The following is a 57,333-nucleotide window of genomic DNA, read 5'->3' as shown; positions in this document are numbered from 1 at the left end:
GCCGTCATAGCGGTCCCACAGGACGTTCCAGGTGACCACCCGCGGGTGCGGCCTGCCCGGGGCGCCGTGGAGTTCGGGATCCGCCTCGGCCGCACGCCAGGCACCGGCCGCGCCGTCCCACCGGTGGACCGGGCGCGCGGTGAAGAACGGCGCACCCAGGCGGCGCGGTTCGCGGACCCGCCCGGCCGTGCCGCGGTCCAGCACGTCGAGGCCGGTGGCACGGTCCCACACCAACTCACCGTCGGCCTCCACGAACAGCACCCGGTGCCAGGGGATGTCGCCGCCCGGCACGAAGGCCGGCAGCGCGATCCGCTTGGGCTCGGCCTGCCGCCGGCTCACCCCGAGCACGAAGCGCGCCGGGTCGAACCGCGGGTCCCAGCGGACCTGGTGGTAGATCTGCTCGCTGGTGCGCATCAGTGCTCCTCGGTGACCTGGGCGTCGTCGCGGTCCGCCACCGCGCCGCCCGGCCCGACGTACCAGGTGCGGTGGGCCTCGCCGGGGTAGGGCGGGGTGAACCGTCGCAGTTGGGCGGTGAGGACGCCGTCGGGCACCGGGTGCTCGCGGACGGCGTTGCGGCGGCGCAGCTCGGTCTCGTCAGCGAGCAGCACCGCGTGGGTGGTCAGGGCGTCGCGGCGCTGCGCCACCGCGTGCACCTGGGCGCGCTGGTGGCGGTTGAGTGAGGTGGCGTCCCAGACGACCGTGCCGCCGGCCGCCAGTGCGGCGTCCAGCCGGGCCAGTCCGTCGCGCAGCACCTCGCCGTTGGCGCGCTGGTCGCCGCGGTCACCCCGGTCGGCGCGCAACTCGTCCAGTGCGATGGAGCGTTCGACTCCCTGGAGACCGCGGGCGAAGCTGCTCTTGCCGCTGCCGGCCGGGCCGACCAGCTGGATCAGCTTCGGGAAGGCACCGTCCCGCCAGCGCCAGGTCGCGGCCACCGCCTCGGCCGCCGTGCTGAGCCGCCCGGCCGCGAAGGCCTCCCGGGCCTGCGCCCAGCAGCGGTCCAGCACTTCGGGGGGCCGACCGGCCAGCGCCGCGCGCAGCTCGGTGCGCAGTGGCGCCAGCGGCGCGGGGCCGAGCAGCCCGGCGTCCTCGGCGTGCAGCGCGGACCAATCGACGTGCTCGCGCTCCTCATCGGTGGCCGCAGCGGCCGCCGCGACCGCGTGCAGCACCCCGAGGTCGGCCGCGATCGCCAAGCGCCGCAGGCCGGTTGGGCGGTCCTGGTCCGGGTACGGGCGCAGCAGCCGGTCGTGCAGCCCGACCAGGTCGGCAACGCGCCGGGCCAACGGCACGCCGATCACGCCGGCCAGCCGGCCGGCCAGGCGGCCCCGCGGGGTGCCCTGGAGCAGGGCGGCGAGCACGCCGGCCAGCCGGGCGTCGCCGGTGCGGCCCAGCATGTCGAGCCGCTCGGCGGCCACGGCCACCCGGCGCTCCGGCGAGCCGAGGTCGAGGCCCGCGGTCGCTTCGAGCGCTGCCAGCAGGGGGGCCGGCTCGGGCGCCGCTCCCGAGCGGACCGCCCAGAACGCGGCGGCCGGGCCCAGCTCATTGGGCACCACCGCCGCGTGCATCCAGTGCGTGCTGGTCCGCACATGGCCGGCCCGGACCCACTTGGCGACCCGTTGCCCGAACTCGGCCCGGGAGAACCCCGCGACGCTGCGCACCACATAGCCCTCCTGGCGGTCCAGGTCGAGCTTCAGGGCCCGCAGTGCCCGTTCGTCCAGCAGGCCGCGCCAGAGCACCCGCGGCACGGGTACGCCCCGGGCGCGCAGCCACCGCACGGTCGCGTCCCAGTCCAGGCAGCGGTCCTGGTCGTCCCAGACGGAGAACCCGTAGAAGAAGCCGTCCAGCTCGCGGTACGGGATCGAGTGCCGGGCGTAGAGGTTCTCGCCGCAGATCCGCCAACCGGCCGGGATGCCGGGCCCGATCCGCGCCTGCAGCGCCTTGACCCAGGTACGGGACGGATGGTGTGCGGAGTCCAGCGACCGGGCGTGCAGACCGTCCTGGTAGAGGGTGGTGTTCTCGCCGTCGAGCTTCTCGGTGACCACCACCTCCAGGCCGCGCAGCCCGGACAGGTCACCGGTGCGGACGTCGTCCCCGGAGGCGCCCGGCGACCAGGGCAGGTGGGGCGTCCGGGGATAGTGCGTGCGCATGATCGGCTCCATGAGTGGACGTGGTGCCACTGTAGGAGCGGCCGGGAGGCCGGGCCATCGAATAACGGGTCGGGGCGGGACGGACCCGACAGCCCGGCCCGCCCGCCGGTCAGTCGGCGAGCGGCTCGCCGAACCAGCGGGTCAGCGCCTCGTGCAGCTCCTGCGGCGCTCCGTCGTGGTCGGCGGCCCACGCCAGGTACCCGTCGGGTCGGATGAGCAGCGCCGCGGTCGACTCGCCCGGACAGTCGGTCCGTTGCACCGCCACCCGGTCCCGCCAGCCGTGCGCCAGCGGGGCGAATCGGCCGTCGGCGCTCAGGTCGAGCAGCAACGGCTGCGCACCGTGCAGCAGTTCGGCAACCCGCAGACCGGCGACCCGCAGGCCGGTGAGCTCCGGGACGAACCGCCCGGCCCACGGGTGCGAGCAGCCCACCGGGTACCGCAGATCGGAGCCGGCGAGCAGTTCGGCGATCCGGCGGGTGTTGGCCGGGTCGGCCAGCAGTTCGCCGAAGAGCGTCCGCAGCGCCGTGACGGTCGGCCCGGGGGCCATCAGTGCGAGCTGCGCCTGGGAATGCATGAACACCCGCTCGCCGACCGGGCGCCGCTCGCTCTGGTAGCTGTCCAGCAGGCCGGGCGGCGCCCAGCCGTGCACCTCGGCGGCCAGCTTCCAGCCGAGGTTGGCGACGTCTTGCAGGCCGAGGTTGAGGCCGGGGCCGCCGACCGCCGAATGCACGTGGGCGGCGTCGCCGGCCAGCAGCACCCGTCCGCTGCGGTAGCGCTCGGCCAGGCGGGTGTTTGCGCCGCGGTGGCGGCGCAGCAGGTGCGGGCCAGGGCCGGTCGGTGCGGTGAGCGGCAGTCGAGCGCCCAGCACACGGTTGGCCGCCTCGCTCAACTCCTCGAAGGTCAAGGGTGGTTCGGCTGCCTTCGGGGCCGCCTCCCACTCCAGCACGGCGACCAGCGGCTTGCCCGGTACGACGGCGGCGAAGACGAAGACGCCGCGCTCGGTGCGGTGGTAGCCGAACGGTCGGATCCGGCCGTGGCCCGGGACGTCCAACTCGCCGGTCCGCTCGTCCACCCAGCCGTCGGGCAGCGTGACGTGGGCGGCGCGGTGGACCACTTCGGGCCCGGTCACGCCGGGAAAGGCGATGCCCGCCAGCTTGCGCACGGTGCTGTGCCCGCCGTCGCAGCCCACCAGGTAGCGGGCCCGCAGCCGGTACGGGCCGTCGGGGCCGGCCAGTTGGAGGTCGACTCCGTCCGCGTCCGGTGCGAGGGAGTCGAGCCGATGGCCGCGCCGCACCTCGACGCCCAGTTCCCGGGCCCGTTCGGCGAGCAGCGACTCCAGATCGCGCTGCCGCACCGGCAGGACGTGGAGCGGGTTGGGGTCGAGGCCGGTGAGGTCGAGTGGGAAGGCGCCGAACATGTAGCCGGGCCTGGGTGCCGGCGGGTCCGTGTGCCCGGTGATCCGCTGGTGGAGGCCGCGTTGGTCGAGGAGCCGGACCACCTGGCCGACCAGCCCGTTGGCCTTGGGCTCATGGCTGGGTTCGGTGAGTTGCTCCAGCACCACGGGCCGCACCCCGGCCAGGGCGAGTTCGCAGGCGAGCATCAGCCCGTTCGGTCCGCCGCCCGCGATGGCCACGTCGATAGTCATTGTCTGCCCCCAGGAGTAGCTGACGAGTCATCAGCTCGGATCGGAGGACGAGGGATCCGGCAGGCCGGCCGCGAGCAGCGCCAGCGCCTCGCGCAGCAGCGCCGTGATCCGCACCGGTGGGTCGCAGCGCAACCACTGGTCACCGGCCGCCTGTTGGGCGGTGAGCACGGCCGACGCCGTCAGGCCCGGGTAGAGGTCCCGGTCGGCGTCGGTGCCGGTGCGCTCGGCGATCGCCCGGGCGAGCTCGATCCGCGCGGTGATCGCGACCCGGGCGAACTCGCCCTGCAGGGCGGGTTCGGCCAGCAGGCGGAGCACACCGGCGGTCCACTCGCGGCCCGGCGCCTGCTCCCGCGTGCCGTACGGCTTCAGTACGGCCTCGGTGATCGCCGACCAGAGGGGTTCGCCGGCCGGGCGTTCGCGCAGGGCTGCGGCGGCCTGCCGGGTGCGGTCCAGATGGCGGTGCAGGATCGCCTCGTGCTTGCTGGAGAAGTAGTTGTTGAAGGTCCGCGGTGACACCCCGGCCGCCGTGGCGATCTCCTCGACCCGCACGTTCTCCAGGCCGCGCTCGACCGCGAGCCGCAGGGCGGCCCAGCTCAGCGCGTCGCGGGTCGCCTGCTTCTTCTGCTCGCGCAGCCCGCTCGGGGTGCCGGCGGCGGGATCCGTCGTCATGGCGGCACTCTAGCAGTTCTTGCGTGGCACGCAAGTTTGCGTGCCACGCAAAGCTTGCCTGTCTGACGGCCGGTCAGCACAGTGAAGGGCATGGATCAGATCAGCCACTTCCGCCGCGAGAGCGCGGCCTTCGAGCTAGCGATCCGCCGGGCGGCCGAGGCCGGTACCGCACCACTCGTGCCGTCCTGCCCCGACTGGTCGGCCGCCGACCTGGTGCTCCATCTCGGTTCGGTGCACCGGTTGGTGCGCAAGGTGCTCACCGCCGGCACGACCGAGCCCCCGGACCGCGAGGACCTCTCGTTCCTCGAACTGCCCGCCGACACCGCCGGTTGGCCGGAGCCGGGCCGGCCGGCCGAGAAGCCGTTCCTGGGACCGGTGGCAGCGAGCCTGGTCGACTGGTTCGCCGAGGGCGCGGCCCGGTTGGCGCAGGTCTTCGCCGACACCCCGGCCGGCGCCCCGGTGTGGAGCTACACCCCGAGCCGGACCGCGGGCTTCTGGCTGCGGGTGCAGTGCATCGAGCTCTCGATCCACCGGTGGGACGCGGAGCGGGCGTTGGGCGAACCGGGCAGCCCGGTCGAGGCGGAGCTGGCGGCGGACGCGGTCGCGCAGAACTTCGAGGAGATGGCGAAGGTGCGACGGGCCTGGCGCCAGGCGCAGCCGGGCGCCGGGGAGAGCTACGGGTTCCGGCGCACCGACGGCCCGCAGAGCTGGTCCGTGCGGTTCGACGGCGACGAGGTGCGGCTGTCGCAGCCCGCCGGCGAGGCGGCGGTGGAGCTCGCGGGCACCGCCAGCGATCTGCTGCTCTACCTCTGGGGCCGCCGGCCGGCCGCGGAGTTGGCGGTGAGCGGGGACCGGGCCCTGCTGGACCGGTACTTCACCCTGGTGCCCAAGCTCTGAGAGCAACGGCGCGCCGCCGCCCCCCCGGCCGCAGAGCAGGGGGGACGGCGGCGCCGAGTGGGTCACCCGCAGGTGGGTCGTCAGTTGACGAAGATCGACGGGCTGCCGGCCTTGCTGGCGTCCACGAACGGCCCGTAGGTGCCGCTGAAGTAGGCCGTCGAGAAGCAGGCGCTCGGGCCGGTCAGCTTGTTGAACTGCTGGTTGCTGAAGGTGAGCGTGGAGTTGGTGTTGTTGCCGTTCGAGGAGAGGCTGCCGGCCGCCTGGTAGGTGCAGGTCACGGAGCCCAGCAGGGTGTTGAGCACCACGGTGGCGCCGATCGGGCCGGACGAGCCGGCCGACAGGGTGTTGGGGAGCCCGGCGGCGTCGCTCATGCTGTCGCTGTACGGCAGGTTGGTGAGGGTCAGGCTCTTCACGCCGGTCACACCCGGGGTGTTGACCACGGTGCAGCTGCCGAGGGTGAAGCCGGTGAGCGAGCCGGAGGCGGTGCCGGGCGCGGTCGGGTTGCTGCTGACCGTGCCGGTGAAGGAGGAGCTGGCGCACTTCAGGCCGGTGCCGCCCGCGGTGGTGGAGTAGAGCGTGGCGTTGGTGCCGGAGAGCAGCGAGGCGGTCATGGTGTCGCCGACGGCGACGGCGCTGCCGCCCAGGCTGCCGTAGGTGAGTACCGGGCCGGCGGCCGAGGCGGGCACCGCGGTCAGGGCGGTGAGGGCGGCGGCCGCCAGGGCCACGCCGCCGACAACGAGGTGGTTTCGCACGAGAGTTCCCTCGATTTCTGGGTGGGGGTGGTGTTCCCAGGGTGTTCCTGGCTGTGGGGGAGTGGCCTCAGTGGGCCGTGGTTGACGCGTTGAGCGCCGAGGTCAAGTCGGAGACGCTGGTGTCCAGCGCCAGCGAGGTGTTGGTCTGGTCGAAGGTCACCGACCCCTTGCCGGCGCCGGCGGGCAGGCCCATGGCCAGGTCGATGATCCAGTCCAGGCTGCCGCCCAGGCCGCAGCCGCTGGCTCCCGGCACGCTGAAGGTGTTGTCGACCAGCTTGGCGTCGGTGAACGAGGCCTCGAAGGCGCTGTAGCCGTTGGGGTCGCTGTTCAGCCCGAGGGTGCCGGGATTGCCGGTCATCGGCGTGGCCGGGGCCGGCGGTGCGGTGGTGCCGGTGGTCGGGGAGAGCACGATCGGCGAGCTGTCGGAGCCGATGTAGCAGTCGTCGCCGAAGAGCAGGTTGGACAGGTGCAGCTTGATCGGCATCTTGAACACCGGGTACGACTCACCGGTCGCCAGTGGCGTGAAGTTCGTTATCGGGCCCGCCGGTTCGACCTGGGCGAAGATGCTGGTGATGCCGGGCAGGAAGTTGATGATCCCGGGAATGGCGATCTGCGCGGGCTGGGCGGTCATCAGCGGGGCACCGGTCGGGGCCACGGTGGTGTACTGGTTGGCGGTGCTGCCGTCAGGAAAGGTGACCTGGGGAGCGGACTTGTCCCAGTAGGCTCCGAACTGCAGCGTGATCGGCGAGTTGAGCGGCACCAGGGTGTTGCCGATGGTGAAGTTGCCGGCATTGGTCACCGCGACCACGCAGCCGACCTGCAGGTCGCTCGGGTCCTGCATGGCCGGCGCGGTGAGCGGGCAGTGGCCCAGGCCGGCGTAGATGCCGCCGGGGGTCGCGGCCTCGGCCGGGGTGACGGCGGCGGCCAGCAGGGCGGCCGTGAGTCCTGCCACCGCGGCGGCGAGCCGGCGGCGCGTCGGATATGGTTCGCGGGGCTGGTGCGCGGAGTGCGGCAGTTCGGTGCGGGGCATGGCAGCGCTCCTCAGGCACGGCGGGTGGGCCGGCGCGGCAGTCGGACCGTCCCGGCGCCACGGGGGTCCGACCACTCAGCCGGGGGAGAGGTTTCGGCCATCGGGTTCGGCGGCTGCCACCGCTTTTCGGCACTTCCTGCGCCATACTGTGTCATTGGCCCTGGGCCGCCAACTCACTGGCGGATCTTGCTAGTTGAAGTCCTGCCTCGATTGGAAACCTGGGAAGGTTCTAAACCTGACCCACGCCAGCGTCAAGGGATGGGGCGGAAGTTGCGGAAGAATCTTGAACAACTGGTCATTTCAAGCGACTTGATCCTTCCAGGAGTCCGCAGCGGCCGGGACCCGGCCCGTTCGATCCGGCGCGGACCGAGCCGGGTGCCGCCCGAGGTGGTCGCCGCCACCCAGCGGGAGCGGCTGCTCGACGGGGTGGTGCACACGGTCGCCGCCTGCGGCTACGCCGGGGCCCGGGTGAGCGACATCTGCCAGGCGGCCGGGGTCACCAGGCCGGTCTTCTACGAGCAGTTCAGCGGCAAGGAGGAGGCGTTCCTGGCGGCTCACCGGCATGGCTGCGCGGTGGTGATCCGGCGCATGGAGGAGGCGTTCGCCTCCCAGTGTGACTGGTGTGCCGGTGTGCACGCCGCGCTGCGGGTGATGCTGGCGATCCTCGCCGAGGTGCCCGCGTTCGCCACCATGGCCGTGGTGGAGATCGAAGCCGTGGGGCCGGCGGGCCGGCTGGCACGGGAGCAACTGCGGGTGCGGCTAAGGAGGTTGTTCTCCGACTGCCCGGCGGTGCCGCTCGGGATCTCGGGAGAGCTACTGGTGGACAGCGTGGTCGGTGGCGCCTACTCGGCCGTCTACCGCTACATCGCGACCGGTCGGCAATCCGAACTCCCGGATCTGCTACCGACGTTGTCGTTCGCTGCGCTGGCTCCGTTCCTCGGTCCGGAAGCGGCGGCCGAGCAGGTGGCCAAGGCGCAGGCGGCCGGCGTCGGCTGGCGCCGACCGGTGCTGCCCTGCACGGACTCTTGACCCTCTGCTTACCCCGAGGTAACTTCACGGCAGCTGTCACGCCGCCTGATCGATCATCAATTCCTCTGCCAGGGAGGGTGGTTGATCACCCGGTGGGAGCGCTGTCCGCGCCAGGGCAACGCGCACTGTCCATCACAGGTCCTTCACCAACTCCCTGGAGCAGCCATGGCCGAGTCCGTCGAGCCAACCGCCGAGTCCGCAGAGCCAGCCGGCCCGGCACCGGCCGGTCGGGGCCGAGTCCGTCTGAAGCGAGCCGCCCTGATGGGAATCCCCGCCTGCCTCGCGGGCGGGGTGCTGATGGCGCTGACCGCGCAGGGCGTGATCGGCGCCCAGTTCGCCATTTCCGGCATGGCCTTCACGGTCACCGCCGACCAACTGCAGGGCAACGGGTTCGAGCAGTTCGGCGGACTGGACAACATGATCCCCAACAGCCCGAACGCCGGTGACACCGGCGGTCAGGTGATCGTCGCGGTCTCCGTGATCAAGTCAGCCTCCCTGACTAACCTGTGCCAGAGCGTCAACCTCGGCGGCACCAACCTGAGGATCACCGCGGGTGACAACGGCACTCCGGTGACCGCCGCCGGCCTCACCACTGACTCCGACGTCCTCTCCGGCGACGCCTCGTTCAACAACATCGAGGTCGGCGGTGACGCCAGCACCTTCGACAAGGCCGGCGTCCAGGGGCCGGAAGGCGTCTTCGGTCAGCAGGCGGACACGGTGACCATCAACCACCTGCGGCAGGACAACTACGCCACCACCGCGGCCACCTTCAAGCTGCCCAACCTGCACCTCAGCTTCAGCGACACGGGCTGCTGACGGATGGCCGAGCAGACACCGACATCCGAGCCGAAACCGGCCGCCGAAGGGGCTGCTGAGCCGCTCCCGGGCGCCGGAGAAGCCCGGAGCCCCGAGGAGACCGCCACGATCACGGCGCCGCCGACCGCCGCGACGGGCGGAACCGGTGCGGACCCGCAGGCCGCCGCGGCATCGGAGGCCACCGTCCCGCACCCCGCCCCGGCGGGCGGGGCGGCGGTTGCCGCGAGCACGGCCGACGGGCCCGCACCGGTCGGCGCCCCCGCCGCCCCCGCCCCCGCGGGCGGGCGCGGCCGGGCCGACGCGCCGACGGGCAAGCAGCGGCGGACCTTCAAGGAGTGGCGCGGCGCCCGCCCGTTCTGGGGCGGACTGCTGGTCTTCCTCGGTGGGGGCGAGATCCTCTTCACCGAGAAGATGCCACTGCCGGTGATCCTCCACATCGGCATGCAGGGCCTGGCCGGCTTCCTGGTGCCGTCGGTGATGGCCCTGTGCGGACTGCTGCTGATCTTCAGTCCTGGTCAGCGGCTGTTCTACTCGGTCCTGTCGGTGCTGCTCACCCTCGCCAGTTGGGTCACGTCCAACCTGGGCGGGTTCTTCATCGGCCTGCTGCTCGGCCTGATCGGCAGCATCCTGGCGTTCGGCTGGCTGCCCAACCAGCCGGCCCGGCGCCGACTGCTGCGCCGCGGCACCCGGCCCAGCACCCCCTGAGTCGACCGGCCCGCCCCCGCGGAGCCCACCGCGCGGGGGCGGCAGCAGGTCTTCGCACGGGCGATGGCGGACTGGCCGGACGCCGACCGGACCGCCTCCGCCCGTCTGATCACCGCCTTCGTGGCCGACTTCACCGCACAGCTGCCACGCGGGCGCTGACTGCCGCGCCGGAGGTGGAGTCCTCGGGCGGACCGGTCCGGCGGCTCCATGCTGCACACCGTCACGGCACGCGCTCAGCCTTCGGCGCCCGGGGGGTCGGCGGTGCTGCGGCGTCGGCGGGGAGCAGGCCCAGGGCCGTCGCCAGGCGGTTGCGGGCGGCGAGTTGGCGGGCGATGCGCTGGTCGAGGACGGCCAGGCGGTCCAGGGCGATCCGACGGCCGCGGTCGCTGGGGGTGGCGGCGGCCAAGTCACCGTCCAGACAAGCGGCGAAGGCACTCACGTCCTCCAACGTGAGTCCGGCGTCGAGGAGGTGGCGGATGTTGCGCACCCGGATCGCGGTCTGCTCGTCGTAGTCGCGGTAGCCGTTGCCGGCTCGCTCGGAGCGGATCAGCCCGGCCTGCTCGTAGTGGCGCAGGGCGCGCGCCGTGGTGCCGGTCGCCTTCGCCAGCTCGCCGATCCGCACCCCGCACCGCCTCCATCGCTCACCCGCATCGACGGGCATTGCCTATCACGCCACCACCGCACCACCGTCGACCGGGAGCACCACGCCCGTGACGAAGGAGGCCAGCGGATCAGCCAACCTGGTGATCGCCCATGCGACCTCCTCAGGCCGCCCGATCCGTCGCAGCGGCGTGTGCGCCACTTGCCACGCCCGCACCGCCATCTGCTGGTCCGCGGTCAGCCCCTGGTGGTCGCCGATCGGGGTGTCGATGGCACCCGGGGCGACCGCGGCCACCCGGATCCCGCGCGGCGCCAGCTCCACCGCCCAGCTGCGGGTCAGCAGTTCCAGTGCGGACTTGGTCGCCGCGTAGACCGAGCTGTGGGCCGGCCAGGCCCGCAGGCCGACCGAGGTGCTGACGTTGATGACCGCTCCACCTCCCAACTCCAATGCGGAAAGGGCGGCTTGGGTGAGCAGGATCGGCGCGGTCAGGTTGGTCGCCACCTGGTCCCGGATCACTTGAGCAGTGAGCGAGCCGAGCGCCGCGCCGCGCACGATCCCGGCGTTGTTGACCACCACGTCCAGCCCGCCCGCCAACTCCACTGCGGCCCGCACGATGTGCTCCGGTGCACCGGCTGCCGTGACGTCGGCGGCCAGGGGCGTGATCCGCGGATGTCCGGCGGCGGTCTCGGCGAGCGGCTCGGGCCGTCGGCCGACCGCCAGCACATGGGCCCCCTCGGCGGCGAAGGCACGGGCGGTGGCGCGGCCGATGCCGGTGCCGGCGCCGGTGACGAGGACGGTGCGGCGAGGGATGGTGTCCGTGTTCATGGGACGGATGCTCCAAGCCTGCCGCCAACGTCAAGGTCAAGCGGACGGGGGTGTCGGGTGCGGGAAGCGGCTGCACCGCATCCGGCGCGGCGGGCCCCGGCAAGTGTCAGGCCGTCGCGTCGCGCCTCACCGCATGACGCCGCAGCACGGCCGGGGCGCCGGTGAGGACGGCGACCACGAGCAGCGCGGCGGGCGCACCCAGGGCGGTGAGCGGGCCGGCGCGGTCGACCAGCAGGCCGCCGAGCGAGGTGCCGGCGGCGGCGCCCAGGTTGAAGGCGGTGTTGACCCAGGCGCCCGCCTCGGTCCGGGAACCGCTGCTGACCAGCACCTCGACCAGCTGGTACGCGGTGATCAGCAGGACGTCCGTGGCGGCCCCGGCGAGCAGCAGCCCGAGTGCGGCAGCAGGAGCGGAGTGCAGCAGAGCGGGGAGCGCGTAGCAGGGCGAGGTGGCGGCGACCAGCAGCAGCGGGCGACGGGTCAGCTCACCGGGCAGCCCGAGGCGTCCGTACAGCAGCCCGCCGACCACGCCGCCGACCGAGAAGAGCGCGGTGAGCACCCCGGTGGTGACCGTGCCCCACGCGGCCAGCATCGCCACATCCACCAGGGCGACGGCCGCCGCCGCGGCCAGCACCAGGCCCAGCAGCGGCGCGAATCCCGCTACCCGCAGCGGAGTTCGCCGCCCACTCGGCTTCACCTCGACACCGCCGGGCACCGCCCGCAACGCGCCCGGCAGCAGCCCGAACCCCACCAGGGCCAGCACCGCGCACACCACCAGCACGGTCCGCGCGGACGACACCGTGACCAACGCCCCTGCCAGCACCGGCCCGAGGGCGAAGACCGTCGACTCGGTGGCGGTGTCGAGGCTGAGCGCCGACTGCCGCTGCGCCTCGTCGGCGGCGAGTCGGCCCCAGGCAGTGCGCAGCAGTGGTCCGACCGGCGGCGGGCAGGCGCCGGCCAGCACCGCGACGACCACCACCAGCGCGGCCGGCCGGTGTCCGGTGCAGACGGCGGCCAGCAGGAGCAGCAGCAGCGCGTAGACGCCGGCGAGCGGCCGCAGCGCACCCGGGCGGCGTTCGACCAGCCGGGCCCGGAGCGGCCCGAGCAGCGCGGTGGCCAGCCCGGCCAGGCCCACCGCGGTGCCGGCCGCCGCGTAGGAGCCGGTGCCGGCCCGCACCGCGAGCAGCATCGGAATGCTCAGCAGTCCGTAGCAGAGCCGGGCCGGCAGGCCGGTGAGGAAGAGGGCGCGCGCACGGGGCAGCGCGAGGACAGCACGATAGGACGCACTGGACACAGGAGTTCTCCGAAAACACAGCACGATCCGCGGCGCGGACCGTGCGCGGGCACGACAGGTCACCGTGTGCCGCTCGGCGGCGCGAGCGACATGACGGCCCGTCAGTGCGGTTCGGAGGCGAACATGGATGTCAGAGTAGCCGACTAGGGTGCGAAGCGGGAGACCCCCCAAGACGGTGGAGACCCTCCAGGACGGTCGGGACGGCCGAGGAGTTCGGCAGATCCCTCAAGGAGGCTGGCTGATGATGGCGACCTATGTGCTGATCCCCGGTGCCGGCGCCGGGCCCTGGTGCTGGCACCTGCTGGCGGACGAGCTGCGCCGGCGCGGGCGGGAGGTGGTGGCCGTCGACCTGCCGTGTGATGACGACGAGGCGGGCCTGCCAGAGTACGCCGACACCGTGCTGCGCGCCGTCGGTGATCGGCGTGAACTGGTGCTGGTGGCGCACTCGTTCGGTGGTTTCACCGCGCCGCTGGTCTGCGACCGGCTGCCGGTGCGCCTGCTGGTGATGCTGCAGGCGCAGGTGCCGCTGCCGGGCGAGACGCCGGGGGAGTGGTGGGCCAACACCGGCTACGCGGCGGCCCGGCTGGCCCAGGACGAGCGCGACGGCCGGGATCCGGACGACACCACGGCGCTGTTCCTGCACGACACGCCGCCGGAGCTGGCCGCCGAGCTGCTGAGCCGCGGGCGGGAGCAGTCGCTGACGCCGTTCCAGGCGCCCTGGCCGCTGGCGGCCTGGCCCGAGGTGCCGACCAGGTTCCTGCTGGCGCGCGACGACCGCTTCTTGCCCGCCGACTTCATGCGCCGGGTGGTGCGGGAGCGCCTGGGCATCACACCCGATGAGATGCCGGGCGACCACTGCCCGATGCTCGGGCATCCGGTGGAGCTCGCCGATCGTCTGGAGGCCTATGCCTTGGAGCTCTGAGGCTGCGGCTGACTCCGAGCTCGGCGTCAGCCGCAGCTCGAACCCCAGTTCTACGTACAGGGGGACCCCGTAGTCGTCGTAGTCGTCGATCAGCTGGACGGCCGGCGCCCGGCGGGACGGATGTGCGGCTCGGTCATGCCCGTCGCCTCCGGCATCGGACCCGCGGATAGGCTGAACGGCGGGATCCTGCCCGATATCGGGCAGGATTCTTGGTTTTCTCGGAGTGGCCACCTAAGCTCACCCTCCGTGTCCAGCTCTCCTCCTCCAGCGCCGCACGCGGACCTGCTCGCCCACCTCGCCCGGACCAGTGCGCTCGGGCCCCGGGAAGCCGCCCGGGTGGTGGCCGAGGTGCTCGCGTACTTCTCCGAGACGACCACGGACTACGTGCGGCGGCGGCACACCGAGCTTCAGGCCCGCGGGCTGACCAACGAGCAGATCTTCAGTCGGATCGCCGAGGAGCTGCCCGGTCGCCGGGTGGTCGCCCCGGAGCTGTCGGCGCGCCAGCTGCGGCGCATCGTCTACGGCTGAGCACGCCCCGGCGGCGCCGGCCGAGCACGCCCCGGCAACGCCGGCCGAGCACGCCCCGGCAACGCCGGCCGAGCACGCCCCGGCAACGCCGGCCGAGTAAGCGCCGGCAGCGCCGGGTGAGCACAGCGCACCACAGTCAGGCCGTCCACTACCCCACCCACGTCAGAACCCACGTCAGGAGTCAGCCCTCACCATGTGCGGAATCGTCGCCTACATCGGTCCCAAGGACGCCACCCCCTTCCTGCTCGAAGGCCTGCAACGGCTGGAGTACCGCGGTTACGACTCCGCCGGTGTCGCGGTCAGCGGCAAGGGCACCGGCCTGAAGATGCGCAAGACCAAGGGGCGGGTGGCCGATCTGGCGGCCGCCATCCCCGCCCGCTTCAAGGGCGGCACCGGCATCGGCCACACCCGCTGGGCCACCCACGGCGAGCCCAGCGACGCCAACGCGCACCCGCACCTGGACGCCGCCGGCCGGTTCGCCGTGGTGCACAACGGCATCATCGAGAACGCCGACCAGCTGCGCGCCAAGCTGATCGCCGACGGCGTGGTCTTCGCCTCGGAGACCGACACCGAGGTGCTGGTCCACCTGGTCGCCGCGCACAGCGCCGAGGGCACCGACCTGGAGGAGGCGGTCCGCGCCACGCTGGCCCTGGTCGTCGGCACCTACGGCATCGCGGTGCTGGACGCCGAGCAGCCCGACCGCGTGGTGGTGGCCCGCAACGGCAGCCCGATCGTGCTGGGCGTCGGCGAGAAGGAGATGTTCGTCGCCTCCGACGTGGCCGCCCTGGTCCGCTACACCCGCCAGGTGGTGCACCTGGAGGACGGCGAGCTGGCCGTGGTGCGCGCCGACGGCTTCCGCACCTTCACCGAGGACGCCCGCCCGACCACCCGTCAACCGTCCACCGTGGACTGGGAGATCGACTCCTTCGACACCGCCGGGCACGCGCACTTCCTGATCAAGGAGATCCACGAGCAGCCCGCCTCCGTCGAGCGCACCCTGAGCGGCCGGCTGGACGAGCGGTTCGCCACCGCGCACCTGGGCGGGCTCAACATGGACGCGCGCGAGCTGCGCGACATCCGCCGGGTCAAGATCATCGGCTGCGGCTCGGCCTACTACGCGGGTCAGATGGGCGCCCAGCTGATCGAGGAGCTGGCCCGGATCCCCGCCGACTCGGAGCCCGCCTCGGAGTTCCGCTACCGCAACCCGGTGATCGAGCGGGACACCCTCTACATCGCGGTCAGCCAGTCCGGCGAGACCTACGACACGCTGGCCGCCGTGCAGGAGGTCAAGCGCAAGGGCGGCCGGGTGCTCGGCGTGGTCAACACGGTGGGCAGCGCGATCGCCCGGGCCGTGGACGGCGGCGTCTACCTGCACGCGGGCCCGGAGATCTCGGTCGCCTCGACCAAGGCGTTCACCTCCACCGTGATCGCCTTCGCGCTGCTCGCCCTGCACTTCGGCCGGATCAACGACCTGTCACCCGCCGACGGCCGCCGGATCGTGGACGGCCTCAAGGCGCTGCCGGAGCAGATCCGCCAGGTGCTGGAGCAGGAGAAGGAGATCGCCGAGCTGGCCGCCGAGTACGCGGACTGCGACGGCATGATGTTCATCGGCCGGGTGCGGGGCTACCCGGTGGCCCGGGAGGGCGCGCAGAAGCTGAAGGAGATCAGCTACGTGCACGCCGAGGCCTACCCGGCCTCCGAGCTGAAGCACGGCCCGCTCGCCCTGATCAGCCCCGAACTGCCCACCGTGGCGCTGGTGCCGGACGACGAGCTGCTGGACAAGAACCTGACCACGCTGGGCGAGATCCGGGCCCGGGCCGGCCGGGTGCTGGCCATCGCGCACACCGCGCCCGACGCCAAGTTCGCCAACCACACCCTGCTGGTGCCCAAGAACGAGCCCGAGCTGGACCCGCTGCTGCTGAACATCCCGCTCCAGCTGTTCGCCTACTACGCCGCGGTGGCGCTGGCCCGGGACGTCGACAAGCCGCGCAACCTGGCCAAGTCGGTCACCGTCGAGTAGCCGAGCGGGTGGTGCGAAGATCGGCCGGCGGCCCTGATAGCTTCAGGGACGTCGGCTGCCCCATCCCCCCACCGCGCCGCGGCCGGTTGCGACGCCATCGGCGTCGATAGGATGATCTTTGTGCCTCTTGTCTAATCCTGTGTCGGAAGGGGTCCCAGATGCGGCGACCATCGTGGGTGCCCGAGGGCATGGACCTGGACCGTCCGGCAGCGGCCCGCGTGTACGACTACTACCTGGGTGGTTCGCACAACTTCGCCGCCGACCGTGAGATGGCACGTGAGGCGATCGAGATGTGGCCCGATCTGCCGTTGATCATGCGGGCCAACCGGGCCTTCCTCCGCCGCGCGGTCACCTACCTGGCCGAACGGGGCTTCACCCGGTTCCTGGACATCGGCTCCGGCATCCCGACCTTCGGCGCGGTGCACGAGGTGGCCCGGGCGTTCCGGCCGGACAGCCGCGTGGTCTACGTGGACAACGACCCGGTGGCGGTCGCGCACAGTCGCCTGCTCCTGGAGGACGACGAGCTCTCCACCGTGGTGGACGCCGACCTGACCGATCCCGCCGACCTGCTGGCCCGGCCCGAGGTGGCCGACCTGCTGGCGCCCGGTGAGCCGGTCGCGCTGCTGCTGATCGCCGTGCTGCACTTCGTCACCGACGAGCAGGACCCGGAGGGCATCGTGCGCACCCTGCGCGACGCCCTGCCCGCCGGCAGCGCGCTGGCGCTCTGCCACGCCTCGCTGGAGGGCCGCCCGGACCAGACCGAGACGCACCAGGCCCTGTACAGCCGTACCCCGACCCCGATGACGATGCGCTCGGTGGAGCGGATCAGCGGCTTCTTCGACGGTTTCCGGCTGGTCGAGCCCGGGCTGGTCTACCTGCCGCAGTGGCGTCCGGACGAGCCCGCCGAGGTCAGCGAGAACCCGGAGCGGATGGTCGGCGTGGTCGGCGTTGGGCTGCTGCCGTGACCACGCCTCCCCCGTCGGACCTGCCCGACACGACCGCACCCTCCCCGCCCGAACCCCCGGTCCGGGCGGCCGCCGGCGTGCCCGACGCCGAGGAGTGGGCCCGCCTGCTGCGCAGCAGCCAGGGCGCGGCCATGCACCCCGACGCACTGCACCGCCTGGTCAGCCGCACCACCGCGCTGCTGCACGAGGCGCAGGCCACCCCGCTGCTCGACCCGGGGCCCGCCGCCGAGGCCGGTGCCGCGCTGGTCGAGGCCCAGTTCACCGACCCCGACCTGCTGGCCCGGGCGATCGGCCTGCTGCACGCGGGCGAGCCAGGTCAGCCGGTGCTCGCCGAACTGGCCGGGGCGTTCGCCGCCGGCTGGGCCGGCGCGTTGCGCGAGCGCACCCTCCAGGAGCAGGAGGCGATCCGGTTCGCCGCCGACACCGCCCGCCGGGAGGCGGAGCGGGCCCTGCGCGAGTCGGAGGCCCGGTTCCGGGCGCTCTTCGAGTCGGCGGCGATCGGCATCGGCATCGCCGACGTCGCGGGCAACATCCTGGCGGTCAACAAGGCGATGCAGGACATCTTCCAGGTGAGCGCGGAGGAGCTGCAGGGGCGCCGGGTGACCGACCTGGTGCACCCCGAGGACAGCCCCGGCGTCTGGGAGGCCTACGAGGAGATGGTCAGCGGCAAGCGCGAGCACATCTCGTTCGACAAGCCGTACTACCGCCAGGGTGGCGAGGTGGTCTGGACCCACCTGACCAACTCCCTGATCCGCGACGACAACGGCACGCCGGTCTACCAGGTCGCGATGATGGAGGACGTCACCGACCGGTACCGCCTCCAGGAGCGGCTGCGCCACCAGGCCAACCACGACCCGCTGACCGGGCTGCCCAACCGCTCGGCGTTCTTCGAGCGGCTGGAGGCGGTCTTCGACTCGCCCGAGCCCGGGGCCCGGTTCGGGCTGTGCTACGTCGACCTCGACGGCTTCAAGGTGGTCAACGACAGCCTGGGCCACGAGATGGGCGACCAGCTGCTGGCCGCGGTGGCGCTGCGGCTGGAGTCCGCGCTGCGGCCCCTGGGACACATGGTGGCGCGGCTGGGCGGCGACGAGTTCGTGGTGCTGCTGGAGAACTGCCGGGGCGAGCAGGAGGCGGTGGCCGCCGCGAAGACGGTGCTGGCCGCGCTCTCCAAGCCGGTGCCGATCGACGGGCACCGGCTGGCGGTCGGCGCCAGCGTCGGCGTGCTGGAGCGGCCGGTGGCGGCGACCACTCCGCTGGCCGCGGTGCGGGCCGCCGATCTGACCCTCTACCGCGCCAAGGAGGAGGGGCGCGGCCGCTGGACGCTCTTCGATCCGCAGCGCAACGCCCGTTCGGTCAGCCGCTACGCCGTCTCGGTGCGGATGCCGGTGGCGCTGGACCGCGGCGAGTTCTTCATCGACTACCAGCCGCTCTGCCGGCTGGACGACGGCTCGCTCTCCTCGGTGGAGGCGCTGGTCCGTTGGCGGCACCCGCAGTTGGGCGTGCTGGGGCCCGACGAGTTCATCGGCACCGCCGAGGAGACCGGTCTGATCATGCCGCTCGGCCGGTGGGTGCTGGAGCAGGCCTGCGGCCAAGCGGCCGACTGGGTGCAGCGGTTCGGTGCCCGGGCGCCGCACCTCAATGTCAACCTGGCGGTCCGTCAGCTGCGCAACGCCGGGCTGGTCGCGGACATCGACCGGATCCTGCGGACCACCGGGCTGGATCCCAAGCGGCTGCAGCTGGAGATCACCGAGAGCGCCGTGATGGGCCCCGAGGACGACTCGCTGCGTGCCCTCAACTCGCTGGTGGACATGGGCGTTTCGCTGGCCATCGACGACTTCGGGACGGGCTGGTCGAACCTCGCCTACCTGCGGGACCTGCCGGTCGGCAGCCTGAAGATCGCCGGCTCGTTCGTCAGCGACCTCAAGGACAGCGGGCGCGAGCAGGTGCTGGGGTGGCGGATCGTCAGCGGCCTGGTGTCGCTCGCCCACACCCTTGGGCTGACCGTCACCGCGGAGGGCGTGGAGAACGCCGACCACGCGGAGCGGCTGCGCTCGATGGGCTGCGACCGGGCCCAGGGCTGGTACTTCGGCAGGCCGTCCCGCCCCGAGGAGATCGTCAAGCGGATCCTGGAGTCGACCTCCGAGCGGAACTGACCCTCCCCTGGGTCGCGTTGACGCGGAAGGCCGCCACCGGTGCACCCCGACCCGCGCGGTACGCGCGCTACCAGCGCGTTCCCAGCGGGCTCGCAGGAACACTTGACAGCTCGTCATGCGCAGGACAAATTTGCGGGACCCCCACACCTCAGAGGAGCCCGCACATGAAGCTGCCCCTCAGCGGCGCGCTGGCCGTGACCCTGCTCGCCGGCGCCGGCACGCTGGCCGTCTCCGCCCCCGCGCAGGCCGTGCCCGCCGCCGCACCGACCGCTCACGCCAACGCCGCCCCTCGCGCACCGCACGCCGCGACCGTCACCTTCGCCGGCACCGTGGCGCTCGACGACTGCTCCGGTTCCATCATCAGGATGCCCAATTCCCAAGGATCGGACCCGGCGCTGGTGATGACCAACGGGCACTGCCTGGAAACCGGCATGCCCAGCCCGGGTCAGGTGATCACCAACCAGCCGTCCAGTCGCGACTTCACCGTGCTCGACGACTCCGGCGACTCGATCGGCGACCTCCAGGCCAGTAGCGTCGTCTACTCGACCATGACCAACACGGACGTGACGCTCTATCGACTCCCCGAGAGCTACGACGACATCCAACAGCAGTACGGCATCAGCCCGTTGACGATCTCCGCGAGCCACCCCACGGCCGGCACCCCGATCGAGGTGGTCTCCGGCTACTGGCAGGCCACCTACAGCTGCAACATCAGCGGCTTCGTCTACGAGTTGAAGGAGGCGAGCTGGACCTGGAAGGACTCGGTCCGCTACACCTCCGGCTGCAACACCATCGGCGGGACCTCCGGCTCCCCGGTGATCGACACCAACACCGGTCTGGTGGTGGCCGTCAACAACACCGGCAACGAGGACGGCGGCCGCTGCACCCTCGACAACCCCTGCGAGGTCGCCGCCAACGGCAAGGTCACGGTGCACCAGGGCACCAACTACGCCGAGGAGACCTACGAGATCCCGGCGTGCTTCGCGCCCGGCAACAAGCTGGACCTGACGCTGCCGGGATGCACCCTGCCGAAGTGACCCGCCAGGCCCCGCCGGGGCGCCCCGTGCGGCCGGACCGGCCCCAGCCGGCAGGTGCGAGTCGCCCGGGACGATCCCCGGCGGGGCGCCCGGCTGGTGCGCGCCCTGAGACGGGCCCGCCCGCTGCCCCGAAGAGGACGGGGCGGGCACCCCGCACGGCTCGGCTGCGGATGAGCGGCACCCGGCCGTGCGGGGCCGCCGAGCCACCGCAGCCCGGCCCGTCGCCGCGGGCAACGGGCGGGTACTCCGTCAGTTGGAGCTGGTGGTGCCGTCCGGGCCGCTGCGACACTGGCTGACACCCCGTCGGCGCGGCAGACAGGCGGCCCCCATGGAGACCGGCACCTACCGGATGATCGTCACCAGCGGCTACGACTACGTCGCTTCGGGGGCCCGGGCCGACGAACTGCTGCGCCGCCGGCTCGGCGAACAGCGCGGCCACCCCACCGCGGCGATCGGCCAGGGGCGCACCGCGCCGGCCCCCGGAGTGCTGCTGGACGCCGACTCGGCGGTCGGCCGCGACGGCGCCCACACCCGCTGGCGGCTGCGCGAGCCGGCCGGCACGGGGCCGGGCCTGCGGCAGACCACGCTGGTGATCAGGACCCGGGCGGACGGGGCGCAGCCCTGGATCTGCCTGGAGGTCGAGCACCTGCCGGGCCGGACGGCCGGGGGTGACGACGATCCGCCGGAGCTCGCCGCCGCGCTGCTCACCGGGCTGGCCGCACGGGACGGGGCGTCCGCCGTGCGCGCGGAGCCCGCGGTGGTGGCGACGGCCGACGTGGGCAGGGTGGTCGCCGAGCTGTGCGACGGGGCGCGCCGGCTGCCCGTGGTGGTGGACGCCGCCGCGGCCGGTGCGTCCGAACGGGCACTGTGGCGGCCACTGGTGGGCCTGGCCGTGCTCTACCGGCTGACGTCCGAGGCCGTCCCCGCCTTCAACCGGGCGCTGCCGCACCACCGGATCGCCGCCGGTGGCGTGCGGACCTTCCTGCCCGGCCTCGATCCGGCCTCCCCGGTGGACGGCTACCGCCACCCGGCCGTGCACCCGCACGGTCGGCACCCCGACCCGGCGCACACCGCCGCGGCCGTGGCCCGGCTGCCCCGGCGGCTGGCGGCGCGCGCCCCGCTGCCCGCCGAGCTGGCGGCGCTGCCGCCGCTGCGCACCCGCCCCCGGCCTTCGGGCGCCGGGACCTTTGCGCCGGCCTCGCCCGACGGGCCGGGACTGGCCCAACTGCGCGCCGACCAGGAGGTGTTGACCGCACTGCTGGAGGAGGCCGACCACGAGGAGGCCGCCCGGCGCGCGGAGATCGGCCAACTGCGCCTGGAGCTGAGGGAACAGCAGGAGTACGCGCTCGGGCTGGCCGTCGAGCTGGCCGAGCGGGCCGATGAACTGCGGCGCACCGAGGGCTGGTTGCGGCACCTCCAGCAGCACCTCGCAGGGTTGGGCGAGGCGGCCGAAGCCTATCGGGCACCGGAGGCGGAGCCCCCCGGGCCCACCGGTTTCGCGGCCCTGCTGGAGCGGCTCGGCGAGCTGCCGGCGCTGCGGTTCACCGGGAACCGGCGGATCACCGTGGGGCTGGACGCCCAGGCGCTCGGCGAGGACTGGGCGGCGACCGCCTGGGACGCGCTGCTGGCGCTGCAGGACTACGCGGCGGCCCGGCGCTCCGGCGCCGCCTGGCGCGACTTCCTGCACTGGTGCCGGCAACCCCCGCCGGGCGGCCACCGGTTCCCGCCCGGCAAGGTGGTGCGGGACGAGTCGGCGCAGACCGCCGGCCGGCCGGTCTGGCGGCGGCAGCGGACCTTCCCGGTGCCGACCGAGGTCGACCCGGCCGGCGAGGTCTTCATGGGCGCCCACCTGCGGATCGGTGCCGGCAACGGAAAGGCGCCCAGGCTGCACTTCCACGACGACACGGCCCGGAGCGGACTGGTCTATCTGGGCTACCTCGGCCCGCACCTGGACAACACGCTGAAGGCCGGCATCTGAGCCGCCGATCCGTCGCCGGCCCGCCGGCGATCCGGCTCGGGCACACCGCCGAGCCGTCGCCGGCGCGGCGCCCGCCGGGGCACCGCCGATCGGGGTCAGGCCGCGCCGAGCATCCGCAGCACCAGCTCGCCGTAGCGGACGCCGAGCTGCTCCGGGGTCTCGGTGCTGCGCTCGGTGTACCACCGGGCCACGTCGATGCCGAGGCCGGTGATGGCGCGGGCGGCGGTGCGGGAGTCGGTGTCGGCGAAGGCACCGGCCGCGATGCCGTCCTCGATCACCTGCTTGACGGTGTCCTCGATCCGGCGGCGCAACTCGGCGACGACCGCGAAGTCCTCCTCCGGCAGCGCGCGCAGCTCGTAGTTGACGATCCGCCCGACCGTGTGGCCGCGGGCGTGCCAGGCGGTGAAGTCCTCGACCAGCAGGCGCATCCGCTCGCGCGGCTGCTCGCTCCTCGCCACCGCGGCCTCGACCAGTGCCAGCGTGGCGCTGTGGCCCTCGCGGCTGATCTCGGCCAGCAGGGCGGCCTTGGACGGGTAGTGGATGTAGAGCGCGGCCGGGCTCATGCCGGCGCCGGTGGCGATGTCCCGCGTGGTGGTGGCGTGGAAGCCGCGGGACGCGAAGGACTCGACGGCGGCCCTCAGCAGCCGCCGCGCGGCCTCGGGGCGTTCTCCGGGCCAGTGATCGGCGAACTGCGCGGTGGTCATGGCCGACATCCTCGCATGATCGGGCCGATGTGCGGTGTTGACAGTGTGACCTGTGGACAACATGCTAAGCAAGCGCTTAGTCACCGTTCGAAACGAGGTCGACCCATGACGCTGACGTTCAAGGGACAGGTGGCCCTGGTCACCGGAGCGAGCCGGGGCATCGGCCTCGGCATCGCCCAGGAGCTGGTCGACCGGGGGGCCAAGGTCTGCATCACCGCCCGCAATCCCGAGCCGCTCGCCGACGCGGTGCGCGGGCTGGGTGGCGAGGAGAACGCCATCGCGGTGGCCGGCAAGGGCGACGACCCCGAGCACCAGCGGGCCGCGGTGGACCGGACCATCGCGGCGTTCGGCCGGCTCGACATGCTGGTCAACAACACCGGCATCAACCCGGTCTACGGCCCCGTGCTGGACACCGACCCGGCCGCCGCCGCCAAGATCCTCGCCGTCAACGTGCTCGGCCCACTGGCCTGGACCAAGCTGGCCCACCAGGCCTGGATGGGCGAGCACGGCGGCTCGGTGGTCAACGTCTCCTCCGTCGCCGGTCTGCGCACCTCACCCGGCATCGGCATCTACGGCGTGAGCAAGGCCGCCCTCTCCCGCCTCACCATGGAGCTGGCCGGTGAGCTGGGCCCGGCCATCCGGGTCAACGCGGTGGCCCCGGCCGTGGTGAAGACCAAGTTCGCCGAGGCGCTCTACGTCGGCCGCGAGGAGGAGGCCGCCGCGCAGTACCCGCTGAAGCGGCTCGGCCTGCCGGAGGACATCGCCGGCGCGGTCGCCTTCCTGCTCTCCGACCAGGCGTCCTGGATCACCGGGCAGACCCTGGTGATCGACGGCGGCGTGACCCTGGGCGGCGGCCTGTGAGCACCGCGCTGGCCGGTCAGCGCTGCGTGGTGACCGGCGCCGGCCGCGGGATCGGTGCCGCGCTCGCCGAGGCCTTCACGGCCGAGGGCGCGGCGGTGGTGGTCAACGACCTGGACCCGGCCGCCGCCGCGGCGACCGCGGCCCGGATCGGCGCGGTCGCGGTGCCCGGGGACGCGGCCGGCCGGGACGGCGTGGCCGCGCTGATCGACGCCGCCCGGTCCGCACTGGGCGGGATCGACGTCTACTGCGCCAACGCGGGCATCGCGCCCGGCGGGGGACCGGAGGCGCCCGAGGCGCTCTGGACCGCCGCCTGGGAGGTCAATGTGATGGCCCACGTCCGGGCCGCCGAACTCCTGCTGCCCGAGTGGCTGGAGCGCGGCGGCGGGCGGTTCGTGGCCACCGTCTCGGCGGCCGGCCTGCTCACCATGCTCGGCTCCGCCCCGTACTCGGTGAGCAAGCACGCCGCGCTCTCCTTCGCCGAGTGGCTCTCCGCCACCTACCGGCACCGCGGCATCAAGGTGCACGCGCTCTGCCCGCAGGGCGTGCGCACCCGGATCCTGGAATCGGCGGGCGAGTTGGGCCAGGCACTGATGGGTGCCACCGCCCTGGGCGCGGAACAGGTGGCGGCCGACACCCTGCGGGCGATCCGCGAGGAGCGGTTCCTGATCCTGCCGCACCCCGAGGTCGCCGACTACTACGCGGCCCGGGCGACGGACACCGACCACTGGTTGGACGCGATGAACCGGTTGCAGCGCAAGTTCGTGGTGGAGGAGGAGCGGTGAAGGCCTGGCAGGTGACGGCGGCGGGGCTGCCGCAGGACGTGATGCGGCTGGCCGAGGACGTGCCGGAGCCGGTGCCGGCCGACGGCCAGGTGCTGGTCCGGGTGCGGGCGGCGGCGGTGAACTTCCCGGACGGGCTGATGTGCCTGGGCCGGTACCAGGTGAAGCCGCCGCTGCCGTTCGTCCCCGGTGTCGAGCTGTGCGGTGAACTCCCGAGCGGGGAGCGGGTGATCGGCAACCCGGTGGCGCCCAGCGGGGCGTTCGCCGAGTACGCGCTGATGGACCGGCGGGCGCTCTTCCCCGCACCCGGGGCACTCGACGACGCCGAGGCCGCCGCGCTGCACATCGGCTACCAGACGGCCTGGTTCGCCCTGCACCGCCGCGCCGCGCTGCGCCCCGGCGAGACCCTGCTGGTGCACGCGGCAGCCGGCGGAGTCGGCAGCGCCGCCGTGCAGCTGGGCCGGGCGGCCGGCGCACGGGTCATCGCCGTCGTCGGCGGGGCGCAGAAGGTCGCGGTGGCCGAGGAGTTGGGCGCCGACGTGGTGATCGACCGGCAGGCCGAGGACTTCGTCGCGGCGGTCCGGGAACTCACTGGCGGCCAGGGCGCCGACGTGGTCTTCGACCCGGTCGGTGGCGACGCCTACACCGGCTCCACCAAGTGCATCGCCTTCGAGGGCCGGATCGTGGTGGTCGGTTTCGCCAGCGGGACCATCCCCACTCCGCCCCTCGGGCACGCGCTGGTGAAGAACTACACACTGCTCGGCCTGCATTGGGGCCTCTACAACACCAAGGACCCGGCTGCGGTGCGGGCCTGCCACGAGGAGCTGTCCGCGCTGGCCGCCGCCGGCGCGGTCCGCCCCCTGGTGAGCGAACGGCTCCCGCTGGCCGGGGCCGCGGACGCGGTGCAGCGGGTGCTGACCGGCCGGACCACGGGCCGGCTCGTGATCGTGCCGTGAGCTGCGGCCCGGCGCCGGGCCGGCTCGTGAACGTGCGGTGAGCAGGTGGTGGGGGCCGGCCCGGCCCCCACCACCTGCTCACGCCTGGTACTTGCGCAACTCGCGGCGGGCCAGCGAGCGGCGGTGCACCTCGTCCGGGCCGTCCGCCAGCCGCAAGGTCCGCAGGCCGGCCCAGAGCCCGGCGAGCGGCGTGTCCTGGCTGACACCGGCGGCGCCGTGCGCCTGGACCGCCTTGTCCAGGATCCACTCGACGGTCTGCGGCACCACGATCTTGATCGCCTGGATCTCGGTGTGCGCGCCGCGGTTGCCCACGGTGTCCATCAGCCAAGCCGCCTTGAGCACCAGCAGCCGGGCCTGCTCGATCCGCACCCGGGACTCGGCGATCCAGTCCTGGATCACGCCCTGGGCGGCCAGCGGCTTGCCGAAGGCCACCCGCTCGCTGACCCGGCGGCACATCAACTCGAGTGCCCGCTCGGCCACGCCGATCGCCCGCATGCAGTGGTGGATCCGCCCCGGCCCCAACCGGGCCTGGGCGATGGCGAAGCCGGACCCGGGCTCGCCGATCAGATTGCCCGCCGGCACCCGGACGTTGTCGAAGACCACCTCGGCGTGGCCGCCGTGGTCGCGGTCCTCGTAGCCGAACACCGTCATCGCGCGCCGCACGGTGACCCCGGGAGTGTCGCGCGGCACCAGGACCATCGACTGGCGGCGGTGCACCTGCGCCTCCGGGTCGGTCAGGCCCATCACGATGAAGATCCGGCACTCCGGGTTCATCGCGCCCGTGATGTACCACTTGCGGCCGTTGATGACGTAGTCGTCGCCGTCCCGGGTGATCAGGGTGCGGATGTTGGTGGCGTCCGAGGAGGCCACCTCCGGTTCGGTCATGGCGAAGGCCGAGCGGATCTCCCCGTTCAGCAGCGGCTCCAACCACTGCTTGCGCTGCGCCTCGTCGCCGAACTCGTTGAGCAACTCCATGTTGCCGGTGTCCGGGGCCGCGCAGTTGACCGCGGCCGGCGCCAACTGAATGCTGCGGCCGGTGAGTTCGGCGAGCGGTGCGTACTGCAGATTGGTCAGGCCGGCACCGCGCTCGCCAGGAAGGCCGGTCCTGTCCACGAAGAACAGGTTCCACAGCCCCTGCGCGCGGGCCTCCCGCTGGAGTTCGCGGATCACCGCGGGGGTTGACCAGTCCGGCTCGACGGTCAGCCGGGACTCGGCCGGGTAGACGTGCTCGGTGAGGAAGGCGGTGAGCTGCTCGCGCAGTGCCTCGGTGCGGGAGTCGAAGGCGAAGTCCATGAATCTCAGTGCTCCTTGAGGGAGTGCAGGCCGTGCTGGACGAAGGCGGGCACCAGCTCGCCGATCCGGTCGAAGTCGGCGCCGACGGTGCCGCCCTGCCGGAAGCGGAAGTGGATGCCCTCCAGCACCACGGCGAGCTTGAAGGAGGCGAAGGCCACGTACCAGGTCACCGACGACACGTCGCGCCGGGCGCCGGCCGCGTAGCGGTCGACCAACTCCGCACTGCCCGGGAAGCCTGGGGCCAGCGCCACGCCGGGGATGACGCCGTCGAACTGCTCGGCCAGCTCGGTGTACATCACCAGCAGTCCGAGATCGGTGAGCGGGTCGCCGAGGGTGGACATCTCCCAGTCGAGCACGGCGTTGATCCGGTCGTCCGGACCCACCAGCACGTTGTCCAGGCGGTAGTCGCCGTGCACCAGGGTCGGCGCGGGGGAGTCGGGCAGGGTCTCGGCCAGTCGGGCGCGCAGCTCCTCGATGCCGGGCACCTCGCGGCTGCGGGAGGCGTCCAACTGCTTGCCCCAGCGCCGCACCTGGCGGGCCAGGAAGCCCTCGGGGCGCCCGAAGTCGGCCAGGCCGACTGCTGCCGGGTCGATGGCGTGCAGGTCGACCAGGGTGTCGACCAGCCGGTCGGCCAGCGCGCGGACCCGCTGCGGGCCGAGGGCGGCCAGGGCCGCGCTGTCCCGGTGGGCGGTGCCGTCGACGAACTCCATCAGGTAGAAGGGGGCGCCGATGACCTCGGGGTCGTCGGTCAGCCGCACCGGGCGCGGGACCGGCACCGGCGAGCCGTGCAGTGCGCCGAGCACCCGGAACTCGCGGCCCATGTCGTGGGCGGTGGCCAGCACGTGCCCCAGCGGCGGGCGGCGCAGCACCCAGCGCTCGGTGCCGTCGGTCACCCGGTAGGTCAGGTTGGAGCGGCCGCCCTGGATCAGCTCGGCCTGCAGCGGCCCGGTGCCCAGGTGCGCCCGGAGCTTCGCGAGGTCGAGCCCGGGGGGGTTCTCGGTCATGGCATCCTCGGGGGGTGAGACTGACTAAGCGCTTGCTTAGCCTGGCCCTCCAGTCTGGCGATGTCAACGAGTACCCGCGCAAAAGCGGGAGCCGCGCAGGCCCGAAGGCGAGCGCGGCTCCCGGCTCCTGGCCACTGGCTCCCGGCTCCTGGCTCCAGCGAGCGGACCCCTACCTGCCGTCGGAGCGCTTGCGGTGCAGCACGAAGTTCTCCAGCGGGCTGATCGTCCCGTCCGGCTGGGCCACCGCGTAGTACGTCACGTGCATGCTGGTGGTCGAACCGGGGTGGTTGCCCGGATCCACCGTGAAGGCCGCGAAGCCGTACGAATGGTCCAGATCGCGCACGCCGATCCACGGCGCGTCCTCGAACACGTACACCGGCGGGCGCTTGCCGTTGCCGCCGACCGGGCCCACCCCCGTGATCACCTTGGCCTTGCCGGGCTCGAAGAACTTCCCGTTGCTCGGCGAGGAAGTGCCGCCCCCGCCCAGCACCATGTGCACCGTGCCCCGGGACGTGTCGATCACGTCCGTCGCCGTCGCCACCGGATTCGGGGTCAGCGTCTCCGAGCCCGGCACCACGCCCCGCACCGGCAGCGAACGCTCGTAGTCGTGCTCATGGCCGCAGACCACCAAGTCCACCTGGTAGCGGTCGAAGAGCGGTCCCCACTGCTCGCGGACGCCCCGGTCGGCGCCGTTGGCGTCGGAGGAGCTGATCACCACCTGGTGCATGCAGACGACCACCCAGTCGATCGAGTCGTCCCTCCGGGCCGCCGCCAAGTCCTTCTCCAGCCAGGCTCGTTGGGCACCGCCGCTGTAGCCGTGCAGATAGGCGTCGCCGCCGTCCTGGTAGGCCACGTCGTCGTTCTGCAGCACCACCACGTGCACCGAGCCGACCGTGAACGAGTACCACAGCCCCGCGAACTCGGCGTCACCGCCGTTGCCCGGCAGGTCGAACCGGGTCTGGAAGGCGGAGAAGCCGATCGGCCCGTTCGCCTTCTCGTTCTCGTGGTTGCCCGCCGCCGGCATCCACGGACGGAACCGGGCGGAGCGGGTGTTGTTGGCGAAGAAGCCCTGCCAGGTGCGCAGCCGGTCCGGGGAGATGTTGGCGTAGCACAGGTCGCCGTTGAGCAGGTGGAAGAGCGGGTCGACCTGCTCGATGCCGGCCACGATGTCCGCCGAGGCCGGCGAGGCGATCCCGCTGGGCACCGAGGTGTAGCCGCCCTTGCCGTCCGGCTGCCAGGTGGTGATCGGCACCGCCTGGTCGCCGAACGAGGTGAAGGTGAACGCCTGCCGCCCGCGCTGCGCGGTGCGGAAGGTGCCGGCGTCCGGCCGGCCGCCGTCGTGCAGGGCGGCGTAGGTGTAGTAGCCGCCGGGCCGCAGGTTCTCCATCCGCGCGTGGTGGGTGTAGACCGTGCGCCCGCTCGCCCCGTCCACGTAGGTGCGGGTCTCGGCATCCACCGTGCGGCCGAACCCGCCCTCCAGGCTGCCCAGTTGGACCCGGGGCCGACGCACCGGGCCGTCCGTGGTCCAGGAGGCGGTCAGCTGCGTGGTCGGGTCCGCGCCGAAGGTCAGGTGCAGGCCTTCCACGGCGGGCGCCCCCAGTGACTCGGGACGGGTCAGCAGCAGCGGCGAGCCCTGGTCCTCTCCCTGGCCCTGCCCATGGGCTGAGGCATCGTCAGCAGCCGCCGCGGTGGCGGTGAGCAGCGGGGCGGCGGCCAGTGCGGCGCCGCCCATGCCGGCGGTCAACCGCAGGGCGCTGCGCCGGGTCACCGTGCCGCCCGGCTGCTGCTCGGTCGGGGCGTCGCTGGGCTGGTGCATGGATGTCCTCGCTTCCGGGTCGCCGATGACCGCTCACGGTAGGGGGTCCGGCCCTCCCGCCGAGTGAACGGCACGCAGCGCTCCCCTGAACCGCGCGGGACGCGTTACAGTGGGGCCCATGCGCACGCGCCTGCTCTGCCTCAGCTGGTGGCCGTCCTAGGACGGCCGCGCATCCACCATGCCCAGGGCCGTCCGGACGGACGGCCCTTCGTTGTGATCCTCGCCGGGCCGCCGCCGGTCGGCCGCCCACCCGATGACGAGGAGAAACCGATGCCGCACCCCCACCCCCGCGTGCTCACCGGCGACCGGCCCACCGGTCCGTTCCACCTTGGTCACTACTTCGGCACGCTGCAGAACCGGGTCCGCCTGCAGTCCGAGGGCGCCGAGGTGTTCATCGTGGTCGCCGACTACCAGGTGCTCACCGACCGCGACACGGCCGACCGACTCGCCGAGTACGTCGAGGGGTTGGTGCTCGACTACCTGGCCATCGGGATCGACCCGGACCGGGCGGTGATCTTCACCCACAGTGCGGTGCCGGCGCTCAACCAGCTGCTGCTGCCCTTCCTCAGTCTGATCAGCGCCTCGGAGTTGCAGCGCAACCCCACCGTCAAGGACGAGATCGCGCACTCCCGGCAGGCGGCGGTCAGCGGACTGATGCTCACCTACCCCGTGCACCAGGCGGCCGACATCCTGTTCTGCAAGCCCGGCCTGGTCCCGGTCGGCCAGGACCAGCTGCCCCACCTGGAGGCCACCCGCACCATCGCCCGCCGCTTCAACGCCCGCTACGCCCAACCCGGTTCACCGCTCTTCCCGGAGCCGCAGGCGCTGCTGTCGGCGGCGCCCCGGCTGCTCGGCACCGACGGCGGCAAGATGAGCAAGAGCCGCGGCAACGCCGTCTCGCTCGGCGCCACCGAGGACGAGACCGCCACCCTGCTCAGGGGCGCCAAGACCGACGCCGACCGCCGGATCGGCTACGATCCGGTCGGCCGACCCGAGGTGGCCAGCCTGCTGCTGCTCGGCGCGCTCTGCCAGGGCCGCGATCCGGGCAGCTTCGCCGAGGACATCGGCGACGGCGGCGCCAGCCGGCTCAAGAGCGCGGTCATCGACGCGGTCAACGACTACTTCCGCCCGATCCGCAAGCGCCGCGCCGAACTCGCCACCGACCGCGCCTACTTGCGCGAAGTCCTGGCGCGCGGCAACGCCCGTGCCAACGAGGTCGCCGACCGCACCCTGGCAGAGGTGCTGACGGTGATGGGGATGCGCTACTGACCTCGCCAGTGTGGGTTGCGGTAGGGACGGTTCAACAACTCGGCCAGCAGATCGGGAAGTTCGGCGACGTGGCCGATGGCGAGCCGCCTGGTGGCTCCGGGCCAGGGCGACCTGGACGTTCGGTCGGCCCGCTGGCGGCCCCGGAGTCGGGCCGCCGCGGTGACCAGCACGGCCGGCGCCTCCGAGCGGATCCGCAAGCGGTACGATGCCTGCAAGACTGTCGTGTGAGCCTCCGTGGGACATGGCTCAAGAGTCGTCGTCACCGGGCGGGAGAGCCGACGCGTTGTCGTACGCACCGATCGACTGGGCCTTGCTGGCTGCCACCGGGTTCCCGTTCCCCGCTGACGTCCCCGCGGCGGAGCTCCTCGACGAGCTGGCGGCCATGCTGAGCTCGCCCGACCCGGTGGTGCGCGACGATCACGCCTACACCGCCAGCGCGCAGTGGGTCCGCGAAGGCCGGCTCGACGACCAGCTGGTCGCACTCGGCGAGGCCGCCGTGGCGCGGTTGGACCACCCCGAGGTGCAGGCGCGCACCTTCGCGCCGCTGGTACTGCGCTGCGTGCTGACGCGCAGTCGGCAACTGCCCGGCGCCATCGACCAGGGCACCGTCCAGCGCTGGTACGCCGCCTTCGCCCGCTGGTACCCGGCCGAGCCCGACACCCGTGGCTGGGACGACCGCCTCGGCTGGCTGCACGCCGTCGCGCACGGCGCGGACGCGGCCGCCGCCTTCGCCCGCGCGCTCCCGGAGCAGCGCGCCGACCTCCTCGACCTCTGCGCCCGCCGGATCGCGGCGGCCGACGCCGATCACCGGTACCTCCAGATGGAGGACGCCCGCCTGGCCCGGGCGATCACCGGCATCCTGCTGGAGCCCGGCCTCACCGAGGCGGAGGCGACCGGCTGGCTCGACGTGCCGGCCAAGGCCCTGGAGGGCGGCGGCCCCGGACCGGTACCCGCCTGGGCGTTCAACATCTTCGCCACCCTCCAGGCGCTCCAGGTGCACCTGACGCGGGGACTGGCGGACGGCGGTGTGCCGCCGCACGCGGAGGCGGTGGCCGGCCGGGCGCTTGAGCTGCTGCGGCTGCCCTGCCCTTGGCTCGCCTGAGCCCCGCGCGCACGGCCCGGGAGTGCACCGTCCGGAAACTCTGGCGCCCGGTCCGGCCGCTGGGCAGCGCCGGCACCTGGTGGGGGCCCGGCCCTGACGACCGCGGCCCTCACCCACTGGGCCGTGCCGTACTCCCGCCTGGTCAAGCAGTCCGGTGGGCCGGTCGTCGACGGGCGGCTCGTCGATCCGGCGTGGCCGCTGGTGCCGCGGCCGCTTCCGCGCGTAGCCGCTTCAGCAGGGCGACGTCCGCGGGGTGGCCGAAGCCGGGGGCGGCGGAGCGGTCGGGGGTCTCCAGGATGAAGGGGACACCGGCGGTGGCGGGGTGGGCGAGGAGATCGCGGAAGGCGGCGGCGCCGATGTGCCCGTCGTCGATGTTGGCGTGCCGGTCCTTGCGGGCGCCGGCGACGTCCTTGGAGTCGTTGGCGTGGATCAGGCGCAGGCGGCCGGGACCGGCGGCGTCCGTGAGGGCGTCGAGTGCGGCGGCGACGCCGCCGGGGGCGGCGAGGTCGTGGCCGGCCGCGAAGGCGTGGCAGGTGTCGAGGCAGACGCCGACCCGGGGGTGGCGGTCCAGCACGTCCAGGTACTCGGCGAGCTCCTCCAGCCGCGAGCAGAGCGAGGCGCCCTGGCCGGCCGTGGGTTCGAGCAGCAACCAGGGGGCCGCGTCGCCCAGGGCGTCCAGTTCGTCCAGCAGCGGCCGCAGATCGGCGCGGACCTGCGCCATCGCCGCAGCCCGCCGGTCGGCGCCGATCGAGGAGCCGGTGTGCACCACTACCCCGAGGGCGCCGATGGCGTGGCCGCGCAGCAGCGAGTGGCGCAGCGAGGCGGTGGACCGCTCGCGGGTGGTGACGCTGTCGGAGCCGAAGTTGATCAGGTAGGGCGCGTGGACGTAGGCGGGGATGCCCTGCTCGGCGCAGGCGGTGCGGAACGCCTCGTCGTGGGCGGGGTTCCCGGCGGGGGTGGCCCAGCCGCGCGGATTGGCCACGAAGACCTGCACCGCCTCGCCACCGATCCGCTCGTTGTAGGCCAGGCCGGTGCCGACCAGGCCGCGCCCGGCCACCGGCACGTGGGCGCCGATCGGGTTGCGGACGGGGGAGCGGGATGCGGCGTTCACGCACCGAGGGTGCCACACGTGGACGAGGCCGCCCCCACGCGGGTGGGGACGGCCTCGAACCGGGCGGTGAGCGTCAGCTCACGGTGTAGCTGTACGGGAGCGCCGCGAGGACGGAACCCGTGACGCTGATGGTGTTGTTCGCCAGCGCCGCACCGGCCGGGCCGGACACCAGGTACAGCACGCCGTGCACGACGCTGCCCTTCTTGCCCTGCGGGGTGATGGTGAGCTGCAGGCTGCCGCTGGCGCCCGGCTGCAGCGACAGCGGGGTGACCGCGGGAGCGGTGGCGTTGTAGGCGGCGGCGTACGGGTCACCGGTGCTGGAGGTCAGCGCCGGGTCGAACGCCAGGGTGTGCGCCGAGGCGGTCAGGTTGGAGCTGCCGGCCGGGGCGCCGGCCGCCGGGAACGGGCCGATCTGCTGGACGTAGGTGCCCCAGAAGCCGGGGACGATCGGCTGCGAGGCGCTGCCGGAGTCCTTGACCACGGAGACGGTGGAGCCGTCCTGGGCCTTCTTCAGGTCGCCGAACAGGTCGGGCGAGCCGGTCGGGCCGCTCAGCTCCAGCTGGGCCGGGGTGGTGGAGCCCGCCACGCCGGTCAGCGAGTCGGTGCCCGGCGGAACCATGAAGCCCGGAACCGTGGAGCTGGCGGTCAGCGGCAGCGACACGGTGGCCGAGCCGCCGAGCGGCACCAGCGGCAGGTCCACCCGGTTGTCGAGCCGCGGGTCGGCCAGCACCTGCTGCACGGCGGCGGTGTTGTTGGTGTAGTTCACCGTCACCTGGACCGGCTTGCCGGCCGGCAGCTTGCTGCTCGTCGAGTTCGGCAGGCCGGGCGCGCCGGCCTTGTCCTGGTCGAGGCCGACGGTGCCGGTGAAGGGCTGGCTGAGCTCGGCGCCGGAGACCGGGTTGTAGACGTTCAGCACGAACCGCCAGCGGCCCGCGACCGGGTTGACGGTGGTGGCCGAGACCCCGGCCGTGGTGCTGGAGATGTTGCCCTTGGCGTCGAAGACCGCGTTGGACTCGGCGTCGACCGGGGTGCCGTTGGGGCTGACCAGCACGCCCTGCATCAGCAGGTTCGGGTCCTTGGCGACGGTCAGGCCGACCCGCAGGTCCTGGTGGCCCTTCGGCACGTCGAACGCCCAGGCGAAGGTCTGCGCGGGCGAGCCGGCGCGGGCGTTGCCACCGGTGATGTCGCCGGTGAAGGTGCCCGTGGAGCCGTTCAGCGGCACCAGGCTGCGCAGCACCACCGGGACGCTGGTGGTGGTGCCGTTGGAGTTGGAGAGCACGACCGACTCGGTGGCGTCACCGCCGGCCGGCGGGGTGGTCAGCTGCACCTTGAGGGTCTTGGACTGGCCCGGCTTCAGGTCGGTGACCTGCGGGCTCACCGCGCCCGCCGGAACCGCCTTCTGGGTGGCGGTGTCCAGCAGCACCGGGCCGGTGAAGCCGGCGCTGCCCGCGGGGGTGTAGAGCACGGCGGTCCACTTGCCGGCCACCGGGTGCGGGACGTCCACGATGCCGAAGTTGGCCGAGACCGGGCCGCCCTGCGGACGGGTGTTGGTCTGGAACCGGCCGGACGGGTCCAGCAGGGTCATCCGGACCACCGGGGTGACCGTGGCGGTGCCGTTCTTCTGCGGGGCGCCCTGCCAGGCGATCGACGCGGCCAGCCGGTCGGCGCCGGCCGGGACGTCGAAGGTCACCTTGTGGGCGACCCACGGCGCGCCGTTGGTGGCGTAGGGGAACTGCGGGTCGGTGCTGGAGTTGATCTGCACCGTCTGCTGGGCGTCGCCGAGCGGGGTGAAGGTGCGGGTGCTCGCGGCCACCGTCTGCGGCTTGGCGCTGGTGTTGACCACCGTGACGTCGGCGGTGCGGGTGGTGCCGGGCTGGCCGGTGTCGTCGATCTGACCGGTCGTCACGGCGACGGTGCTGCTCTTCTGGTCACCGGCGGGCGCCTGGTAGCCGCGGGCGGCCTCGACGGCGGCCCGGACGTTCAGCAGACCCGCGCCCTGCTCGTCGGCCGGCAGGCCGAGGTCGGCGGCGGTGCCGGTGAGGAACTTCTTGACCAGCGCGGGCGACGGCGAGGTGCCCTGGTGGCTGTCCCGGTAGGCCTGGATGACGTCGGCGGCGGCGCCGGCGGTCAGCGGGGCGGCCTGGCTGGTACCGCCGAACGGCTGGATCGGGCTGCCCTTGCCGTTGAAGTCGGTGCACTCGGTGTAGATCGAGACGTCGGCCGAGCAGAGCGCCCAGTCCGACTCACCGGGGGCGACCAGGTCGACGGTGCGCCCGGCCTGGGTGACACCGCCGGAGGACAGCGCCGAGATCCGGTTGTTGGCCCAGGTGCCGTTGGAGAACTGGAAGGCCGCGTAGCCGGTCTGGGCGTAGTTCTGGTTGTCGGTCGACGCGCCGGTGGAGATCACGTTGGGGTCGGTCGACGGGGTGCCGACGGTGCCGTTGATGCCCGCGTCGCCGCTGGAGACGGTGACGGTGACACCGGCCTTGGCCGCCATGTCGTTGAAGAGCGAGATGGTGTCGTGGGCACCGCTGTCCGGCGTCACGTTGCTGCCGAACGACTCGTTGAGCACGTCGACGTGGGCGACCGTGACCGCGTAGTCGATGGACTGCAGGATCGCCGAGTTCGGGAAGGTCTCGCCACCGGCCTTGAGGGCCACCAGCGAAGCGCCCGGCGAGATGCCCTCGATCCGGATGTTGCAGCCGGCGGGCAGCGGGTGGGTGGTGTTGACGAACTTCGACACGTCGTAGCTCTGCCGACCCTGGGCGACCATGGCGGAGGCGTCCCCGAACGCCTCGGCGTCACCGGCGGGGGCGAAGAAGCCCTGGCCGGAGAAGTCCTGGTAGTCGGTGATGACGTGCGAGCCGTCGGGCCGGATGAAGTCCGGGTTGTTGGGGTCGAGGCCGTCCGCGATGTAGGCGACCTTGACGCCGGTGCCGTCCGCGATCTCGTGCGCGCCGGGGGCGCCGGCGGTGGACTCGGTGTGCGTCGAGTACAGCGCCTCGGGCTCGAGCAGCGGCTTGGCGGGGTCGCTCGGGCAGACCGCGTTGGGGTCCTGCGAGTCGCCCTTGGCGACCGACGGAGCGGTGGCGGTCTTGGGGGCCTGGGCGGTGCCGGTGCCGGTGCCGGTGCCGGGCTTGGCCGGGGCCGGCGGGGTGACCCGCACGGTCTCGTCGGCGATCACCTGGGCCACCGCCGGGTCGTTGGCGAGCTCGGCGCGCAGCGCCGGGCTGACGGTGGCGGAGAAGGCGTTGCCGACCACGAAGCTCTTGATGTTGGTGCCGCCGCCCGCGCGGACCTTGGCCAGCAGCGGAGCCTGGGCCTGGTTCGCCTCCTTCTTGCGGGCGCCCAGGTGGCCGGCGTCGGCCGGGGCACTGGTGAGCTGGTCCTTGAGAATCACGATCACCGGAGCGGGGGCGCCGCTCTCCGACGTCGCCTGGGCGTTCGGAGCGGCGGTGGCCGGAGCGCCGTTGGCACTGGTCCCGAAGGCCAGCACGAGCGAGGCGGCGGTGAGCGTGACGGCTGCGAGCTGCGGTTTGCGCCAGCCGATCATGAACATCCTTTCGTCTGATAAGACGTCAGGAGAGGGTTGGCAGAGTGCGCGTACGAGGGTCGGACGCACGCGTGCCTCTGGAACGCCTGTCCCGACAAGCTCACGCATTCCATCGTGTCCACGCCCTTTCAGACAAGAGGCTGCCGGCGAAGGAACTGCTTGGAGAGCAGATTTGACTGTCCGATAGACGGACAATTGCAGATCAATCGGGACGGCGAGAGTCCGGCGCGCCGTGCGCCTGCGATGAAGATCGCGGGATAGCCGTTTGGCTGTCCGAAAACAGGCCCGGCACCGACCTCGGGGCGAAACCCGCCCCGGCGGCGCGCCGCGAACGCCCCGGCGCCGCCGTCGCGAACGCCCCGGCACCGCCGAACGCCGGTCGCTCGGGCATGCACCCCCAGGTGACCCCTGGCACCAACCCCCGTGGACGTCAGTACGGCTGGTCCGCCCCCAGCGGCAGTTCCAGTTCGAACCAGACCACCTTGCCGTCCCGGGTGCCGCGGCTGCCCCAGCGGTGCGCCAGCTCGTTCACCAGGTGCATGCCGCGTCCGCCCTCGTCGACCTCGTGGGCCCGGCGGATCCGGGGCGAGTGGCTGTCCACGTCGGACACCTCCACGGTCAGCATCTGGTGGCGGTAGAGCCGCAGCTCGGTGGGGGCGCCGGCGTGCACCAGCGCATTGGTGATCAGCTCGCTGGTCAGCAGCTCGGTCTGGTCGATCAGCGCCGCCAGGCCCCAGTCGGTGAGCACCTGGCGGGCGAACCGCCGGGCGTGGCCCACCTGGGCGTGGTCGCCGCGCAGGGACAGGGTGGCGATCCGGTCCGGGCCGATCACCCGGGCCCGGGCCATGATCACGGCGATGTCGTCCTCCCGGTCGCCGGTGACCAGCTCCGCCAGCACCGCGTCGCAGGACTGCTCCAGCTCGGCGTGCTGCCGGCGCGCCACGATGCCCCGCAGCAGTTCCAGGCCCTCGTCCAGGTCGCGGTCCCGGCGCTCGATCAGGCCGTCCGTGCAGAGCACCAGCAGGCCGTCCGGCGGCAGCGTGAACTCCACGCTCTCGAACGGCACCCCGCCGACTCCGAGGGGTGCGCCCGTCGGCAGGTCGAGCACCTGGACGGAGCCGTCCAGTGCCGTCACCACCGGCGGCACATGTCCGGCGCAGGCAGCCGTGCACACCCGGTCCACCGGGTCGAGCACCACGCAGACGCAGGTCGCGTACTGGCCCTCGCCGGCCCCCTCGCTGGCGCTGGTCGCCGCCTCGTCCAGCTGGTGCAGCACCCGCGCCGGATCCAGATCCAGGGTGATCAACGTTCGTGCCACGGTGCGGAGTTGGCCCATGGTCGCGGCGGCCCGCAGGCCGTGCCCGGTGACGTCGCCGACCACCAGCGCCACCCGGCCGCAGGGCAGCGGGACCACGTCGAACCAGTCGCCGCCGACCTCGCTGAGCTGGCTGGCCGGCAGGTAGCGGTGGGCGACCTCCAGGCCCGGCGAGTCGTGCACCTGCTGCGGCAGCAGGCTGCGCTGCAGGGTCAACGCGGTGTCCCGCTCCCGGCGGTAGAGACGGGCGTTGTCGATCGCCACCGCCGCCCGGGCGACCAACTCCTCGGCCAGCGCCAGGTCGGCCGCGCCGAACGGCTCGGGGTTGCCGCGCAGCCGCATGAACTCGGCGCCGCCGAGCACCCGGCCGCGGGCCACCAGCGGGACCATCAGGTAGGAGTGGATGCCGGACTCCAGGGCCGGCTGGATCCGGTCGGGGGAGGCGACGATGGTGGCCAGGTTCTCCTCGGTCACCCGGGGCACCAGGATCGAGTGCCCGGTGCGCAGGCTCTGCGCGTACAGTGCGGCCGACTGAGAGCTGCCGCCCACCGGGTCGGCGGCCCCGGTCAGGATCTCCCCTCCGTCGACCTCGCCGACCGCCACCGCGCGCATGGTGGCCGAACCGGAGGACGGCAGGGTCGGCGTCTCGTCGCCGAGCAGCACCGCCTCCAGCAGGTCGACCGTGACGAAGTCGGCGAACCGCCCGATCACCACCTCGACCAGCTCCTCGGCGGTGCGCGGCAGGTCCAGGGTGGTGCCGATCCGGCTGGACGCCTCGTTCAGCAGGGCCAGTCGGCCGGTCGCGGTGTTGGCCTGGTCCAGTGCGCGCTGGCGGGCCTCGGCGGCCCGCCGCTCCAGGGTGTAGAGCCGGGCGTTGTCGATCGCCACGGCGGCCCGGGAGGTCAACTCGTCGCCGAGCGTGATGTCCTCGGCGGCGAACGACTCGCGCGCGCGGCGCCGGGAGTAGACCACCATGCCGAGCACCGTGCCGCGGGCCACCAGCGGGGTGATCCGCACCGAGCGGGAGCGGCGGCGGAGGAAGTCGCGCATCTGCTCGCCGCTGAAGCCGGTGGCCAGCGGCGGCAGGTCCCAGGACGGCACCACCATGGTGCGGCCGTCGGCCATCGCCCGGGCGTACGGGGAGGTGGGGTCGATGTCGTAGACCGCGTCGATCGGCAGGTACTCGGTCGGGTAGTCCGGCAGGGAGGTGGCCAGCGCCAGCCGGCGCACCCGCACCCCGGCGCCGGGCGGCACGGGCTCGGTGCCGACCAGCGGGTCCAGCACGAAAACCCCGCTCAGGTCTGCCACCCTGGGCACCAGTGCGTCGGCCAACTCCCTTGCGGTGGTGTGCAGATCGAGTGTGGTGCCGATGGAGGCGCTGGCGTCCACCAGCAGGGCCAGCCGCTCCTGGGCCCGGGCGGCCCGCGACTCGGCCTGGTAGCGGTCGGTGACGTCGATGATGGTGGAGCTGACCCCGTGCACCTTGCCCGGCGGGTCCTCCAGCCGGAAGTACGAGGCCGACCAGGCGTGCTCCCGGCCCGGGTCGCCGGCCGTGATGCCGTGCGAGCGGGCGTCCAGCACGACGTCCCCGGTGTCCAGCACGTGGCGCATCACGGCCTCGATCTCGTCCGCGTTGATGCCGGGCAGCACCTCGGTGATCCGCCGGCCCAGGTGGCCGGCCACCGACACCCCGTTGATCCGGGCCAGGGCCTGGTTGAGCCGGATGAAGCGCAGCTCGTCGTCGTAGACCGCCATGCCCACCGGGGACTGGCTGAAGAAGCCGTCCAGGATCGCCAGGTCGGCCTGGATCCGGCGCAGCGCGGTGACGTCGGAGGCCACCGCGAGCACCAGCGGCTCGCCGTCCGGGCCGGCTATCGGGTGGGTGCGGAACTCCAGGTCGACGAAGTGGCCGGAGCGGTGGAGCACCGGGAAGACGCCGGACCACGGCTGCCCGGCGAGGATCGACTCGAACAGTGAGAGCACTTCGGGGCGCTGCTCCTCGGTGGCCAGCAGCCGGGCGGCGGGCTGTCCCACGGCCTCGGCGGCGGTGTAGCCGAGCAGCGCCTCGGCATCCTCGCTCCAGTGCAGGATCCGCCCGTCGCGCCGGATCAGCGCGGTGGCGATCGGCACCATCTGCAGGCCCTCGGCGCGACCCAGGGTGCCGTCCGCCGCACTGCGACGGTCGTCGTTGCCGCTCTCCTGACCGACTGCGTCCATGGCTGCCGCCGTTCGAAGGGGGGCTTCCCGCGTTGGCCTCCCATTTTCCCACCGCTGGGGCGAACGGGGCATCGGCGGCCGGCGCCGGCAGCTCGGGCCGGGTGGAGGCCGGGGCGGATTACGAGCCGGGGCCGGGTGGAGACCGGCGGACTCCGGGCCGGGGCCGGGTGGAGACCGGCGTCCGACCGGGGCCCGGCGGCCCCACGGTGCAGCCCGCAGGACGCCGTCGGCGCTGCGCGGAATGGGCCGTTCGAGGCACCGGTTGTATAGTGCACCTTAAAGGTTGCATTTAGCACCTTTGACTCAGCCCCGTCAGTTGCAATAGCCAACTCATCATCCGAAGGGACGCGCCCGGCATGACCGCCTCCACCCGGCACGCACTCACCCACCTCGTCAGCCACCTGCTCACCCCGCTGCTGATGTGCCTGGGCATGGCGCTCGCCTACCAGGGCGCCTTCCACCAGCCCACGCCGCACCACCTCCAGGTGGCCGTGATCGGCGACGGCCCGCAGGCCCGGGCACTGGCCGCCGGGATCCAGCAGCGGGCGGGCGGCGCGCTGGACGTCAGCACCGTGCCGGACCGCGCGGCGGGCGCCCACCAGGTCGAGCAGCGGCGCCTGGTCGGCGCCTTCGTGCCGGACGCCAGGAACCCCGAACTGCTGGTCGCCACGGCCAACTCGGACTCCTCCAAGACCGCCGTCCAGGAGGTGTTCACCCAGGTCGCCGACGCCCAGGGAGTGCCGATGAGGACCACCGACCTGGTCCCGACGGCCAGTGGCGACCCGACCGGGCAGGGGATCTTCTTCCTGCTGGTGGCACTGAGCGTCGGCGCCTACGGCAGCGTGGCGGTGATCGGTGCGGCCGGGGCCGCACTCTCGATGCGCGGCCGCGCGCTGGTCGGCCTGGCCGTCTCGCTCGCGGTCAGCGTGATCGGGATCGTCGTCGCCGGGCCCGTCTACCACGTCGTGGACCACCGGCAGGCGGAGGTCTGGGCGCTCGCCTGGCTCTACGCGGCCGGCATCGTCATGATCGGCACCGGCTTGCACAGCTTCCTGAGGCGCTGGACCACGCTGACCCTGATGCTGCTCTTCGTGATGCTCAACTTCACCAGTTCCGGCGGGGTCTTCCAGCCCGCCCTGCAGCCCGGCCTGTTCGGCTGGCTGCACCGGTTCTACGACGGCGCCGGGTTCGTCGAGGGCACCCGGTCGATCCTCTACTTCGGCGGCGGCGTCGGCCTCGGCGGCCGGGTGCTCTCGCTGGCGCTCTGGCTGGCCGCCGGCCTGGCGCTGGTGGCGGCCGGTGGCTGGTACGAGCGGCGGGTGGAACTGGCGGCGCGGCGGACCGCGGCCGACCGTGCGGCAACGGCCGAGGAGGAGGTGGAGGAGGCGGTCGGCGTCTGAGGTCGCGGCCGCACCCCCTCCGCGGCCGGGCGCCGGCCGGCGACCGGCCCGGGCGGCTCGCCAACCGGGCCGGTCACCCGCCGGCGCCCGGCAGCGGCAGCAGGTGGCGGGAGGACAGGTGTCCCACCCAGTGCCGGTGGCACTCCGGGCACGGAGCACCGCCGCTCGTCGAGTACGGGGAGGCGGTCGGGATGCCGGCTTTGGAGAAGGACTCCCAGTCGGCCCCGTCCTCGTCGCGGTAGTGCATGACGTTGTAGTCGGCGGCCCACTGCTGCCAGCAGTGTCCGCAAGTGAACTCGACGTGCTCCACAGCCAGTTCGGTGATCATGGCGGTGCTCCTAGGGCCCCGGGTGACCGCGCTGCGGGCCAACCGTGCGGAACTTCCCGTACCGGTCATGAAACTCCCATCCCAGGCCCGAGGCAAGGTCTGGCCGGGGCTCCGCCGACGGCGTACAGTGCGGCGATCACCCCCCGCGGCGCTGACAGCGAGTCACGCTCTGAACTAGGATGAACGGCATCGATCGCTGCGTCCGCCCGTGCTGGAACGGTAACGGGCGCGGCCCTGGAGGTGAGGGATGTCGGAGTCCCAGGCGCGGGGAACGACGCTGGCCGAGAAGATCGACGGCCTGTTCCGGGTGGTGCGTCGTCCCAACCGTGAGCAGTACAGCCACGAGGAGGTCGCCAAGGCCTGCCGGGAGGCCACCGGCGAGACCTTCTCCGCCACCTACCTCTGGCAGCTGCGCACCGGCCGGCGGGACAACCCCACCAAGCGCCACCTGGAGGCGCTGGCCCAGTTCTTCCAGGTCCCGGTGGCCTACTTCTTCGACGACGAGCAGGGCGCGACCATCGCCCAGGAACTGGAACTGCTCGGTGCCCTGCGGGACGCCGGGGTGCGCAGCGTGGCCCTGCGGGCGGTCAACCTCTCCCCGGAGGGGGTGGGTACGGTCAGCGACCTGATCGACGTGATCGCCCGCCGGGAGAGCGCGGGCGGCGGCAAGTAGCGCGGGGTCGGCGGGGAGGGACTGCGGTGCGGATCGGGGCGGACCGGGCGCGCGTGCGGCAGCGCCGCAGGCTCTGGCAGCGATGTCAGAAGCGGGTGGCCGACCTGGAGTTACCCGACCCCTTCGACGCCGCGGCGTTCATCCGGCTGCTCGCCGCCCGGCGCGGACGGCCGATCGAGCTGATCCCCGTCACCGCCCGCCCCACCCTGCCCTGCGGCCTGCTGATCACCACCGACCGGGCCGACTGCATCGTCTACCTGGCCGACACCACCCCGCTGCACCAGCAGCACATCCTGCTGCACGAGGCCGCCCACCTGCTCTGCGGCCACCACGAGAACGCCGAAGCCCGGCTCGGCGCCGCCCGGGCCCTGCTGCCCAGCCTCTCCGGCGAACTGGTCACCCGGGTGCTCGGCCGTACCGTCTACGCCGAACCGCAGGAGCAGGAGGCCGAACTCGTCGCCTCGCTGATCCTGCACCGGGTCCAGCGCCAGGAGCCCCCACCGCCGGTGGCGCCCGGTCAACTCTCCTGGACCGACTCGGTGTTCGGGCTTCCCCAGAGCCGCCCGGGGCGCCATGTCTGACCTCGGTCCCGCCGACCTGGCCGCCTACCTGTCCGCCGCGCTCTTCCTGCTGCTGGCCGGCCAGCGGATCGCGGCCGCCCGCCGCCAGCCCGACGACCGGGTCCAGCGCTACGCGATCGCCTTCGCCCTCTGCCTCGGCGGCGGCCTGGTCATGCGGGCCCGGGCCACCCTGACCGCCTTGGGCCGCCTGGACGACGGTACGGCCCCGGGGCTGCTCGGCGACCTCCTGAAGACCGCCGCCGTCGGCCTGCTGGTGCTGCTCGCGCTGACGCTGCGGGACCGGGGCGAACCGGAGAGCCGACCGCGGTCGCGGCGCCTGCTCCGTCGGCACAGCGCCGCCCTGCTCACCGTGTCGGTGCTGCTCGTGGTGCTGGTGCACGCCGCCCACCCCAGCGTGCGCGGCGACCGGCTGCTCGCCCACGGCGCCGACCGCTGGCTGCTGGCCGGCTACGACGCCCTGTTCGGCGGTTACGCGGTGTGCTGCCTGGCCGTCCTCGGCGCCGTGCTGGCCCGGCAGACCCGCAGCGCCGGCGCCGGGCTGCTGCGCACCGGCCTGCGCCTGATGGCGGCATCGGCCGCGGTCGGCGTGCTCTGGAGCCTGTGGACCGCGGACGACGTGGTCTCGGTGCTGCTGCGCGGCAGCCAGGACAGCGGCGAGGACGCCCCCTCCGACGTGCTGGGCACGATCTGCGCCCTGCTCGCGGTGAGCGGCGCCTCCGTCACCGTCTGGGGCGCCACCCGCTGGGGCGCCCGGATCACCGCACCGGCCCGCTGGCTCCGGGCCCGCCGCCGCTACCGGGCGCTGGAGCCGCTCTGGTCCGCCCTGCACACCGCCGTCCCCGGCATCGCCCTGGCGCCCAGCCCGACTCGGCGCCCGCCGCTGCGCACCGCCGAGTTCGCGCTCTACCGGCGGATCATCGAGATCCGGGACGGCCAGCTCGCGCTGCGCCCGTACCTGCAGCCGCAGCTGCCCGAGTGGCTGGCGGCCGTCGGGGCCGGCGGCGAGCCGGACGGCGCGGTGCTGGAGGCGGCGGCGCTGGCCGCCGCCCTGGAGGCCCGGCGGGCGGGCCGGCCGGGCGGCGAGCCGGCGGGGCCGGGCTGGGTGCCGCAGCCGGTGCCCGGCACGGTGGCCGCCGAGGCCGCCTGGCTGCTCCAGGTCGCCGCGGCCTTCGCCGGCTCGCGGCTGGTGGCCGAGGTCCGGCAGCGGGCCGCATCGTCCTGACGGCTCGTCAGGAATGCCGCTACTCGGGCAGATCGGGGCCGTCCGGGAGGTCGGGGGGCGCGGGCAGTTCGGGGGCCTGCGGGAGGTCGGGCTGCGCGGGGAGCTCGGGCGGTTCGGGCAGGTCCGTGAGGTGCGGCAGGCCGGTGAAGTGGGGCAGCCGCGGGGTCTGCGGCAGCTCGCCGGGCTCTGGCAGGTCCGGCGGTTCGGGCAGCTCGGGCGGTTCGGGCAGGATCGGCATGCGGGGCCTCCGCTCGGCTCGTACGGTCCGTCACATCCTGCTGCCGCGGGTGCGCTTGGGCAAGGCCCGCCCGTGATCACCGGGGCGCTTGCGGCACCAGCCCGGCGGGTTCACGCTGGGGATGAGGTAGGGAGGCACACCATGCGCAACCAATGGGATGTCGAGCTCAGCTTCGAGGAAGACGGCGTGAACACGCACTGTGACGCCCGGCTGGTCGGGACGAGGGCCCCGAACCTGCACGGCCACGGCGACGCGGTCCGCAGCGCCGAGGACCGGCCGCTGGCCAGGATCGGCGAGGAGGTCGCCGCGTGGCGCGCGTTGGACGACCTCTCGCACAAACTGCGGGCGCAGGCATCGGGTGAGATCCAGGACGAGGGCCACCGGCCCGGGTACCTGGTGTACTGAACCGGACACCGAACCGCCCGCGCACCGAGCCGTCGTGCGGGGGCGACGAATGACGGCCGCCGGGGGCTGACCGGCGGAGCGCCCGCGGGGCCGGGGCAGCGGGGCGAGGGCTGCTCGGGTGCGGGCGGATCGGGTGGGTCGGCCCCGGCGGCCGGGGTGTCCGGTCGGGCGGTCGGTTGTCCCTCCCACAAGGGACGCGGTCCCCCGTGCGGGACCTGGCCGGCCGTCCGACCGTGCTCTGGTGCGGGCTCCGTCAGTGCGCCGCCTGCTGCGGGGTGAGCCAGCTGTTCTCGTCCACGCGGCGGCGGTGCGGGGTGGTCGCGGTGGTCATCGCGAGCTCCTCCTGAGGGTCCGGACGGTACGGGCGGGGTCCTACTTGAGGTTGTACGGCGGGCAGACGCAGTCGCCCCAGCTGGTGTCCTTGATCACGATGGGGACGGAGAACTGGACGCCGCCCGTGCTGTCGGCGTGGATCGCGCCGCCGGGGCGGGTGGTGGCCTGGGCGGTGGCGGTGGCGCCGGTCAGCAGGGTGCCGACGAGCAGCAGCAGTGCCAAGCCGCGGCGGGAGTTCGGGGCCATGGGCCAGCTCCTGGGGTTCGGGAACGTCGCACGGTCACCCGCGGAACCGGTGCCTGCCGGGTGACGTCCGGACGGTGGGACCGTTGACACCCCGTCCGGATATCGACTAGTTCACCCCGCCGAGTGGCTGGTCGTCCAGAGGTGATCAATGGCAATACCGTGCATGGCAGGTTAAGACGGGGGCCGCATACAGGGGTGAAAAGTGCAGAACGGTACAGACTTCGGCCAACTACCGGTCCTTGACGAGGTGTCACTGCGGCTCTTCGACCAGGTGCTGGCCAGCGGCGGGCTCGACCGGCAGGCGGCGGCCGGCACCGCGTCGGTCGCCGGCCTGAGCCGGGCGCAGCTCGACCACGCCACCGAGGTGCTGCTCGCACTTCGGCTGCTCCGCCCCGCCCCCGGACGGCCCGACCTGCTGATACCGACCAGCCCGGAGGCCGCGGCGGCCGAGGCGCTCGGCCCGCTGGAGGCGCGGATCGCGGCCGCCAGCACCCGCGCCCAGGCCACCCGCGACCAGCTGCAGGCGCTGATGCCGAAGTACCGGTCCGCGCTGCGGGAGCGCGGCCGGCAAGCCGGCGGCGACCGGTTGCCCGACCTGACGACCGTCTCCGCGATGCTCGGCGAGGAGGCCGCCCGCTGCCAGAAGGAGGTCTTCACCATCCAGCCGGGCGGCGGCCGGCAGCCCGGCCGGCTCGCCCAGGCCGTCAACCGGGACCTGGCGATGCTGGACCGCGGCATCCGGATGCGCACCCTCTACCAGCACTCGGCGCGCAGCAACCTGGCCACCCAGGGCTATGTGGAGACGCTCACCGCCGCCGGCGCCGAGTACCGCACCGCCGCCGAGCTGCCCGATCGGGCGGTGGTCTTCGACCGGGCGGTGGCCTTCCTGCCGGTGCGCGCCGAGGGTGGCTCCGGGGACGGCGCGGTGCTGGTCCGCGACCCGGACATCGTGGCCTACCTCTGCCGGGTCTTCGACCAGCTGTGGGCCACCGCCACCCCGTTCACCGGCGGCTCCGAGGCGGCTTACCGCGCGGTCGGCGACGACCTGCGGCGAGCGCTGCTCGGGATGCTCGCCGAGGGCGCCAAGGACGAGGTGATCGCCCGCCGGCTCGGCATGTCGCTGCGCACCTGCCGCCGGCACATCGCCGACGCGCTGCTGGCGCTCGGCGCGGAGAGCCGCTTCCAAGGCGGGGTGCTGGCCGAACGCAGCGGTCTCACCGCACCCGAGGTGGAGGCCGGCTGAGTCGCCGTGGCGCCGTCCGGTCAGCGGACGCAGGCAGTCGTCCGGGCCCGGTCCGCGGCCCGGGGCGGCCACCGCCGGGATGCCGAGGCCGAGGGCCGGGCGGTTCAGGTGCCCGCCGCCCCTCCCGGGCGGGCGGTGCGCACGCCGTGCTCGCGCGGCCGGGCGGTGGGCACGCCGTGCTCGCGCAGCCGGGCGCGCACCTCCACCAGGTACCGGGCGGCCTCGCCCACCGTGCCGATCGCCGCGACCCGCTGCCGCACCTGCTCGTGCTGCTCCGGGTCGAGCCGGGCGTGCAGGATCGCCGCGGTCTGCAGGGAGCCGCGCACCGACGCGGTCAACGGCCGCGCGGCGACGGCCGGGTCGGCCGTCGCGACCAGCCGGTCGCCGTCCGTCCGGCCGTGGACCTCCCGGGGGCCCGGGTCGGCCGGGTCCGGCAGGGTGAGGGGGGCCGTGCGGGGCGTGCGGGCGGACAGCAGATGGGCGAAGTGGTTGGCGTGCCGGTCCCGCTGGGTCAGCGGCTCCAGCCCGAACAGCTGCTCCACGGTGGCCGGCAGCGAGCCGTGGTCGTACTGGGTGTGGTCGACCAGGTTGCAGTTCTGGCCCGGAACGCCCGGCGAGCGCAGATCGGGCACCCAGGGGGAGACCACCACGGCCGGCACCCGCACGCCCTGCCGGTCGAACCGGAAGCCGTGCGCGTTGTGCTCCGGGTCGACCGAGTCACCGGGCGGCACCGCGGTCGGCGGCGGTACGTGGTCGTAGAAGCCGCCGTGCTCGTCATAGGTGATCACCAGCAGGCTGGACTCCCAGTGCGGGGACCGCCGGACCGCCTCGTAGACCTGCTTGATCAGCGCCTCGCCCCGGGTCACGTCGTCCAGCGGGTGCTGACCGCTGCCGCCCCGCAGGCCGGCGCCGTGGCTGGGCACATGGCCGTAGCAGGGCTCGATGAAGGTGTAGGCGGCGTCGTAGTGGCGGCGGCCCAGGTGGTCGGACAGGTCGTCGACGTGGTGGTAGCGGGTGAGCAGGCGGCGCAGGTCCATCCCGGCCAGCGCCGAGACCTGTGGCAGCGCGTCGCCCGAGTACACCCGCCAGGGCAGGCCCTTGCCGTCCAGCGCCTCGTAGATGGTGCCGTGCTCGAAGTGGTAGCCGGCCGGCTCGGAGCCGATCGTCTCCGACGGGTCCGGGCTGCGGTCCAGGCCCGCCGAGCTGGCCGCGTGCAGGAAGAACCGGTTGGGCCAGGCGGGGCCGGGCAACGCGGAGAACCAGCGGTCGCAGAGGGCGAACTCCCTTGCCAGCGTGGCCAGGACCGGCACCTGTCGGTCCGTGAAGCAGGCCATCACCGCACCCGGGTCGGCCGAACCGTCTTTGCGGGCGGCCTCGTCGGCGTAGTTCCGCACGAAGCCGCTGAGGTCGATCGGCGGGTAGTCACCGGTGTACGCACAGCGGTCGTCGTGCGGGCGGCCGTCGGTCGGGCTTCCGGCCAGCTGGAGTCGGACGTCGCAGAACTCGCGCGGCGGGTCCACCGGCAGCACGAACGGCGGGCCGAGCCGGATCCGGTAGTCGGTGCCCGCATGGCTGTTGCGCTGATCGCCCGGACCGTCCACGGTGGTGGCCGCACCGGTCACCGGGTCGACGCCGATGCCCGGGCGCAGCTCGCCGTCCGGGCTGACGGCGCCGGTGGAGGCGCCGAGCATGTGGTCGAAGGAGCGGCTCTCCAGGACCAGGACGAAGACGTGCCGGATCCGCTCCGAGGCGGTGCTGCCGACACGCATCGGGAGCACCCCGGCGGCGGCCGTCAGCGCCCAGTGCAGCAGCCGGCCGGCGACGCGGCAGGCAGCCTCCGCCAGGCGGCAGCCGAGCTCCCCGAGCCCCGCCGGGACCGCCCGCCGGCCGGGGTCGGCCCGGCGCCAGCCGGCCAGCCGGTGCCGGGCGGCGGCACACCGGCCGACGCAGCCCTCCAGCAGCCGGGCCCGCCAGCGGTCCCGCCGGCGCAGCAGGGCGAACCGGGCGGATCCGCAGCACCGGCCGCGCTCGCTCTCCGCCACACCCGCCCTCTTTCGTCCTCCGGACCCTGACGCCCAGCCAGCCCAGCAGCCGAGGTGAGGTGCGGCAACGGACCACGCCGGTGGCCGGGTGGCGGTGCGTCCGTTCGGCGGCTCGACGAGGGTGGCCGGTGCCCCGTTCGGCGGTGCGACGAGCGCGCCTGGCCGGGGGCGGGGCCGGCGGGCGCCTACCGTGGGCCGCCACCGCCCACAGGGGCAGCCACTCCACCGGGGTCGCCATGACGCCACTCGCCGCCATCCAGCTGCGCCTCGAGGCCCAGCCCGTCGACTACGCCCTGCTCGCCCTCTACTTCGCGCTGGTGCTGGGCATCGGCACGATGGCCCGCCGCTCGGTCTCCGCCAGCCTGGACTTCTTCCTGGCCGGCCGGGCGCTGCCCGCCTGGGTCACCGGCCTGGCCTTCATCTCGGCCAACCTGGGGGCCGTCGAGATCTTCGGCATGACCGCCAACGGCGCGCAGTTCGGCATCCCGACCGTGCACTACTACTGGATCGGCGCCATCCCGGCCATGGTCTTCCTCGGCCTGGTGATGATGCCGTTCTACTACGGCTCCAAGGTGCGCAGCGTGCCCGAGTTCCTGCTGCGCCGGTTCGGCCGGTTCGCCCACCTGGTCAACGCGTTGAGCTTCGCGCTGGCCCAGGTGCTGATCGCCGGGGTGAACCTGTACGCCCTGGCCACCGTGGTCAACCTGCTGCTGGGCTGGCCGCTCTGGGTGTCGGTGCTGGCGGCGGCGGCGATCGTGCTGGCCTACACCACCCTGGGCGGGCTCTCGGCGGCCGTCTACAACGAGGTGCTGCAGTTCTTCGTCATCGTGGCGATGCTGGTGCCGATCACCCTGGTCGGGTTGCACCGGGTCGGCGGCTGGGACGGGCTGGCGGCGCGGGTGCGCGCCCTGAACGCCGATGCCGAACTCCAGTTGCACTCCTGGCCGGGCACCAACCTCACCGGGATCGAGAACGCCGCCCTGTCGGTGCTGGGCATCGTCTTCGGCCTTGGCTTCGTGCTTTCGTTCGGCTACTGGACCACCAACTTCGCCGAAGTGCAACGGGCGTTGGCGGCAAAGGACATGTCGGCGGCGCGCCGCACCCCGCTGATCGGGGCGTACCCCAAGGCGCTGATCGTGCTGGTGATCGTGATCCCGGGCATGCTCGCGGCCGTGCTCTCACCGGAGTTGGCGGCGTACAAGGCGAGCGGGGGCACGTTGAACAACGGGGTCACCTACAACAACGCGATCGAGCTGCTGATCCGCGACCTGCTGCCGAGCGGGATGCTGGGGGTGGCGATCACCGGGCTGCTGGCGGCGTTCATGGCGGGCATGGCGGCGAACGTCAGCTCGTTCAACACCGTTTTCACGTACGACATCTGGCAGTCCTACGTGGTGCGGGACCGGGTGGACCACTACTACCTGCGGGTCGGCCGGATCGCCACGGTGGCAGGGTGCGCGATCGCGGTCGGGACGGCGTTCATCGCCAGTCACTACAACAACATCATGGACTACCTCCAGACGCTGTTCTCCTTCTTCAACGCACCACTCTTCGCCACCTTCATCCTCGGCATGTTCTGGCGCCGCACCAGCCCGGTGGCGGGCGGCGTCGGGCTGCTGGTGGGGACGGCGGCCGCGGTGACCATCGACCAGCTGAACCGGCACCACGTGCTGCACATGTCCGGACAGGGCCCGAGCTTCGTGGCGGCGAGCGCGGCGTTCGTGATGGACATCGCGGTGAGCGTGCCGCTGTCACTGGCGACGGCACCGAAGCCGGACAGCGAACTGGGCGGACTCGTCTGGTCGTTGACGCCACGGGTGCGGGCCGAGAAGGACGCCTGGTACCGCTCGCCGGGTCTGCTGGCGATCGGAGTGCTGGCGCTGGCCACGGCGCTGAGCATCGTCTACTGGTGAGGGAGGTCCGGGGTGTTCTTCGATCTGCGCCTGATCATCGCGTTCCTGTTCGCCTGCTACGGCGCCGTGTTGACGGCACTGGGGGCCACGGCCACCACGGAGGCCGACCGGCTGAAGACGGGCGGCTGGAACGTCAACCTGTGGGTGGGCCTGGTGATGCTGGGATTCGCGGCGGTGATGGGCCTCTGGGCGGCCCTGCGGCCGATCCGGCCGCCCGAGGGGGAGCGGGAGGACGAGTAGGCGGGATCGCCACTCCTCGCCACTCTCAACGTATAGCGCAACGGGGGCCTTGCGGCAAGGCCCCGGTCATCCCGCAGAATCACCGCTCGAAGCCAGAACCTGCGGACATGGGGGACTCCTTGACTGACCTGATCGACGTGATCGTCGTCGGTGCCGGACCGACCGGGATGATGCTGGCCGCGGAGCTGCGGCTGCACGAGGTGCGCGTGGTCGTGCTGGAGAAGTTGACCGAGCCGACGCCGGAGACCCGCGGCCGTGGCCTGCACGCGCGCAGCGTGGAGCTGATGGACCAGCGCGGGCTGCTGGAGCGGTGCCTGGCGGTCAGTGAGAAGTTCCGGATCGGCGGATTCTTCGGCGGCGTCCACAAGGCGTGGCCGGAGGGGATGGACACGGCGCACCCGTACGGCCTGACCATGGCGCAGCCGGTCACCGAGCGGCTGCTCACCGAGCACGCCCGGGAGCTGGGCGCCGACATCCGGCGGGGCTGCGAGGTGGTCGGGGTGAGCCAGGACGAGGAGGCGGTGACCGTCGAGCTGGCGGACGGCAGCCGGCTGACCGCGCGCTACCTGGTCGGGTGCGACGGGGGCCGCAGCGCGGTGCGCAAGCTGGTGGGCATCGGCTTCCCGGGCGAGCCCGCCACGGTCGAGACGCTGCTGGGCGACATGGAGCTGACCGAGGATCCGGAGAAGGTCGCCGCCGTCGTCGCGGAGGTCCGCAAGACCCAGCTGCGGTTCGGCACCATCGACGAGGGCGGCGGCGTGCACCGCGTCATCGTGCCCGCCGCCGGGGTGGCCGAGGACCGCACGGCCCCGACGACCTTCGAGGAGTTCAAACAGCAGCTGGTGGCCGTCGCGGGCACCGACTTCGGGGCGCACTCGCCGCGCTGGCTGTCCCGGTTCACCGACGCCACCCGGCAGGCCGAGCGCTACCGGGCCGGGCGGGTGCTGCTGGCCGGTGACGCGGCGCACATCCATCCGCCGGTCGGCGGGCAGGGCCTCAACCTCGGCATCCAGGACGCGTTCAACCTGGGCTGGAAGCTGGCCGCCGCGGTCAACGGCTGGGCGCCGCAGGGGCTGCTGGACAGCTACCACGCCGAACGGCACCCGGTGGGAGCCCGGGTGCTGGACAACACCCGCGCGCAGATGACGCTGCTCGGGACCGGGGCGGGTGCGGTCGCGCTGCGGGAACTGCTCTCGAAGCTGATGGACTTCGAGGAGGTGAACCGCTACATCACCGGGATGATCACCGCGATCGACATCCGCTACGACTTCGGCGAGGACGACGACCATGAACTGCTCGGCCGCCGCCTGCGCGACGTGCGGCTGAAGCAGGGCCGCCTCTACGAGCTGATGCACGCCGGCCGCGGCCTGCTGCTCGATGCGACCGGCCGGCTCTCGCCGGCGGGCTGGGCGGACCGGGTCGACCACGTCGCCGACGTCAGCGAGGAACTGGAGGCGCCCGCGGTGCTGCTGCGCCCGGACGGGCACGTGGCGTGGGTGGGCGACGACCAGCGGGAGTTGGAGATCCGGCTGGCGAAGTGGTTCGGCGCCGCCGCCGGTTGAGCCGGGCACCAGGGGGTGGGCGGTCGGCGCCGCCCACCCCGGTACGCGTCAGACGGTACGGGCCAGCCGGTCCGCCATCAGCTTGATGAACCGCGACGGGTCACTGGGCTGACCGCCCTCGGCGAGCAGCGCCATGCCGTAGAGCAGCTCGGCGGTCTCGGGCAGCCCCGGGTCGTCCGCGCGCTCGCTGTGCGCCTGGTTGAGCCCGGTCACCAGCGGGTGCGCCGGGTTCAGCTCCAGGATCCGCTTGGCGCGCGGGAGTTCCTGGCCCATCGCCTTGTACATCGCCTGCAGCGCCGGCGTCGCGTCGAAGGTGTCCGAGACCACGCAGGCGGGCGACACCGTCAGGCGGGAGGAGAGGCGGACCTCCTTGACCTCCTCGCCGAGCTGCTCGGTCATCCAGCCGAGCAGCCCGGAGAACTCCTGCCGGCGCTTCTCGCGCTCGCCCTCGGCCCCGGTCGCCTCGTCGTCCGACTCGTCCAGGTCGATCTCGCCCTTGGCGACCGAGCGCAGCTGCTTGCCGTCGAACTCCGCAACGGCCTCCACCCACAGCTCGTCCACCGGGTCGGTGAGCAGCAGCACCTCGAGGCCCTTGGCCCGGAACGCCTCCATGTGCGGGGAGTTCTCGATGGCCGGCCGGGAGTCGCCGGTCAGGTAGTAGATGTGCTCCTGGCCGTTCTTCATCCGCTCCACGTACTCGCGCAGCGTGGTCGGCTCCGCCTCGTCGTGGGTGGAGGCGAAGGAGGAGACGGCGAGGATGGCCTCGCGGTTCTCGCCGTCGCTGAGCAGACCCTCCTTGAGCACCCGGCCGAACTCCCGCCAGAAGGTCCGGTACTTCTCGGCGTCGCCCGTCATCATCTCCTTGACGGTGGCCAGCACCTTCTTGGCCAGCCGGCGGCGCATCAGCTGGATCTGCCGGTCCTGCTGGAGGATCTCCCGGGAGACGTTGAGCGACAGGTCCGCCGCGTCCACCACGCCCTTGACGAACCGCAGGTAGGGCGGCATCAGCGCCTCGCAGTCGTCCATCACGAAGACGCGCTTCACATAGAGCTGGATGCCGCGCTGGTAGTCGCGGGTGAACATGTCGTGCGGCGCGCGCGACGGCACGAACAGCAGCGCCTGGTACTCGAAGGTGCCCTCGGCCTGCAGCCGGATGGTCTCCAGCGGGTCGGTCCAGTCGTGGCTGAGGTGCTTGTAGAGCTCGTGGTACTCCTCGTCCGACACCTCGTCGCGGGAGCGGGCCCAGAGCGCCTTCATCGAGTTGAGCGTCTCCGGCTCGGGCTCCTTGCCCTCCTCGGCCGGCCCGGCCATCCGGATCGGCCAGGTGATGAAGTCGGAGTACTTCTTGACGATCTGACGGATCTGCCACGGCGCCGTGTAGTCGTGCAGCTGGTCCTCGGTGTCGGCGGGGCGCAGCTTCAGCGTCACCGAGGTGCCCTGCGGCGCCTCGTCGAGCCGCTCCAGGCTGTAGCTGCCCTCGCCGCTCGACGACCACCGGGTGCCCCCGGTCTCCCCGGCCTTCCGGGTCACCAGCACGACCTCGTCGGCCACCATGAAGCTGGAGTAGAAGCCGACCCCGAACTGCCCGATCAGCCCCTCCGCCGCCCCGGCATCCTTGGCCTCCTGCAGCTCCTTGACGAACTTGGCGGTACCCGAGTTCGCGATGGTGCCGATGAGCTGGATCACCTCCTCGTACGACATGCCGATCCCGTTGTCCCGGACGGTCAGCGTCCGGGACTCGGGGTCGGCCACCAACTCGATGTGCAGGTCCGAGACATCGGCTCCGGCCGCCTCGTCCCGCAGCGCCGCGAGCCGCAACTTGTCCAGCGCATCCGATGCGTTGGAGATCAGCTCGCGCAGGAACACGTCCTTGTTCGAGTAGATCGAGTGGATCACCAGCTGCAGCAGCTGCCGCGCTTCCACCTGGAACTCGAACGTCTCAGTCGCCATGACCGGCGCATCCTCCTGGTTCAACAAGTGACACGTACTGCTGAGCACTGTAGATCAGCGACGGGCGGTGAGCCGAGTGTTGTCGCGGATCACCCGGTGCGACCGGCCTGGAATCCGACCGGGGCCGCCGAGGCGGTCTTGTGACCGGTCGCCGCAGCGGTCCTGCCGCCGACGTTCCGGGACGGCGGCGGCAGGTCGCCCACCAGGCCCGGGACGGCGGGCAGGCCGGGCGCGACCCTGCGCCCGGGTGGGCTGTCACTGGTCGCGCAGGTCGCGCAGGTCCCGGACGCGGCGGATCTTGCCGACCGAGCGCTCCAGGGTCTCGGGGTCGACGACCACCACCTCCACGGTGACGCCGATGCCGTCCTTGACGCCCTGGGCGATCAGCCGGGCCGCGAGGTCGCGCTGTTCGGGGCCGACGCCGGCGGAGCGCGCCTCGACGTGGACGGTCAGGTGGTCCAGCCGGCCGCGCCGGGTCAGCCGGAGCTGGAAGTGCGGCGCGACACCGGGAGTGCGCAGCACGATCTCCTCGATCTGGCTGGGGAAGAGGTTCACCCCGCGCAGGATGATCATGTCGTCGCAGCGGCCGGTGATCTTCTCGATCCGCCGGAACGCCGGTCGGGCGGTGCCCGGCAGCAGGCGGGTCAGGTCGCGGCTGCGGTAGCGGATGACCGGTAGCGCCTCCTTGGTCAGCGAGGTCAGGACCAGCTCGCCGCCCTCGCCGTCGGGCATCACCTCGTCCGTGAGAGGGTCGACCACCTCCGGGTAGAAGTGGTCCTCCCACACGTGCAGCCCGTCCTTGGTCTCCACGCACTCCTGGGCGACGCCCGGCCCGATCACCTCCGACAGGCCGTAGATGTCGACGGCGTGGATGTCCATCCGCTCCTCGATCTCGCGGCGCATCTCCTCGGTCCACGGCTCGGCGCCGAAGATGCCCACCCGCAGGGACGTCGAGCGCGGGTCGACGCCCTGACGCTCGAACTCGTCGAGCAGGGTGAGCAGATAGGAGGGGGTGACCATGATGATCTCGGGCTCGAAGTCCTGGATCAGCTGCACCTGGCGGGCCGTCATGCCGCCCGAGGCGGGGATCACCGTGCAGCCGGCCCGCTCGGCGCCGTAGTGGGCGCCCAGGCCTCCGGTGAACAGCCCGTAGCCGTAACTGATGTGCACCTTGTGCCCGGGGCGGCCGCCGGCGGCGCGGATGGACCGGGCCATCACGTCGGCCCACCGCGTCAGGTCGCCCTCGGTGTAACCGACCACGACCGGGCGGCCCGTGGTGCCGCTGGAGGCGTGCAACCGGCGGACCTGGTCCATCGGCACGGCGAACATGCCGAACGGGTAGGTCTCGCGCAGATCCGCCTTGGTGGTGAACGGGAACCGGGCGATGTCCTCGAGGGTGCGGCAGTCGGCCGGAGTCACCCCGGCCGCGTCGAACTTGCGGCGGTACAGCTCGACGTTGTCGTAGGCGTGCCGCAAGGTGTCCCGGAGCCGCGTGAGTTGGAGGGCTCGCAGCTCCTCCCGCGACAACCGCTCGGCGTCGTCCAGCAGTTCGGCGGGAAGCGGCTCGCCGAGGCGGGTGGGCCGATCGGTGCTCATCGTGCTGCCTTCCTCCGCGCCGAGCACGGTCTCCACGGGATCGCGCCGACCGCCGTCCTGACCACGGCCCGATGTCCGTCTTGCGGCACCCGACCGACCATTCGGTCTGTGTGCGGCAAGGACAAGTAATCCAGCTGCACCACCGCAAGTCAAGGGTCGGATCGCGGGCATGCCGAGGCAGGCCCGCACCCGAGGGGTGACGGGCCCGCCATCCGCTGGTCGGTGGTGGCCGGCCGGCGGTCAGGCGCCGAACTCGCCCTTGTGGACGCCCTTGAGGAAGGCGCCCCACTCGGTGGCGGTGAACCGCAGGGCGGTCAGCTGCGGGTTCTTGGAGTCGCGGACCGCGACGGCTCCGCCGTCCAGCTCGGCGATCTCGACACAGTCCTTGCTGTCCTTGCTGTAGCTGGACTTGTGCCAGGCGAGGCCGGCCAGGGTGGATCCGTACAGCGCCGCCTTGTTCAGCTCCGACATGATGACTCTCCTCTCGTTGCCTTCTCTCGCTGGGCTCGTGGCTCAGTGGGCGTGGCGCCCCGGGTGTCCCGTCCCGCGGCTCATCGGTCAGACGATCACCATCGAGTCGCCGAACTCGTAGAAGCGGTAGCCGCGCGGGACGATCTCCGTGCGGTAGATCTCCGGCAGCCGGTCGCCGCCCACCAGGCTCGCGGTCAGCTGCAGTTCGGAGCTGGTCGGCATGTGCAGGTTGGTCATGAAGGCGTCGCAGGAGCGGAACCGGTGACCGGGGTCGATGACCAGCCGGGTCCAGCCGTGCCCGGGCCAGACCCGTCCCGCGTCGTCGGTCACCGTCTCCAGCGTCCGCATCACGGTGGTGCCGCAGACGACCACCCGCCCACCGGCCCGGCGCCGGGCGTTGATGGTGTCGGCGGTCTCGATCGACACGTCGTAGTGCTCCGCGCCGGGGAAGTTGCCGCGCTCGTCGGCCGGCGTGCGGGCGGTGCCCTCCGGCAGGACCGGCTCGGTGATGCCCGCGGTCTCGCGCAGCCAGGTGGCGAGCCGCACGACTCCCCACTTGACGCCGATGTCCAGCGTCACCTCGGCCACCGCGACGCCGAGTTCGGTCAGCTGCCGTAACAGCTCCGGTGTGAAGTGCCGCCCAGCCGAGGGCAGCATGATGCCGCCGGGCCGGCTCCCGTAGACGTTCTGGTAGTGCTCGGGGCGGGGCCGGGACCCCAGGTAGTGCGGGTAGAAGAGGGTGGCGGCCCGCTCCAGCGCCTCCGGCCCGGGCGGCGTCAGCACGATGCGCCACTCGCCGGGCGTTTCCTCCCGGACGAGCCGCCCGGACAGCCGGACGCGGTCGAGACCGCGGCCGGAACCGTCGCAGCCGTCGAAGGTGAACTCCTCACCGGCGCGCCGGTC

49 protein-coding genes (2 of these 49 running past the window's edge) are annotated in these 57,333 nt (G+C 73.0%); 25 read left to right on the top strand and 24 right to left on the bottom strand.

Annotated features, from left to right (window positions below; genetic code table 11):
• The 4 genes from LN042_RS08670 to LN042_RS08655 all read right to left on the bottom strand — a co-directional run.
• Positions 1–414, bottom strand: partial view of a poly(A) polymerase gene (locus tag LN042_RS08670; RefSeq protein ID WP_230050102.1) — the beginning only. The gene continues 2,499 nt to the left of window position 1, outside the view; 414 of the gene's 2,913 nt are visible here — the first part of the coding sequence; it begins with the start codon at positions 412–414; the stop codon falls past the left edge of the window.
• The gene (locus tag LN042_RS08665) at positions 414–2,144 is read right to left on the bottom strand and encodes an RNA ligase family protein (protein ID WP_230050100.1); all 1,731 of its coding nucleotides are present in this window, start codon (positions 2,142–2,144) and stop codon (positions 414–416) included. Before LN042_RS08665 ends, LN042_RS08670 begins: the two co-directional genes overlap by 1 nt.
• 109 nt (positions 2,145–2,253) lie before the next feature.
• Entirely contained in the window at positions 2,254–3,789 is a 1,536-nt protein-coding gene (locus tag LN042_RS08660) for an FAD-dependent monooxygenase (RefSeq protein WP_230050098.1), read from the bottom strand.
• 30 nt (positions 3,790–3,819) lie between these two features.
• Positions 3,820–4,458, bottom strand: a complete 639-nt coding sequence (locus tag LN042_RS08655; protein WP_230050096.1) for a TetR/AcrR family transcriptional regulator — start codon at positions 4,456–4,458, stop codon at positions 3,820–3,822.
• A 90-nt stretch (positions 4,459–4,548) separates the two neighbouring features.
• Between LN042_RS08655 and LN042_RS08650 the strand changes: the two genes are divergently transcribed.
• Entirely contained in the window at positions 4,549–5,355 is an 807-nt protein-coding gene (locus LN042_RS08650) for a maleylpyruvate isomerase family mycothiol-dependent enzyme (RefSeq protein WP_230050094.1), read from the top strand.
• A gap of 80 nt (positions 5,356–5,435) precedes the next feature.
• Here LN042_RS08650 and LN042_RS08645 read toward each other — a convergent pair whose 3' ends face one another.
• The gene (locus LN042_RS08645) at positions 5,436–6,107 is read right to left on the bottom strand and encodes a Tat pathway signal sequence domain protein (protein WP_230050093.1); all 672 of its coding nucleotides are present in this window, start codon (positions 6,105–6,107) and stop codon (positions 5,436–5,438) included.
• Positions 6,108–6,174: 67 nt separating this feature from the next.
• Entirely contained in the window at positions 6,175–7,137 is a 963-nt protein-coding gene (locus LN042_RS08640; protein ID WP_230050091.1) for a hypothetical protein, read from the bottom strand.
• A gap of 309 nt (positions 7,138–7,446) precedes the next feature.
• Here LN042_RS08640 and LN042_RS08635 point away from each other — a divergent pair, with 309 nt between their 5' ends.
• The 3 genes from LN042_RS08635 (at position 7,447) to LN042_RS37965 (ending at position 9,687) form a co-directional block, all read left to right on the top strand.
• Positions 7,447–8,166, top strand: a complete 720-nt coding sequence (locus tag LN042_RS08635) for a TetR/AcrR family transcriptional regulator (protein ID WP_230050089.1) — start codon at positions 7,447–7,449, stop codon at positions 8,164–8,166.
• A gap of 165 nt (positions 8,167–8,331) precedes the next feature.
• Positions 8,332–8,982: a DUF6230 family protein gene (locus LN042_RS08630; RefSeq protein WP_230050087.1), complete on the top strand. Its 651-nt coding sequence runs from the start codon at positions 8,332–8,334 to the stop codon at positions 8,980–8,982.
• A 3-nt stretch (positions 8,983–8,985) separates the two neighbouring features.
• Positions 8,986–9,687, top strand: a complete 702-nt coding sequence (locus tag LN042_RS37965) for a DUF6114 domain-containing protein (protein WP_372495695.1) — start codon at positions 8,986–8,988, stop codon at positions 9,685–9,687.
• A gap of 220 nt (positions 9,688–9,907) precedes the next feature.
• Here the strand turns inward: LN042_RS37965 and LN042_RS08620 are convergent, their stop codons facing one another.
• The 3 genes from LN042_RS08620 to LN042_RS08610 form a co-directional block, all read right to left on the bottom strand.
• On the bottom strand, positions 9,908–10,309 hold the full coding sequence (locus tag LN042_RS08620) for a MerR family transcriptional regulator (protein ID WP_230050085.1): 402 nt from the start codon (positions 10,307–10,309) through the stop codon (positions 9,908–9,910).
• A gap of 45 nt (positions 10,310–10,354) precedes the next feature.
• Positions 10,355–11,113: an SDR family NAD(P)-dependent oxidoreductase gene (locus LN042_RS08615; protein WP_230050083.1), complete on the bottom strand. Its 759-nt coding sequence runs from the start codon at positions 11,111–11,113 to the stop codon at positions 10,355–10,357.
• Between the two features lie 106 nt (positions 11,114–11,219).
• A complete protein-coding gene (locus LN042_RS08610) occupies positions 11,220–12,404 on the bottom strand; it encodes an MFS transporter (RefSeq protein ID WP_230050081.1) in 1,185 nt (394 codons plus the stop codon).
• Positions 12,405–12,645: 241 nt separating this feature from the next.
• Between LN042_RS08610 and LN042_RS08605 the strand changes: the two genes are divergently transcribed.
• The 7 genes from LN042_RS08605 to LN042_RS08575 all read left to right on the top strand — a co-directional run bounded on the left by LN042_RS08605 (position 12,646) and on the right by LN042_RS08575 (position 22,007).
• On the top strand, positions 12,646–13,326 hold the full coding sequence (locus LN042_RS08605; RefSeq protein ID WP_230050079.1) for an alpha/beta fold hydrolase: 681 nt from the start codon (positions 12,646–12,648) through the stop codon (positions 13,324–13,326).
• A gap of 246 nt (positions 13,327–13,572) precedes the next feature.
• Positions 13,573–13,854, top strand: a complete 282-nt coding sequence (locus LN042_RS08600) for a hypothetical protein (RefSeq protein WP_230050077.1) — start codon at positions 13,573–13,575, stop codon at positions 13,852–13,854.
• 193 nt (positions 13,855–14,047) lie between these two features.
• Positions 14,048–15,874 (top strand): glutamine--fructose-6-phosphate transaminase (isomerizing), encoded by a 1,827-nt coding sequence (glmS, locus tag LN042_RS08595; protein WP_230050075.1) that lies wholly within the window; start codon positions 14,048–14,050, stop codon positions 15,872–15,874.
• A 158-nt stretch (positions 15,875–16,032) separates the two neighbouring features.
• Positions 16,033–16,839 (top strand): SAM-dependent methyltransferase, encoded by an 807-nt coding sequence (locus tag LN042_RS08590; RefSeq protein WP_230050073.1) that lies wholly within the window; start codon positions 16,033–16,035, stop codon positions 16,837–16,839.
• Positions 16,836–18,992, top strand: a complete 2,157-nt coding sequence (locus LN042_RS08585) for a putative bifunctional diguanylate cyclase/phosphodiesterase (RefSeq protein WP_230050071.1) — start codon at positions 16,836–16,838, stop codon at positions 18,990–18,992. The genes LN042_RS08590 and LN042_RS08585 overlap by 4 nt, the downstream gene beginning before the upstream one ends.
• Positions 18,993–19,156: 164 nt before the next feature.
• Positions 19,157–20,029: a trypsin-like serine peptidase gene (locus LN042_RS08580; RefSeq protein WP_230050069.1), complete on the top strand. Its 873-nt coding sequence runs from the start codon at positions 19,157–19,159 to the stop codon at positions 20,027–20,029.
• A gap of 328 nt (positions 20,030–20,357) precedes the next feature.
• Positions 20,358–22,007, top strand: coding sequence for a hypothetical protein (locus LN042_RS08575; protein ID WP_230050067.1), 1,650 nt, complete (start codon positions 20,358–20,360; stop codon positions 22,005–22,007).
• Positions 22,008–22,102: 95 nt separating this feature from the next.
• On the opposite strand, the gene LN042_RS08570 is transcribed toward LN042_RS08575, so the two are convergent.
• The gene (locus LN042_RS08570; protein ID WP_230050065.1) at positions 22,103–22,711 is read right to left on the bottom strand and encodes a TetR/AcrR family transcriptional regulator; all 609 of its coding nucleotides are present in this window, start codon (positions 22,709–22,711) and stop codon (positions 22,103–22,105) included.
• A gap of 105 nt (positions 22,712–22,816) precedes the next feature.
• Here LN042_RS08570 and LN042_RS08565 point away from each other — a divergent pair, with 105 nt between their 5' ends.
• From LN042_RS08565 to LN042_RS08555, 3 genes are read left to right on the top strand one after another with little or no spacing between them, the layout of a single operon-like run.
• A complete protein-coding gene (locus LN042_RS08565; RefSeq protein WP_230050063.1) occupies positions 22,817–23,572 on the top strand; it encodes an SDR family oxidoreductase in 756 nt (251 codons plus the stop codon).
• Positions 23,569–24,354, top strand: coding sequence for an SDR family NAD(P)-dependent oxidoreductase (locus LN042_RS08560; protein ID WP_230050062.1), 786 nt, complete (start codon positions 23,569–23,571; stop codon positions 24,352–24,354). The genes LN042_RS08565 and LN042_RS08560 overlap by 4 nt, the downstream gene beginning before the upstream one ends.
• Complete coding sequence (locus LN042_RS08555) at positions 24,351–25,307, top strand: NADPH:quinone oxidoreductase family protein (RefSeq protein ID WP_230050060.1); 957 nt, start codon at positions 24,351–24,353, stop codon at positions 25,305–25,307. Before LN042_RS08560 ends, LN042_RS08555 begins: the two co-directional genes overlap by 4 nt.
• Positions 25,308–25,385: 78 nt before the next feature.
• Here LN042_RS08555 and LN042_RS08550 read toward each other — a convergent pair whose 3' ends face one another.
• The 3 genes from LN042_RS08550 to LN042_RS08540 form a co-directional block, all read right to left on the bottom strand.
• Positions 25,386–26,600, bottom strand: a complete 1,215-nt coding sequence (locus LN042_RS08550) for an acyl-CoA dehydrogenase family protein (protein ID WP_230050058.1) — start codon at positions 26,598–26,600, stop codon at positions 25,386–25,388.
• 5 nt (positions 26,601–26,605) lie between these two features.
• Positions 26,606–27,604, bottom strand: a complete 999-nt coding sequence (locus LN042_RS08545; RefSeq protein ID WP_230050056.1) for a phosphotransferase family protein — start codon at positions 27,602–27,604, stop codon at positions 26,606–26,608.
• A 169-nt stretch (positions 27,605–27,773) separates the two neighbouring features.
• Entirely contained in the window at positions 27,774–29,420 is a 1,647-nt protein-coding gene (locus LN042_RS08540; RefSeq protein WP_230050054.1) for a purple acid phosphatase family protein, read from the bottom strand.
• Positions 29,421–29,690: 270 nt separating this feature from the next.
• On the opposite strand from LN042_RS08540, the gene trpS reads away from it, so the two are divergent.
• Together trpS and LN042_RS08530 are read left to right on the top strand one after the other, a co-directional pair.
• Positions 29,691–30,689, top strand: a complete 999-nt coding sequence (gene trpS, locus LN042_RS08535; protein ID WP_230050052.1) for a tryptophan--tRNA ligase — start codon at positions 29,691–29,693, stop codon at positions 30,687–30,689.
• A gap of 283 nt (positions 30,690–30,972) precedes the next feature.
• Entirely contained in the window at positions 30,973–31,791 is an 819-nt protein-coding gene (locus LN042_RS08530) for a DUF2785 domain-containing protein (protein WP_230050051.1), read from the top strand.
• Positions 31,792–31,933: 142 nt separating this feature from the next.
• Here LN042_RS08530 and LN042_RS08525 read toward each other — a convergent pair whose 3' ends face one another.
• The 3 genes from LN042_RS08525 to LN042_RS08515 form a co-directional block, all read right to left on the bottom strand.
• The gene (locus LN042_RS08525; protein ID WP_230050049.1) at positions 31,934–32,902 is read right to left on the bottom strand and encodes a deoxyribonuclease IV; all 969 of its coding nucleotides are present in this window, start codon (positions 32,900–32,902) and stop codon (positions 31,934–31,936) included.
• Between the two features lie 73 nt (positions 32,903–32,975).
• Positions 32,976–36,455, bottom strand: coding sequence for a S8 family serine peptidase (locus LN042_RS08520; protein WP_230050047.1), 3,480 nt, complete (start codon positions 36,453–36,455; stop codon positions 32,976–32,978).
• Positions 36,456–36,885: 430 nt separating this feature from the next.
• Positions 36,886–39,987: a SpoIIE family protein phosphatase gene (locus LN042_RS08515; RefSeq protein ID WP_230050045.1), complete on the bottom strand. Its 3,102-nt coding sequence runs from the start codon at positions 39,985–39,987 to the stop codon at positions 36,886–36,888.
• A 356-nt stretch (positions 39,988–40,343) separates the two neighbouring features.
• Here LN042_RS08515 and LN042_RS08510 point away from each other — a divergent pair, with 356 nt between their 5' ends.
• On the top strand, positions 40,344–41,387 hold the full coding sequence (locus LN042_RS08510; protein WP_230050043.1) for a hypothetical protein: 1,044 nt from the start codon (positions 40,344–40,346) through the stop codon (positions 41,385–41,387).
• 73 nt (positions 41,388–41,460) lie between these two features.
• Here LN042_RS08510 and LN042_RS08505 read toward each other — a convergent pair whose 3' ends face one another.
• Positions 41,461–41,715, bottom strand: coding sequence for a hypothetical protein (locus LN042_RS08505; protein ID WP_230050041.1), 255 nt, complete (start codon positions 41,713–41,715; stop codon positions 41,461–41,463).
• A gap of 247 nt (positions 41,716–41,962) precedes the next feature.
• Here LN042_RS08505 and LN042_RS08500 point away from each other — a divergent pair, with 247 nt between their 5' ends.
• Genes LN042_RS08500 through LN042_RS08490 form a run of 3 tightly spaced genes read left to right on the top strand, consistent with a single transcriptional unit; the run spans position 41,963 to position 44,191 of the window.
• On the top strand, positions 41,963–42,388 hold the full coding sequence (locus LN042_RS08500) for a helix-turn-helix domain-containing protein (protein WP_230050039.1): 426 nt from the start codon (positions 41,963–41,965) through the stop codon (positions 42,386–42,388).
• A 26-nt stretch (positions 42,389–42,414) separates the two neighbouring features.
• Complete coding sequence (locus LN042_RS08495; RefSeq protein ID WP_230050037.1) at positions 42,415–42,969, top strand: ParH-like protein; 555 nt, start codon at positions 42,415–42,417, stop codon at positions 42,967–42,969.
• Positions 42,962–44,191 carry an MAB_1171c family putative transporter gene (locus LN042_RS08490; RefSeq protein ID WP_230050035.1) on the top strand — a complete coding sequence of 410 codons (1,230 nt, stop codon included), beginning with the start codon at positions 42,962–42,964 and terminating at the stop codon, positions 44,189–44,191. The genes LN042_RS08495 and LN042_RS08490 overlap by 8 nt, the downstream gene beginning before the upstream one ends.
• A gap of 19 nt (positions 44,192–44,210) precedes the next feature.
• Here the strand turns inward: LN042_RS08490 and LN042_RS08485 are convergent, their stop codons facing one another.
• Entirely contained in the window at positions 44,211–44,429 is a 219-nt protein-coding gene (locus tag LN042_RS08485) for a hypothetical protein (RefSeq protein WP_230050033.1), read from the bottom strand.
• A 141-nt stretch (positions 44,430–44,570) separates the two neighbouring features.
• Between LN042_RS08485 and LN042_RS08480 the strand changes: the two genes are divergently transcribed.
• The gene (locus tag LN042_RS08480) at positions 44,571–44,834 is read left to right on the top strand and encodes a dsRBD fold-containing protein (protein WP_230050031.1); all 264 of its coding nucleotides are present in this window, start codon (positions 44,571–44,573) and stop codon (positions 44,832–44,834) included.
• A gap of 372 nt (positions 44,835–45,206) precedes the next feature.
• Here LN042_RS08480 and LN042_RS08475 read toward each other — a convergent pair whose 3' ends face one another.
• Positions 45,207–45,413: a hypothetical protein gene (locus LN042_RS08475; protein WP_230050029.1), complete on the bottom strand. Its 207-nt coding sequence runs from the start codon at positions 45,411–45,413 to the stop codon at positions 45,207–45,209.
• A 202-nt stretch (positions 45,414–45,615) separates the two neighbouring features.
• Between LN042_RS08475 and LN042_RS08470 the strand changes: the two genes are divergently transcribed.
• On the top strand, positions 45,616–46,656 hold the full coding sequence (locus LN042_RS08470; RefSeq protein WP_230050027.1) for a DUF6879 family protein: 1,041 nt from the start codon (positions 45,616–45,618) through the stop codon (positions 46,654–46,656).
• 104 nt (positions 46,657–46,760) lie between these two features.
• On the opposite strand, the gene LN042_RS08465 is transcribed toward LN042_RS08470, so the two are convergent.
• Positions 46,761–48,698, bottom strand: a complete 1,938-nt coding sequence (locus LN042_RS08465) for an alkaline phosphatase family protein (protein ID WP_230050026.1) — start codon at positions 48,696–48,698, stop codon at positions 46,761–46,763.
• Positions 48,699–48,934: 236 nt separating this feature from the next.
• On the opposite strand from LN042_RS08465, the gene LN042_RS08460 reads away from it, so the two are divergent.
• From LN042_RS08460 to rox, 3 genes are all read left to right on the top strand, one after another.
• Positions 48,935–50,611 carry a sodium:solute symporter family protein gene (locus LN042_RS08460; RefSeq protein WP_230050024.1) on the top strand — a complete coding sequence of 559 codons (1,677 nt, stop codon included), beginning with the start codon at positions 48,935–48,937 and terminating at the stop codon, positions 50,609–50,611.
• Between the two features lie 12 nt (positions 50,612–50,623).
• The gene (locus tag LN042_RS08455; protein WP_230050022.1) at positions 50,624–50,851 is read left to right on the top strand and encodes a hypothetical protein; all 228 of its coding nucleotides are present in this window, start codon (positions 50,624–50,626) and stop codon (positions 50,849–50,851) included.
• Positions 50,852–50,979: 128 nt separating this feature from the next.
• A complete protein-coding gene (rox, locus tag LN042_RS08450) occupies positions 50,980–52,413 on the top strand; it encodes a rifampin monooxygenase (RefSeq protein WP_230050381.1) in 1,434 nt (477 codons plus the stop codon).
• A gap of 48 nt (positions 52,414–52,461) precedes the next feature.
• Here rox and htpG read toward each other — a convergent pair whose 3' ends face one another.
• From htpG to LN042_RS08430, 4 genes are all read right to left on the bottom strand, one after another.
• Positions 52,462–54,363, bottom strand: a complete 1,902-nt coding sequence (htpG, locus tag LN042_RS08445; RefSeq protein WP_230050020.1) for a molecular chaperone HtpG — start codon at positions 54,361–54,363, stop codon at positions 52,462–52,464.
• Positions 54,364–54,618: 255 nt separating this feature from the next.
• Positions 54,619–55,959 (bottom strand): phenylacetate--CoA ligase PaaK, encoded by a 1,341-nt coding sequence (paaK, locus tag LN042_RS08440; RefSeq protein ID WP_230050018.1) that lies wholly within the window; start codon positions 55,957–55,959, stop codon positions 54,619–54,621.
• A gap of 240 nt (positions 55,960–56,199) precedes the next feature.
• A complete protein-coding gene (locus LN042_RS08435) occupies positions 56,200–56,430 on the bottom strand; it encodes a DUF397 domain-containing protein (RefSeq protein ID WP_230050017.1) in 231 nt (76 codons plus the stop codon).
• 87 nt (positions 56,431–56,517) lie between these two features.
• A protein-coding gene (locus tag LN042_RS08430) for an S-adenosylmethionine:tRNA ribosyltransferase-isomerase (protein WP_230050015.1) crosses the window boundary here: on the bottom strand, positions 56,518–57,333 show its 3' portion. The gene runs 315 nt beyond the window's last position; the window shows 816 of its 1,131 coding nt (coding positions 316–1,131); its start codon lies beyond the right edge, outside the window — the gene reads right to left on this strand; the stop codon is at positions 56,518–56,520.

The sequence above is a fragment of the Kitasatospora humi genome (genome assembly GCF_020907985.1).
Taxonomy (GTDB): Bacteria; Actinomycetota; Actinomycetes; order Streptomycetales; family Streptomycetaceae; genus Kitasatospora; species Kitasatospora humi.
This window is presented reverse-complemented; position numbering and strand designations above follow the sequence as displayed.

Coding starts and splice junctions, on each gene's coding strand:
- LN042_RS08665 (WP_230050100.1), bottom strand. CDS start 2,144: ATGCGCACGCACTATCCCCGGACGCCCCACCTGCCCTGGTCGCCGGGC.
- LN042_RS08660 (WP_230050098.1), bottom strand. CDS start 3,789: ATGACTATCGACGTGGCCATCGCGGGCGGCGGACCGAACGGGCTGATG.
- LN042_RS08655 (WP_230050096.1), bottom strand. CDS start 4,458: ATGACGACGGATCCCGCCGCCGGCACCCCGAGCGGGCTGCGCGAGCAG.
- LN042_RS08650 (WP_230050094.1), top strand. CDS start 4,549: ATGGATCAGATCAGCCACTTCCGCCGCGAGAGCGCGGCCTTCGAGCTA.
- LN042_RS08640 (WP_230050091.1), bottom strand. CDS start 7,137: ATGCCCCGCACCGAACTGCCGCACTCCGCGCACCAGCCCCGCGAACCA.
- LN042_RS08630 (WP_230050087.1), top strand. CDS start 8,332: ATGGCCGAGTCCGTCGAGCCAACCGCCGAGTCCGCAGAGCCAGCCGGC.
- LN042_RS37965 (WP_372495695.1), top strand. CDS start 8,986: ATGGCCGAGCAGACACCGACATCCGAGCCGAAACCGGCCGCCGAAGGG.
- LN042_RS08615 (WP_230050083.1), bottom strand. CDS start 11,113: ATGAACACGGACACCATCCCTCGCCGCACCGTCCTCGTCACCGGCGCC.
- LN042_RS08605 (WP_230050079.1), top strand. CDS start 12,646: ATGATGGCGACCTATGTGCTGATCCCCGGTGCCGGCGCCGGGCCCTGG.
- glmS (WP_230050075.1), top strand. CDS start 14,048: ATGTGCGGAATCGTCGCCTACATCGGTCCCAAGGACGCCACCCCCTTC.
- LN042_RS08590 (WP_230050073.1), top strand. CDS start 16,033: ATGCGGCGACCATCGTGGGTGCCCGAGGGCATGGACCTGGACCGTCCG.
- LN042_RS08580 (WP_230050069.1), top strand. CDS start 19,157: ATGAAGCTGCCCCTCAGCGGCGCGCTGGCCGTGACCCTGCTCGCCGGC.
- LN042_RS08575 (WP_230050067.1), top strand. CDS start 20,358: ATGGAGACCGGCACCTACCGGATGATCGTCACCAGCGGCTACGACTAC.
- LN042_RS08570 (WP_230050065.1), bottom strand. CDS start 22,711: ATGACCACCGCGCAGTTCGCCGATCACTGGCCCGGAGAACGCCCCGAG.
- LN042_RS08565 (WP_230050063.1), top strand. CDS start 22,817: ATGACGCTGACGTTCAAGGGACAGGTGGCCCTGGTCACCGGAGCGAGC.
- LN042_RS08550 (WP_230050058.1), bottom strand. CDS start 26,600: ATGGACTTCGCCTTCGACTCCCGCACCGAGGCACTGCGCGAGCAGCTC.
- LN042_RS08545 (WP_230050056.1), bottom strand. CDS start 27,604: ATGACCGAGAACCCCCCCGGGCTCGACCTCGCGAAGCTCCGGGCGCAC.
- LN042_RS08540 (WP_230050054.1), bottom strand. CDS start 29,420: ATGCACCAGCCCAGCGACGCCCCGACCGAGCAGCAGCCGGGCGGCACG.
- trpS (WP_230050052.1), top strand. CDS start 29,691: ATGCCGCACCCCCACCCCCGCGTGCTCACCGGCGACCGGCCCACCGGT.
- LN042_RS08520 (WP_230050047.1), bottom strand. CDS start 36,455: ATGATCGGCTGGCGCAAACCGCAGCTCGCAGCCGTCACGCTCACCGCC.
- LN042_RS08515 (WP_230050045.1), bottom strand. CDS start 39,987: ATGGACGCAGTCGGTCAGGAGAGCGGCAACGACGACCGTCGCAGTGCG.
- LN042_RS08510 (WP_230050043.1), top strand. CDS start 40,344: ATGACCGCCTCCACCCGGCACGCACTCACCCACCTCGTCAGCCACCTG.
- LN042_RS08505 (WP_230050041.1), bottom strand. CDS start 41,715: ATGATCACCGAACTGGCTGTGGAGCACGTCGAGTTCACTTGCGGACAC.
- LN042_RS08500 (WP_230050039.1), top strand. CDS start 41,963: ATGTCGGAGTCCCAGGCGCGGGGAACGACGCTGGCCGAGAAGATCGAC.
- LN042_RS08490 (WP_230050035.1), top strand. CDS start 42,962: ATGTCTGACCTCGGTCCCGCCGACCTGGCCGCCTACCTGTCCGCCGCG.
- LN042_RS08485 (WP_230050033.1), bottom strand. CDS start 44,429: ATGCCGATCCTGCCCGAACCGCCCGAGCTGCCCGAACCGCCGGACCTG.
- LN042_RS08480 (WP_230050031.1), top strand. CDS start 44,571: ATGCGCAACCAATGGGATGTCGAGCTCAGCTTCGAGGAAGACGGCGTG.
- LN042_RS08475 (WP_230050029.1), bottom strand. CDS start 45,413: ATGGCCCCGAACTCCCGCCGCGGCTTGGCACTGCTGCTGCTCGTCGGC.
- LN042_RS08460 (WP_230050024.1), top strand. CDS start 48,935: ATGACGCCACTCGCCGCCATCCAGCTGCGCCTCGAGGCCCAGCCCGTC.
- htpG (WP_230050020.1), bottom strand. CDS start 54,363: ATGGCGACTGAGACGTTCGAGTTCCAGGTGGAAGCGCGGCAGCTGCTG.
- paaK (WP_230050018.1), bottom strand. CDS start 55,959: ATGAGCACCGATCGGCCCACCCGCCTCGGCGAGCCGCTTCCCGCCGAA.
- LN042_RS08435 (WP_230050017.1), bottom strand. CDS start 56,430: ATGTCGGAGCTGAACAAGGCGGCGCTGTACGGATCCACCCTGGCCGGC.